The following is a 42,128-nucleotide window of genomic DNA, read 5'->3' on the forward strand; positions in this document are numbered from 1 at the left end:
TATATGTTTGACAGAATGTTGCTAAGTTAAGTCTTGCATTTCCTTCATTCATTAGTTCATCTTTTATTAATCTGTACGCTACATTTGGAGCAATAGAATCTTTCCCTAGAACATCTTTTGGCACACTAGAGCCAGATTCTGTTGTCCCAAATATTGGAGTATCGTAGCTATCTCCTAATTGATTTTTCTTACCGTATAACATTTTAAAAACCTCCCAATATATGTTTTATCAATTTTATTTATTATTTTGTTGTTTTAACTTCTCTTTTTTTAGATGTAATTGCATATATTACAAATGGTATTAAAACTGTAATTACAAAACTTACTATTAATATAGTTAAGTATTCATGAGCACTTTTTGCATTTAACTGATTTGATGGAACAAATGAAATTACTAGTGCAAATATTGATGTTGCAAATCCACATGCTGCAACTATTAATTTAAATGTTTTACCACCAGGTACATGATAAGAACGTTTTAAATTATCTTTTTTAAGTACTAATGTAAAGTAAGCTATGAAGAATAATAAGTATCCAACTAGATATATAACAACTGTTAATGATATAGCTGTAAGGAAAGATACATTATTTCCTCCACCACCGAAAGTAAGAACTGCTGCCCATATTGTAACTATTATTCCTTGTACAAAAACTAAGTTTACAGGAACATCATGTTCATTAGTTTTAGTTAGTGATTTTGGTAATATACCTTTTTGAGCTGCTGCGTACATGCCTCTTGATGGTCCAACAACCCATGCACTAACTTCACCCATAACTCCTAGTGCTAATAATATAGCTATTAATTTTACAAGCCATGTACTATGAGGAGCAAAGTGTAATATTAAAGCTTTAAATGTTTCAACAACCCCTGCACTTAAACTTAATTGGCTTTGTGGAACTACTGCTGCAACTGTTAATCCACCAATTGTATTAAGTACTATAGCTAATATAACTAATATGATCATAGCTAATGGATAGTTCTTTTTAGCATTATCTAGCTCGTTTACGTGTGATGCTGATGCTTCAACACCCATATATGCTAATATAAATGATACGAAAATAACTAATGTATTTACTTTTGAAAAATCCGGTACAAAATATTTAGCTCCTATTTTTACATCTATAGGATTTCCTTGTACTATGTATGCTATTGATAATCCAAATAAGATTATTGCTGGTATTAATATCCCAAATATAAATCCAGCTTTTGCTATTTTAGCTGTGTTTTTTGTACCACCTAATTGCGAAAAAGTTAACAACCAGAATATCACCAATACTCCAATAAACTTAATAACCGGAACATTATTTAATGCATTCCAATTGAATATGTATGAAACACAACCTAATATAAAATAAATCATTGTTACAAATCCAACTGTGATTTGGAACCATTGGAAAAATATTGCTGCGAATCCGAATTTTTCACCTAAAGTATTTCCAACCCAAGCAAAAATTCCTCCTTCTTGCCATCCTTCAACAGTAGCCATTTCTGCTGCACATAGTGCTACTGGTAAGAACCATAATATACCTCCTAGTAATAAGAAGAATACTAAATTGAATCCTGATGTAGCAAATGTAGGATATTCGTAAACTGTCATAACCATTGATGCGGTCATTGCAAAGAATGCGAATAAGCTAAGTGAATTTTTTTTGGCAGCTTGTGCATGTTTCATCTTAATCATCTCCTGATATTTAATTTTTATAAGTTCACCTAATAATACCGGATTACTATCCCTAGACCCTTTGGTATCACCCGTGTTTGTATTAATTAGATACCCGGTATTTTTACACCAAAACATTTTTGGTAAATGTTGTAAAAATCTAAAAATTCATTTTTAACAGACAATAATGTTATTTTGTATTTCATTTTTCATCATAATGCTTTTAATAACCTCAATTTTCTTAAGCATAAAAAAGAGTAGCAATTTCTATTGCTACTCTAAAATTTCTTTTAAATTCAAAGTTTGTAATACATCTTTTCTAAAATTTTCAATACTTATTCTATCTATAAAATCGCCTAATTTTTCTCCCATTTGACCATACTCATTATAATATTCAAGTATTGTTTTTACTAAATTATAAGCTTCTTCTTCAGTTAATCCCTTAGTTATTATATCTGCGCTTCTTGGATAAAATCCTGCACTACCACCAGCTGTTATAAAAAACTTTCCATCTATATCTACTAATACACCTATATCTTTAGAATACACACTAGTGCAAGCATTCCTGCATCCTGCAACACCAATTTTAGTTCTATTTGGAAGTATCATTCCATGAAAGTTTTTACTTATTTTCATTCCTATTCCTATAGTAGGATATTTTGAACGTTTACAAAAGTTCGCCGGACATATCTCTACATTTTTAACTGAGTTTTGATTTTTAACCGCTGGTTCCATATCTATATCTTTCCATATACTTACTAAGTCTTCTTGCTTTAAATTTGTTATTAAAATTCTTTGCCCAGATGTTAACTTAAGAACGCCATTATATTTTTTTGCAACTTCAGCTATTTTTATAAGTGTCTCAGGCAAAACAAATCCTCCTGGTATATGTGGAGTTATTGCATAAGTTCTCTTTCCATCTTTAATTTTTTGTAAGTTTCCATAATCGCTCATAAAATTTCTCTCCTTAAAATATTAATTTAATTTATTCATATCCCTATTATAACCACTTATTTAATTTAATTCTGTAACATACGTTATAACTTAATATAAAAAATTAGATAACGTTTGCAGTTTTATTTTTTAATTTAGTTTTATTTTTAACAATTTTTCCCTTTCCTTCTGGTTGCTTTTTTGTTAAAATGTTTTTGAAGAACAAATTAATTTTTTAACAAGCTAGTACATTTATCTCAGTCAAGAATTACATTAAGTCATATCACCCGATAAAAATAATTATAGTTGTATAAAAATCTTCAATGAATTTTATCACTAAACAATAAAAAGTTGCATACATTTTTAAATGTTACAACTTAATTAAACCAAGGGGGAACATAAATGAAACAAGAATTGTTAAAAACTAATCAATCAATAGTTGATGGACCTGAATCTTTGGCCCTAAAACTAGATCAAATCAAAAAAGCTCAAAAAATATTTTCAACTTACACTCAAGAACAAGTTGATAAAATCTTTTTAGCTGCAGCAATGGCTGCAAACCAACAAAGACTTCCTTTAGCAAAAATTGCACACGAAGAAACTAATATGGGTATAGTAGAAGACAAAGTTATAAAAAATCACTTTGCTTCAGAATATATATACAACACTTATAAAAATGTAAAAACTTGCGGGGTTTTAGAAGAAGATTCAGCTTTTGGTATAACTAAAATAGCCGAACCGATAGGTGTTATTGCGGCTGTAATTCCTACTACAAATCCAACTTCAACTGCAATATTTAAAACTTTACTTGCTCTAAAAACTAGAAATGGTATTATAATATCACCTCATCCTAGAGCAAAAAAATCAACTATTCAAGCTGCAAAAGTAGTTCTTGAAGCGGCTGTAAAAGCAGGTGCTCCAGAAGAGATTATTGGTTGGATAGATGAACCATCTCTTGAAATGACAACAACTATAATGGAAAGTGCTGATATTATATTAGCAACTGGTGGACCTGGTATGGTAAAATCTGCATACTCTTCTGGTAAACCAGCAATAGGTGTTGGAGCTGGTAATACCCCTGCAATAATAGATGATAGTGCGGATATAGAAACTGCTGTAAATTCAATATTACTTTCAAAAACATTTGATAATGGTATGATATGTGCTTCTGAACAATCAGTTATTGTCTTAAATAGTATTTATGAAAATGTAAAATCTGAATTTGTAAAACGTGGTGCTTACCTATTAAATAAATCTGAAATAGAAAAAGTAAAAGGCATTTTATTAAATAAAAACGGAGGTCTAAATGCAGATATAGTTGGTCAACCTGCATATAAAATAGCTGAACTAGCTGGACTTTCAATACCTAAAGAATCTAAAATATTACTTGGTGAAGTTGAGTCAGTAGACATATCTGAACCTTTTGCTCACGAAAAATTATCTCCAGTACTTGCAATGTATAAAGCTAAAAACTTTGATGATGCAATATCTAAAGCAGATCAACTTGTATACGATGGTGGTTTAGGTCATACATCTTCTATATATTTAAATACAATAACTCAATGTGATAAACTTAAAAAATTCAGAAATTCTATGAAAACTTGTAGAGTTTTAGTTAATACTCCTGCTTCTCAAGGTGGTATAGGAGATTTATACAACTTCAAATTAGCTCCATCTTTAACACTTGGATGTGGGTCTTGGGGAGGAAACTCTGTATCTGAAAATGTAGGTGTTAAGCATTTAATAAATATAAAAACTGTAGCTGAAAGGAGAGAAAATATGCTTTGGTTTAGAGCCCCAGAAAAAGTTTATTTCAAAAAAGGTTGTTTAGGAGTTGCTCTTCAGGAGCTTAAGCATGTTCTAAAAAAAGAAAGAGCCTTTATAGTTACAGATGGTTTCCTTTATCAAAATGGATATACAAAACCTATAACTAATTTATTGGATGAAATGAATATTAAACACCATACATTCTATGATGTTGCGCCAGACCCAACATTAGAAACTGCTAAAGCTGGTGCTAAAGCTATGGCTGACTTCAAACCAGATGTAATAATTTCCATAGGTGGTGGTAGTGCAATGGATGCAGGTAAAATCATGTGGACAATGTACGAACATCCAGAAATAGACTTTGGCGACTTAGCTATGAGATTTATGGATATAAGAAAAAGAGTTTATGAATTCCCTACAATGGGCGAAAAGGCTTACTTTGTAGCTATACCAACTTCTGCTGGTACTGGTTCTGAGGTTACACCTTTTGCAGTTATAACAGATCAAGATACAGGCATTAAATACCCTTTAGCTGATTATCAACTAATGCCAAATATGGCTATAATAGATTCTGACTTAATGATGAGTATGCCTAAAGGATTAACTGCAGCTTCTGGTATAGATGCTTTAACTCACGCTTTAGAAGCTTATGCATCTATGATGGCAACTGAATATACAAATGGTTTAGCTCTTCAAGCTGTTAAATCTATATTTGAATATCTTCCAAGAGCTTATGAAAACGGAACAACTGATCCTGAAGCTAGAGAAAAAATGGCTAACGCTTCTACAATGGCAGGTATGGCATTTGCTAATGCATTTTTAGGAGTTTGTCACTCTATGGCTCATAAATTAGGTTCATTCCACCATATACCTCATGGTGTTGCTAATGCACTTTTAATAAATGAAGTTTTAAAATTCAATGTATCTTCTGCTCCTATAAAAATGGGTATATTCCCTCAATATAAATATCCTCAATGTTTAGAAAGATATGCTGAAATAGCTTCATTCATAGGTATTAATGGAAATTCAAATGAAGATAAATTTAATAAACTATTAAATAAAATAGATGAATTAAAATCTACTGTTGGAATCCCTAAGACTATAAAAGATTGGGGTGTAGATGAAGGTACATTCTTAGAAACCTTAGATGAAATGGTTGAACAAGCATTTGATGACCAATGTACTGGAGCTAATCCTAGATATCCATTAATGAGCGAAATTAAACAAATGTATTTAAATGTTTATTACGGAAATGAAAATGTAGCAAAAGAAGTTCTAGAAGGTAAGTTAAATTGTGCTTTAGATTAATTTTTAAAATATATATTTATTAATTATAAAAAAGAACCTCAATTTTAATAAGTTGAGGTTCTTAATCTATATAAAATGAAATTCATGGGATGACTATTTTAAATCATTAGATATTTCAGTAAAGATTACTCCAAGTGCATGAGCTCCTGCATCTGGATATCCTAAACTTCTTTCTCCAACAGTTCCTGCTCTACCCATACGAGCTACTATTTCTTTAGTTGACTCTGCTCCTTCTACAGCTTTTCTTGCTGCTTTTTCAAAAGCTTCTTTAAATGTATCATTTTCTTTTACACTTAATTCCCATGAGTTTGCACATGGTACTAATGCATCTATTAAAGTTTTATCTCCTACTCCAGCTCCTCTACCAAATGATCTTTCACCTGTAGCTTGTACACCATTAACTGCTGCATCCATCATATTAGCAAAGTTTAAAACAGTAAGTTCATCTTTATCTCCTACATATCTTCCTGCTGCTCTAAAAGCACTTCCCCATATTGGCCCTGATGCTCCTCCACAGTATTCCATTATTACCATAGAACATTCATTTAAGAATTTACCAATAGTTAGGTCTTCTATTGAAAGTATATTTGCCCATTCTCTTTTTAATTGCTTAAATCCTTTTGCAACACTCATTCCAAAATCTCCATCTCCAGCATAAGAATCTAATTCACAGAATGGCACTTCATTTTTTATTATTATTTCACTCATTTTATCAACTACATAGATCATATTTTCTAGAGTGAATCTATAATCTTCTATATTTGAAAAATCTTTATTAGTTTGAACTTCAAAACATACATTTGAATCATCTGTATTATTTTCATCTTCATATATATCTGTATATTCTACTGGTACGAAAGCTCCTGAAACCTTAAATCCAGGTGCTTCACTTACTTGAGATAATAAATGTTTTAGCTCATTATCTAATTTCATTATAGATACAGATGCTCCTGCCATATCTATACTAGTCATATAGTTTCCAACAAAAGCTGTACATATTTTGATATTTCTCTTAGCTAATTCACGTATAACAGAATTATTAAGTAAATATAGTTCTTGAAGTGGAGTTCCTCCAAAACCATTAATCATCAATGCAATTTCTTCTTCATTTGAATCTTCTATTTTCATATCTGCTAATATATCATTAACCATTTTTTTAGCCAGCTCATCTGCAGAAGATGTTTTTTCTCTTCTTACTCCTGGCTCTCCATGTATTCCAACTCCAAATTCTATTTCATCTTCTTCTAATTGGAATGTAGGTGTTCCTTTTGCTGGTACAGTACATGATGTAAGTGCAAATCCTAAACTTCTAACATTATTAGCAGCTTTTTGTGCAACTTCCTTTACTTCATGTAAACTCATACCAAGTTCAGCTGCAGCTCCAGCTATTTTATGAACTAAAACAGTCCCTGCAACTCCACGTCTACCTACTGTGTATAAACTATCTTCAACAGCAATATCGTCATCTACTTTTATATAGTCAACAATTAAACCATCTTCTATAGCAAGATGTGCTGCATTTCTAAAGTTCATAATGTCTCCACTATAGTTTTTGATTATTAGTAATGTTCCTTTATTACTTGCAGTTTCTTTTATTGCATTATATATTTGTATTTGAGAAGGTGATGCAAACACATCTCCACAAACAGCTGCATCTAACATACCTTTTCCTACAAATCCTGCATGTGCTGGTTCATGACCACTTCCACCACCACTTATTAAACTAACTTTATTTTTATTTATATTTTTTTTCTTAATTACTTTATATTTTTTTAAAAACTCAAGTTCTGGATGTGCCATAGCTATTCCATTACACATTTCCATAACTACAGTTTCTGGTTTATTTATTATTTTTTTCATAATGTCACACCTCTATCTGTTTTTATAGTTTTTCCCTATACTATCAGCTGTTATTATTGCAGCTGCAACTTCATCAACATTTATAGGGAATGGCATAGAATATATAGATTCTTCTTTAATACATGCTTTCTCTGCCACTTCTTTTAATTCTTCTTCAGTAATAGTTTCTACCCCTATATCTTCTAAACAAACAGGAAGTCCTACTTGTAAGCAAAACTCTAATACTTCCTCGATTTCTTCTTTAGGTGCATTTTCTAAAACTAATTGTGCTATTGTTCCAAACGCAACTTTTTCACCATGGAAGTATTTATGTGTTCCTTCTAATATAGTAAGTCCATCATGTATAGCATGAGCTGCTGCTAATCCTCCACTTTCAAATCCAAGTCCAGATAAAAGAATATTTGTCTCAATTATGTTTTCTAAAGCTGGAGTAACTAAGTTACAATCTGATGATACTTTTGCTTTAACTCCATCATTTATTAGAGTCTCATAACATAATTTTGCTAAAGCTAATGCTGTATTAGTTCCCTTAGCTTCTCCGCATAACCCTTCTCTATAACCACAAGGTAATCCTGCATTTACATTTGAATATGAACTAGCTGTTGCTCTTGCTTCAAAGTAAGTTGATAAAGCATCTCCCATTCCTGAAACTAAGAATCTAGTTGGTGCTTTAGCTATAACTGTAGTATCAACTAAAACTACACTTGGACTTTGCTTGAAATATGCATAATCATCAAATGCTCCATCTGGTGTATATAATACTGCTGAATGACTTGTAGGTGCATCTGTTGCAGCTATAGTTGGAACTATTATTAAGTTATCTCCTTGAGCTACACACTTAGCAGTATCTATTGCTTTACCTCCACCTAGACCAATTGTACATGCACATTTATTCTCTTTAGCTAACTCTTGTAATCTTGCTACTTCTTCTCTTGAACATTCTCCTTTGAAGTTACTTTCAACAAAAGTTACCCCAAATTTTTTAGCAGTTGAATCTAATTTATCTTTAACACGTTCTATATCATCTTTATGTGCGATTAATAAAGCTGAATCCCCAAATACTTTTATGAAGTACCCTAAATTTAATAACTCATCTTGACCTTGTACATATTTTGTAGGACATATAAATGCTTTTCTCATATTAATCTCTCCTTTGTATTTTGTAGTGATATTATTTTTTAAGTTAACTTAATTATAATACCGTTTTCCTAAAAATACATTGGACGTAGATGTTAATAAATTACGATTTAAAACCGTAATTTTTTGAACTAAAATTATATAATTGGAATTTATGTACTTTTCGAAATTTTTTTAACAAATTCAATTTATCTATTACCTAAGATGTTTCTTGTATAAATTTGGGGTTACCCCTTCATATTTTTTAAATATCTTTATAAAGTATCCTGACTCGCTAAATCCAAGTTCATCACTGATTTCATTTATTGTCATATCGGTTTCTTCTAAAAGAGCTTTTGCCCATTTAATCTTAAGCTTTGATATGTATGTTGAAAAATTTTCACCTATTTCTTTTGAAAATAGTCTACTAAAATAACTTGAACTAACATGGCATAACTTAGCCATACTTTCCATTGATATATTTTCACTTTTATTGTTATATATATATTGTATTGCTGGCTTTAAAGTTTTACTTACATTAATTTCTTCGCTGTCTTCTTTATGATCATAAGTTATATACCTATTCACAATAGCATTAGAAATTTCTTTTTTAACACTTTCTATATTTTTTATGCTGTATCCAGTAAAAGTTTTACTATCTATTTCTATTCCATTTCTCATAGTTTTTTCATACATCTCTAAAATCAAATTTTTATTTAATGCCTCTTCTACTATATAATTAGATAATAAAAATAACATGTTAGATGTATCTTCTACTTCTTTATATGATAAAACAGGTAGTTCATTATAATATTGATTAAGTTGATTTGAGATGTCATTTTGTTCTAGTACTTTATCTGGAACTTTTAATATTTGTTCTAACATATCTGTTGATTCATAATCATCTATTCTCACTTGCCCTGCCATTATTGCACCTATATATTTTTCATCTACTATAATAGGTATAGCCACATCAACTATATTATAATGGCATAAATATATATATGGTTTATTCATTCTTACAGCTTCTAACCCACCTCTTGAATCACATTTTTCACAGTACTTTGATAACTTAGAATTACCTCTTACTAACTCACAAAATTTGTGGCATCTACTGTGTTTAGTTATCGGATTTCCTTTATAGTCCACTATAACTATTGCCATTTTCGTAACTAGCGAAAGATAATCTTGTAAATTATCCCATTTCTTGAAATCTATTATCTTATTTAGACTTAAATTTTCATTTCTCACTTTTCATACTCCTTTAAAGGCAATTTTATATCTTGTACTAATTTTATCATATATGAATAATATATTGTTTATTATGCAGACTATTTAGTGGAGGTGTATTTTATGTTAAATTTAACTGCTAAAGAAAAAATGTTATTAGAAGACGAAAAAAGCCATGAGCAATTATGTGTTCAAAAATATCAAGAATATGCTCAAAAAGCTTCAGACCCACAGCTAAAAAGTTTATTTAATGAACTTGCTCAACACGAACAACAACACTTAACTTCAATAAATCAAATCTTAAGTGGTACTGTTCCTAACGTTAATCAAGCTCAAGGTCAAAACCAAGGAAATCAAAGCTCAAATATGCAAAATTCAAATACTATGCCTAACATGAATTTACAATCATCACAAATGAATGCTTATAATGAACAAGATAAAATGTTATGCCAAGACTCACTTAGTACTGAAAAATATGTATCATCTACATATAATACAGCTATCTTTGAGTTTGCAGATAAAAACATACGCCAAGTTTTAAATCATATTCAAAAAGAAGAACAAGAACACGGAGAAAAAATTTACAATTACATGAGTCAACATAATATGTATAACTAGAAAAATAGGATGTGATATCAATTAATGGATCACATCCTTAACTATTTTTGTAATGTTAAATATTTATATATTATCGGTATATCAATGATTTTCTTTACTAATTTAACTTAATTTTTCTCATTTTTATAAATCATCTGAAAATAGTTAACTTTACTAATATAATTTTTTTTATTGACTTATTTCAAATTTGTTTTATAATTGTATACAACAAGTAGATAACTGAGATAGAGGCGCGAAATTTATTAGTAGTATTATGGAGATAAGCTCGATGAAGTAATATGAAAGGAAATTTCGCCGAAGTGAATAGTTAATAGCTTTAATACTATTTACTGGGCTTATATAAAATATATATAAGACTGTCACATTTTGTGGAGTGCTATTTTCAATGAAAGCGTACGGTATCATCATACTTAGTTAGTATGAATTTTTTCGTATAAAGTCATGAGCATAGTCTCATGGCTTTTTTTACGCTTAAGGGATTATAATTATTCAAAGTTCGTATATAACCTATGAAACTTAGTTATATCCATATAATATATTTTGAGCGTAAAAAAGCTTTTTGAGCAACGGACGAAGTCGTTGGCGACATGAGCGAAGTGAATTTTTTATTTTCATAAAGATTTATTATCTTAGTTACTTACTTATGGAAAACTAACTACCATAAGGAGGATAAGTAAAATGAGTAATGAAAATCAAGAGTTAAAAAGAGGGTTAAAAGCTAGACATCTAAATATGATTGCTCTAGGAGGATCGATCGGTACAGGTATATTCCTTGCAATGGGTGATACTCTTCACCAAGCAGGTCCTGGTGGTGCTTTACTAGCATATGGGTTAATAGGAGTAATGGTTTATTTCTTAATAACTAGTTTAGGTGAGATGGCAACATATATGCCTATATCTGGTTCTTTTAGTTCTTATGCTACAAAGTTTATTGATCCAGCACTTGGTTTTGCACTTGGGTGGAACTATTGGTATAACTGGGCAATAACTATAGCTGCTGAAATGGTTGCCGGATCATTAATTATGAAATATTGGTTCCCTAATGTACCTGGATTTTATTGGAGTATATTTTTCTTAGCTATAATTGTAGGTTTAAACTTTTTATCAGCAAAAGCATATGGCGAATCTGAGTATTGGTTTGCAGGAATTAAAGTTGTAACTGTAATAATATTTTTAATAATAGGTGTGTTAATGATACTTGGTGTAATGGGTTCTGATGAAATAGGATTTCATAATTACTTTATAGCTGACGGACCATTCCATGGTGGTATAAAATCTGTATTTGCTATATTTTTAGTTGCAGGTTTTTCATTCCAAGGTACAGAACTTATAGGAGTTGCAGCCGGAGAAAGTGAGCAACCTGAAAAAACTATACCAAAAGCTATAAAATCAATATTCTGGAGAATCTTAATATTTTATCTAGGAACTATAATTGTATTAGGGGCTATTATACCTTTTACTCAAGCTGGTGTTTCTGAAAGTCCATTTACCATGGTTTTTGAAAAAGCAGGAATAGCCGGTGCTGCTTCACTTATGAATGCAGTAATACTTACATCTGTTTTATCTGCAGGTAATTCAGGTATGTATGCTTCAACTAGAATGTTATATTCAATGGCTAAAGAGGGACTTGCACCTAAAGTTTTTGCAAGAACTAATAAAAGAGGTGTTCCTGTAAATGCGTTAATATTAACTACATTAGTAGCTTCTGCGTGTTTCTTAACTGGTATATTTGCAGAAAGCACAGTTTATGTTTGGTTAGTTGCTGCATCTGGACTTGCTGGATTTATAGCATGGGTTGGTATAGCAGTTTGTCACTATAGATTTAGAAAAGCATATATCCATCAAGGTCATAGTTTAAAAGAATTAAAGTTTAAAGCTAAATGGTATCCATTTGGACCTATATTAGCACTTATAATGTGTTTGATAATAATATTAGGTCAAGGATATTCTTGTATAACTCCAAATGGAGTTGACTGGCATAGTTTAATAGCTTCTTATATAGGTATCCCTTTATTCATAGCTTTATATGTTGGATATAAAATTAAACATAAAACTAAAGTTGTATCTTTGGATGAAGTTGATTTAACTTTTGATGAAAATATAAACAGCAGTTCAATAGATAGTCAAATAAGTGAATTAAATTAAATAAAAAAGGCTGATTTTAAGATCAGCCTTTTTTCTATATTCTTTCTAATTTGTATATAACAGGGTGTAACCCATCATTACAAGAATGTATTGCAACTCCATCTTGCTTTACATAAGGGCTATTATTCCCTGATGCTAAAAATTCAACTTTACTTTTTAAACCTGCCCATGCACCTTTACAAAAACCTTCTGGCATTTCACATTCTTTGGATATAAATTCATCTCCAACTTCACCCTTAGCGCAAACTAATGGCATGTTTTCTTTTGCATATTCTATGAAAATATCATTCACCTTTAATTTTTTTAATATAGTTATTTTAATATCTGAATACTTTTGTGATTCCATTTTTTCCCCTCCATAAAAATTTTATCTAATAACTATATTCTAAACTAAAACTTATTTCATATAAATATAAATCTATAACTTGAACTTTATATATATGACTTGAATCAATAATACGGTTAGTGAACAGCCCACAGTGTAGTTTAAATCCTACATATCTCCTCTGCAACTTCAAGTTCTATAATTTCTCTAAGTTCCTCATCTGTATATTTTTTCATAGAAAAACCTGTAACCCCATAAGTAAATGAAATAATTGGAGTTATCCAACTTAAAAAACAATATGGTATAAAATCAAATGGACTAACCCCTAATGTTTGACTACAAAATATTGCATTTGAATTCCATGGAATTAATGGTCCACCAAGAGTTGCCGTATCTTCTATTATTCTAGATAAATTTTCTGGTTTTAACTTAAATTCTTTATATAAGGGTGACATAACAGTTCCTACAAATACAGATGTAAACATCATTGAAGAACTAAATGCATTTGCAAAATAACTAGTTATAAATGTTGCTCCTACTAACTTAGTTCTAGAGTTCCCAATTTTTTCAATCATAGGTTGTAGTAAAACTTCTAAGAACCCAGTTTTTTGAAGTATCCCTGCTATAACAAAAACTATAAATACTAGTAATACAGTTTCTGCCATACTCATCATTCCACCACGATTTAGTAGTTTGTCTGCATATTCAAGTCCTGTATCTACAGAGTATCCATTTAACATATAATTTAGTAAATCTCCTATTTTTTCTCCTTCTTGGAAAACTGCTATAACTCCACCAAGAATAGCAGAAGCTAATATTGATACTATTGGTGGTTTTTGTAATAAAAGCAATATAAGTAAAAAGATTATAGGAAGTAATGCAATGAACCCTATATTAAAATTAGCTTTTAAAACATTTATAACTTCGTTGATTTGATTATAATCGATTGTGTTGTTTGCATATTTAAATCCAATTACAGTGTACAAAATTATACATATTATATATGATGGTACGGTAGTATACATCATATGTTTTATATGAGTTATTACATCCGTCTTACAGACAGCTGCAGCTAAATTTGTAGAATCTGATAATGGAGATATTTTATCTCCAAAGAATGCACCTGATATAATAGCCCCTGCTGTAAGTCCAGCTGGAACTCCCATACTCGTACCTATACTCATTAGAGCAATACCTGAAGTTCCTAAAGTTCCCCATGATGTACCTGTTGCTATAGAGGTAAGAGAACATACTATTAGTGCTGTTAGTAAAAAATATTTAGGTGTTATTATCGTAAGCCCGCTATACACAATAGTTGGGATGGTTCCTGCTGCTATCCATGTAGCAATTAATACTCCAACCGATAATATAATTAAGTTAGACTGAAATGCATCTTTTCCCACAGAAAATCCAAATTCTTCAATTTCACTATTCGTATAACCTAATTTCATAGCTGCAGGAACAACGATTAGCCATGATAATAAAAACATAGTTGTTATAGATGCCTTAAATACAACCATTCCAATCGTAGTCAAAGATATAATCGCAAGCATAACTAAAACTGCAAATCTAAATGTAGGTTTCTTTTTTTCAATATTTTTACACATGGGGAAACTTCCTTTCTCTTTAATTAATTTTTTGGTATCGTTTTCACAATCCTTAAAATTTAGACCTCAAAATAAGTCTTGTATCATTTTGAGGTCTAAGTTTTTTATAATGAATCTATAGCATTTTTTATTCTTGTTAAAGCTTCTTCAACCATAGACTTAGGACAAGCTAAGTTTATTCTTTGATACCCTTGTCCACCTATCCCAAATGAAGGTCCATTGTTTAATGCAACTTTGGCATTTTCTACTAAAAACTTAGCAACTTCATCATCACTTAATCCAAGTTCACTAAAATCTACCCATAATAAGTAAGTTCCTTGTGGTTTTCTCACCTTTAACTTAGGCATGTTTTGCTCAATATAATTAACAGCAAAATCCATATTACCTTCTAAATAATCTATAAAATCTGTTAGCCATTCTTCTCCATGGTTATATGCGGCTTCTGTTGCAACTAAACTAAATGCATTGTTTCTTCTAATATCTATTCTTGCAAAAGCTGAATCTAGTGCTTTGTAATCATTTTCATTAGGAAGTATAACTTGAGACATTTGAAGTCCTGCTATATTGAATGTTTTAGTAGGCGCCATACAAGTGATACTATTTTGTTCAAATTCCTTGCATATTGATGCAAAAGGTATATGTTTATGACCTTTGAAAATTATATCACTATGTATCTCATCTGAAATAACTTTTACATTATGTTTAATACATATATCACCTAATTGCTTTAGTTCTTCTTTTGTCCAAACTCTACCCACTGGATTATGAGGATTACAAAGTATAAATATTTTTACATCTTTTATCTTAGCTTCGATATCTTCATAGTCCATAACATAATTTCCATCTTCTAATTTCTTTAAAGGGCTTATAACTAATTCTCTTTTATTATCTTTTACTACACTATTGAAAGGACTGTATACTGGTTCTTGTATCATTATCTTATCCCCTTCATTAGTAAGTTCTTGTATTAATATACTAATTGCAGGAATAACTCCTGGACTAAAAACTAGCCATTCGCTTTTTATATTCCATCCAAATCTTCTAGATACCCAGTTTACTATTGATTCATTGTAAGAATTTGGTCTAGTTGTGTATCCATAAATACCTTGTTCTAGTCTGTTTCTTAAAGCATCTATTATGCATGGAGCTGCTTTAAAATCCATATCTGCAACCCACATAGGAATAAGATCATTTGTTCCATATTTCTTATCCATTTCTGACCATTTAGCTGCAAAGTTATTACTTCTATCAATTATAGTATCAAAATTATAATTCATTATTTACTACCTCCAATAAATTCTTTATACTTAAATGTATAAGCAATATCTATGCCAAATCTTTTTAATCTAAAGTTCATTTTTAGATTAAAAATGAATTCATTGAAATTTCAATGTAATAACAAATATATTTGTTAATATATTTGTTATTCATTTTTGTATTAGTTATATAAGTTTTAAAATTTGTTTTTGAATTTGTAATAAATAAACCCAAAGAGGGTCAATAGGTTGAATAGTTCAACCCATTAACCCTCTTTTTTAATTTTAACTTTACATTATTTTCAAAATCTATAATTATAAGTTTTTACTATAATTATCATATGATTTTACTATTTAACATCTTCATTTCAAAGTAATATAATATTAATTGTAATAAATACATTTAATATATCGAAAGAAGGAATTTGAAATGGCTATAAAATTAATATGCATAGATATGGATGGAACTCTTCTAATGGATCAACAAAATGTATCAGAAGAAAATAAAATAGCTATAAAAGAAGCTGTTTCTAGAGGTGTCCACGTAGCTATAACTACTGGTAGAGTTTATAATTGTGCAAAATTATATTCTGATGAAATAGGTCTAAAAACTCCTATCATAGCTTCAAATGGAGCATTTATTGGTGGAAGTAATGGTGAAACTATATATAATAATCCATTAAGTTCTAATGAGATAAAAGACTTTTTAAGTCTTACAAAACAGTATGGATTATTATCTTACTTAACGGGTAATTTTGGTATAGTTTCTACAACAGAACTTCCAGATAATCATATATATAAAATTTTAAACAAACGTCTTAAAGATGAAGAAAAAATCAAATTCGAAGTTATTGATAATATAGATAATGCTTTTAAATTATATCCAAATCAATTATTAAAAGGTGTTTGTATAGAGAAAAATAATATATCAAATTTAATGAAAGTAAAAAAAGAATTAAAACAATTAAACCCCGAACTTGAAATTGTTTCTTCTTGGGATGATAATTTTGAGATAATGAAAAAAGGAAGTTCTAAAGGAGAGGCTGTAGCCCAACTTGCAAAATATTTTAATTTAAAAAGAGATGAAGTTATGTGCATAGGTGATAGTGAAAATGATTTATCTATGATTGAATATGCAGGAATAGGAGTCGCTATGGGTAATGCTATAGATATAGTAAAACAATCTGCCCAATATGTAACTCTTCCAAATACAGAATCTGGAGTAGCTAAAGCTATAGAAAAATTTGTTTTAAGTTAAATAAAAAAACACTATTTTAAATAGTGTTTTTTTATTTAACAAACTTATGCTAACTCTTCTTTTAATGATTCGCTTTCATTGTTATGACTTTCATATCTATAATTTTTCCCATTAGATACTAGCATTATAACTTGAATCATTGTAAATAAAAGAGAAGTTCTTTTTTTATAAGCCATGTATCTTCCATCCCAAGACTCACAATACTTTTCTTTAAACCTCTTTAGTCCTTCAAAAGAGTAAAAGTATTGTCCATGAGAATAAATTTTAGCAGCCATTTTTTCTCTTAAAAATGAATATTTAGATCTTCCCACATTAGATAAGGGTGCCATTCCCATATTAAATCTTGAATATCCATGCTCTATCCCATATTTAAATAAATTTACAAATATAAAATCCATTATTCCATTACAGCTATCTTTTGAGAAACGCATTAAATCTATAGATAATGTTTTATTGCCATCATACATAGGCATTAAATTTGTAAATCCTTTAATTTCTCCATCTTTATTTTTCACTATAGCAATAGCATCTAAACTTAAATATTCTTCATCGAAGAACCCAACTGAGAATCCTTTTTCTGGTCTTCCTTCAAGCCATTCATCAGAAATATTTTTAATTTCTTCAAGAAAATCCTTACTAAATGGCGGATATGCCATTTCAAATGTATATCCTTCTTTTTCAACCCTAGAAAGTGCATTTCTTACACTTTTCATTTTACGTCCTTCTAACGTAAACTCTTCTAAGTTTACAGACGCCTCTTCACCTAATTTAATAAATTCATATCCAGTTTCATGTAAATGAGGTATCATCTTTTCATCTATTGCTGTAAAAACAGGTATATATCCGTATCTATCAGACATTTCATAAAATTCTTGGATCGATTCAAAGAACTTGCTGTCATCACCTACAAGGTTACCAAGAACTACTAACTTATTTGCATATACTTGATATTGAAGCATAACATCCTCATCTTTATTCATATATACAAACTTATCATTTAAATTTACAAAGTGAATTACAGAGCTTCCATTATATTTTTTTAATATATTGTCGACTTTATCTTTACACTGATATAATTTAACTTTCTCAAAATCATTCTTTTTATTTAAGTAATATAAAATAACTAAAAACGCTACTGCAATTAAAAATCCAATAGTACTTATTGCTCCAAACTTACTTACTTGTTCAAAAGTATGGTAATTACTTAAATTAAATATGGAGTTGCTAGAAACTTTTAAATGAGTGTTATTATAAGCTACATATATATATAATCCTTGGAAAAATAATAATATTAATGTATTTTTTAATATATCTCCCCATCTCATTACAAATCCATCTCTATAAAATTGGTTTTTACTAATTTTTAATACTACGCCTACAATAATTAGATATATACTAACTTGATATTCAAATCTAATAATTAAAGATACAAGAATTCCAATTATAACTAATGCCATAGTTATCTTATATACATTTTTAGATTTAAAGCTTATTACTCTAGACATAGCAATTAGTAAAAATCCAATTATAATAGAAAATCCACCTGACATACATGTAATTTTAAATCCTAAAATTTGATTTACTACATGTATTCTCTCTACCATACCAGGTATAGCTTGTGATGCTAAAAGTAGTAATCCCGCAGAAAATACTAATATAATTAGTCCATAATGAGCAAATTTTGATGATACTATTGAAACTAAATACTTTTTATTTTTATCTACTTTGGTCCAAAGTTCAGATATATATAATAATGCGCCTATAAGTAATGGTATTATATAGTAAGTTAATCTATATAAAAATATAGCTAATATTACCTTCTCTGATGCAACACCTAGAGCATTAAGCCCTGTTAGTAAAGTTAAATCAAATGTACCTACCCCACCTGGTGACATACTTATTATCGCTACAGCTATAGCAGCTACAAATATTGGGAAAAATTGTGCTATCGATATATTTTCTCCTAATATTATCACTATTGAATAAACTAAAGTTATAGTTGTAATCCATTCTAATAATGATATTCCTATTATTTTAAATGTATCTATAACATCCCTTCTTACCTCATTTTTATACTTTATATATCTTCCAACTAAAATCAATGTTAAAACTGGTAAATACATACTTATGCATATAGTTAACACATTTGTGATACTAATTTTACCAAGATTAAATTTCATCATTATTAAATATATAAAACATGTCATTGAAAAACCAGTTAGATTTAAAGCTACTACTTTAGATACCTCTTTTGCTAAATATTTTTTGTCTTTAACATATGGATTGTAAAAATGACTTTTTAAAGCAATAGCACTGCTTCCTCCAAACCCAACAATACTAGATACAGAACTGGCAATCCATGAGTATTTATATAATTTTTTATTATCTAAGTTTATTCCAACTCTCTTCTTGATTATAAAATCATAAAAAGTTAAAGGTATATATGAAATTATGCCCAGCGAAATAATAATAAGTATATTTCCTAATGTAAGCTGATCTGCATAAGTATAAAATGTTTCGATGTTAAATCCGCTAATAATATTAGCTGACTCTTTAGCTGTTATTCCTAAAATAATTACTACAAATAATATTTTTAATCCTAGTATTAGTCTATTTTTATTTGTTTTGATAACCATCACCTCTCTAATTTATTTTACTTTATCAAGTCTACCACATTACATTACGCTTTTTCGCTTTATTACAAATTTGTTATGTACATGTAACATTACTGTAAAATACTCTATATATTAAACATATTAATTCTTAATTCTTAAATTTTTTAAGTGAAACTTCTTAATTTTTTCTTTAGAAATTATTACTTATTTACATTAAAATAAAAGGTCGTCATATAAATGTAATTTACATGCGACCTTTTATTTTATAATTTATTTCCTTTTATATCGAATTTACCTGGAATCGGATTATATGATTCTATTTTTTTATCTGGGCCGTTTGGTTCACAACTAATACCCAATAACTTATCTTCATCTACTATTATATACATAACTGTAGAATTAACTTTATCTCCTTTTTTAGAATCTAATGGATGTTTTTTCACAACCACTGTATATTTACTTAAATCACTTAAGTTATTATAATTAGGTTCAATTTTATACGCTATACTTTCTTCTTCAGATATGTAATAATTCTTCTCTTCATCAAAACTTATAAGTCTTAAATCATTGTCTTCTATAATTTTTTTTATGATAGGCGGTGTAAGTACCCTTTGAGATATATTTGCTTCTATTGTCATATATGCACATAATAAAACACCTACTAATAGTCCTGATTTTAGACTTCTATATTTTGATTTTTCATAAATGTCTAACTCATCTTTCTTTATATATTCATAAAAATTTGTAAATGTTAACTGAATATAAGGTCCTACCCAAATATATGCTATCCCAAAGGTAAATCCAACTAAAAGCATCCATCCAATAAAACTTAATGAAAGTAATATATAGTCCCAAATATAATTTTTAATAATACTGATAGATTTTTTAATAGCTTCAATTAATGAAATATCTTGTTTATCTGCAACAATGTATTGAAGTTGTGAAAAAATTATAGAGAAAAATAAATTTGATATACTACTTATAAATGCAATCATAGTTAATCTTGTATGACTATCTTTTACTAAAAATATGGGTATAGCCACAAAAGGAGCAGTCATAATAAAAGTTATAGCCATCTGAAGTAATATAGATCCATATGATTGATATAATATATTAAATCCTTTTAATATATCTTTTGCTTTGATTTTCTCCCCTTTTACACAATCTAAAGATACTATATTTAATCCTACTACTAACGGAGTAGACACAAGCATCGATATAGTACTTATAACTAATGTCATTCTATACGATGTGAAAATTTCTTCACTTAAAAACTGTGGTATAAACGTAATCATTCCAACTAATACAGTAGCTATGGTAATATCTATTTTATTATCAGCTAACTGTCTCCTAGCTTCTGCTTTCATATCCACCCTTAATTCACTTTTACTCATTTTATTCCCCCCTGATTTGTTGCTATATAATCTATTTATTATAAATTATATATATTTTATACTTAACTTTAGTTCCAACATTCCTACAAATATAAAAACTTATCTAAAATTTATTTTTCATGTCTTTTTTTATATTTTAAAAAAAGATATTACCATAAATATTATGGTAATATCTCGAAATTCCTTTAATTTATTCTAATTTTTTGTCCTGGATATATTAAGTTTGGATCAGGTATGTTAATAATATTTGTTCAGTAAATATATCTAGATCTGTTTTACTTTCTATTCCTCTAACTATACCTGATTCAGAATATTGCCATCCAGCATAATTTTCTCCCCATATAGGATTGCTTTCAGGCTTACTAGTTCCGTATTGCGCTATCCACAAAGGATATTTTCCTAATCCAGATTGTGAATCTAAATTGTTTTGAGCAAAATTAGTATATGTGTAAATAGCTACATCCAATCCGCTTAAAATTTTAACTTCCTCCAAAAATTCTATTGCCTGTCTGGATAACTTTGATTTACTTAGTCCTCCTGTTTTTTCTAAATCTAAAACTAACTTGCAATCGCATTTTAATTCCTTTATCGTACTTACAAAATGTTGAGCTTGTTCTTTAGGCGTTCCAGAATTTACAGGATTAAAAAAATGATAAAAACCTATCTTTAGTCCTGCTGCTCTTGCTTCATTATAGTACTCTCTAAATCTAGGATCTATATAATTAGTTCCTTCTGTTGCTTTTATATAAACAACTTGAATTCCACTATTAAAAACATCTTTAAAATTCACATAGCCTGTCCAATGACTGACATCAATACCTTTTAATTTATTCACATAAAACCTCCTTTTTAAAATTTTTCCAAGTAAAGTCCCCCTAATCTATATAATATTCAAAAAAATTTTTTATGTTCCTTTACATTAAATAATTTATAAAATAAAAAAGTTTGATAGACTGTACTACTTATCTATCAAACCCTTTTATTTTCTTCTAAAAATAGAATTCCTTTTTCTGTTATTACCGATCCACCTCGTCCAGATAAAATTTTTACAAATCCAAACTCTTGCAATTCTATTAATATACTTCTAATTTGTTGCTCTGTTAAAAATATTTTTTCTTCTAACGCATATTCATATATTTTTCTTCTTCCTATTCTCTGTTTTAAAACATATGCGTTATTTATTTTTTCTAATACAAATATGTAATCTCTTAAATCTCTTTTTAAATTTGATATATTTTTAATATCATTTTTATTCGATAATTCTAAGCAATAATCTTTATGTTTTATTGATTCTAACATATACTCAGGTAAATCATATATTTCTATTATACTTTTATCTAAATATGAACAATACTCTACTAAATTTCTTAATTCTCTTATATTCCCTTCCCAGCTATATGTTTTAAAAACCTCAACAAGTTCATCCGAAAGACTAAACTTTACATCAAGATTTTTCTTAAATGATTCGAAAATTAAAAATACATCTTCATTTCGATTTCTAAGTGGTGCAATTTTTAATGGCAATACATTTAATCTATAAAATAAATCTTTTCTAAATTTATTTTCGCATACTAGCTTTTTTAAATCTCTATTGGTAGCTGCTATAATTCTTATATCCACATCTATAATCTTATCTGAACCAACTCTTCTAATTTGTTTTTCTTGAATTACTCTAAGAAGTGTAGCTTGAGAGTTCAAGTCCATTTCTCCTATTTCATCTAGAAAGATAGTACCTTTATTAGCTAATTCAAATAATCCAATTTTTCCACCTTTTCTAGCTCCTGTAAATGCACCTTCATCATATCCGAAAAGTTCACTTTGCAATAATCCTTCTTGAAAAGTGCTACAGTTTACAGCTACAAACGGGCCTTGGCTTCGTCTTGATGCACTATGTATGGATTGTGCAAATAACTCTTTACCTGTACCACTTTCACCAATTATAAGAATAGATGAATCAGATTGAGCCATTTTATATGCAATTTTTTTTGTATTTTTTATAGAGTAACTACACCCAATTATATCGTCAAAATTATATTTACTTACATTTCCTGAGCTCATTAACTGTGCCCTTAACTTTGCTTGTTTCTTTTCAGCTTGATGGAATTTAGATACTTTTATTATAAACCCATTAAAAACACTTATATGTGTGTATTTAACCTCCATGTTTATATCTATATTATTTACTTTAATAAGTTTTTGAAAATATGGAACTTCTTTTTTAATTATTTGATCAAAATCTAGAGATTTTACATATTCACCTATATATTTTCCTATCATTTCATTTCCATTGATAGATAATATTTCTCTGGCTACGTGACTATAAAACTGCACTATCCCCTCATTGCTAACTCCAATAATTCCATCGTCAATTGCAGATAATAAAAAATCAAATTGATTTTCTAATTTAGTTTGAGTTACTAAAAGCTTTTCTGTTATATAGCTAATTGGTACAATCTTATCCATAAATTTTTTTACTAAATCCTCTTGAATAAGACTTTCTAAATTGAGCTTCATAGCTATATCTGCAATAGAACTTAAATCTATTATTCTATATTCTAAATCTATTATCTTGCAATTTTTAGCTTCTATATTTAATTTTTCTCCTGGTGTAAGAACTATTGAGTTTTCTGGTATCTTTTTCATCTCAGGATAGCAAGGTATAAGATTTGGTATATCTACGCCTAATCTATATATAATTGCTATTGTTTCTAATGCCATACTTTTTGATAAATTATAAACGAATATAGTTTCATTTTTATTTATCTTGCATATTTTTTCAAAACTTGATTTTTCAAAAGTTAAATTAGGTATGATTATTTGTGCATCTGAATTGCACATTTTTAAGATTTCTTCATATTTTAAATTTACAGAAAGAAGAATTAGTTTTTCTTCAAAGAAAGTAAATCCGCCCTCTTCAAAAGAATACAGGTTTATCTTTATACTGTCTCCTAAAAAATAATTTATTTGATTTGCATATATTTCGCCTGCATCTTTTTTTAATGTTACTATAGCTAATTCTCTTTTTTTCATTTTTATCCCTCATATCTAATAGTCTATAATCATTAAATAAATTATAACAATATCATATATAAATTGCAAAATATAAAAAATTCGCTTCGCTCATGTCGCCAACGACTCCGTCCGTTGCTCAAAATGTCATTTTTTACTTTCACCAAAACATTTGTATCACTATATTACATAAGTTATTCACAAAATTTAATTAAGTATAATTTCATTAGGCGTAAAAAAAGAGAGATAAATTAACTTTATCTCTCTTTACTATGTTTTTAATTACATTTTTTTATATAATCAACAATCTCTTTTGCTGTATCAATTAAGTACTCGCCTTTAAAATAATTTAATTTAATTTCTTCAAAGTTACCAATTGCTGAAACAACCTTAGGAGTTTCTTCGAATACACCTAAAACATTCATGTCTTTATCTAAAACTGCAATTGTAGGAGCTTTATAATTTTCAATTTTTAAGATAGATGCTAAAAACTTTTTACCTCTTGTTATACTTATTACTGACATATTGAAATTTTGATTTAAATCGCAAAGTCTTTTAACTACACTTACATTAAGTTGGAAATCTGGACAAAAGATTTCACCTGAAACTAAAAAGTTTATTTCTTTATCAAATTTTTTAACCTCTTCTACTAAATCATTTGGCAAGTTAATACGAGAAGTATTTTTTACTACTCTAGCTCTTTCTTCTTTCGTTCCTACTCCTACAGCTGATTCAAAACTTACTCCTACTTCAAATAACTCTTTGATGTTCATTTCCATATTAATAAATCCTCCAATATATAATTTTTGTACTATTAATATAGAGCAATTACTATGCCAGTTTTTGAAGTTTCACATTAAATCTTATTTATAAGTTTCAACCCACTGAAAATACCACCATTTATAATTTTTTAATTTATATATAATATTTCAACTTAATTTTTCACTTTAGTTTTATTGGTTATTATGGTTGTTGTTTAACCCTGTTAACCCATTTATCTATTTCTACAAATGTTTCATTATAAGTAACTTGACCTCCCATATCTGAAATACCACTATATGTTAAAACATTTGGATTACCATGTTTTTTCCACCATCCAGCATACATTAAAATAGTATTATCCCCTAAACTATCACTTATTGTAATTTGAACTTTTATACTTCCATTTTTACTAACTAATTTTACTATATCATTATTTTTAATACCTTCTCTATCTGCCATTTCTTCATTTATATAAGCTTTTGCTATTTCCTCTTTATCCATCATATGCTGGCTAGCAATGCTATCTCTATAGTGATTAGTTAATAATCTATACTCATTCCTTTTATTAGATTTTATATATATAGGAATTGGATTTACTCCATCTAAAATAGCATCGTTTGAATATAATTCGAATTTTTTTGATGGAGTTTCAAATATTTTATCTTCCCATGCTATAGATTTATGTATAGTCATGTAATTACTTTTTATCGCTTCTAAATTTATATTCCCATCAAGTTCTACCAACGGTTTTAATACCTCACATATATATTCTAACTTAGATACCATTGGATAATCTTTTATGTTTAAACATTTTGCTAACTCCTTAAAGAAATAATATTCATCCATTAGTTTATTGCTTGGATTTACTGCTTTTTCATTATATATAATATAAGGGTTCATCATTGATGAATATAGTAAATCTTCACTTTCTAAAGTATTTGTACATGGTATAAATAGATCACATTCTTTTGCTGTGTCTGTCATAAACATATCGAAACATACTTTAAATTCTATATAATCAAGTGCTTGCTTTACATCTACTACGTCAGCTAGTTGATTTAACAAATTACTCTTTGTTATAACTGCCATTTTAATAGGAATTTTACTATTCATAGATTCTTTTATAAATTTACTAATATAACTAGTATAAAAAAATCTATTGTCACAATAACTTTCACTGTTAAATGGGTCTGTATTTAAAGCTGATGGATATACTTTATTTGCATAATTAATACCTCCCCCAGCAAATCCTATTTGCCCAGTTATAGCCCCTAAAGCATCTATAGCCCTTATATTATTTCCTCCATTTTTATATTTTTGCATTCCATATCCTATGTATATAGTCGAATACTTATCTGTATATAATGCTACTAATTCTTCTACTGTATTTAGCTGTACTCCACACTCCTTTAATAATTCATTTAAATCTAAATTAAGTATGTAGTCTTTATAAATATCAAATCCTAGTACGTATTTATCTATATAATCATTATCACAAATTCCTTTTTGTATTATAATTTTAGTCATAGCCATAGCCAATGCTCCATCTGTACCTGGATTTATTCGTATATATTTATCTGCAATTTTAGCTGTATCTGTATATATTGGATCTATAACAACTACCTTTACTCCTTTAGATTTTGCTTTTTTTATCATTTGAAATGTATGTATTGTAGTATACGCAGGGTTTTTTCCCCATATAAAAATACTTTTACTATTTAGCATATCTTCTAAAGAATGACTTTTAGATGTACCATAATCATATTTTTGAGCCTTTATTCCGGCACTCCAACAAGGGCCTCCCTTGCTTTTACTTACTCCTCCATAAAAATTAAAGAAGATATCACCTATATCTTTTAAAATTGAACCACTTCCATATTGAGTGTAATATAATATAGATTTTGATGAATATTTATCTTTATATACCTTTAGTTTTTTTGCAATTATATTTATAGCTTCTTCAAAACTAATTTCATTCCAAACTCCATCTATTTTTATCAACGGATTATATATTCTTTCTGGATGATTTAGCCTTTTTAAATGAGCTCTTCCTTTATTGCATATAAATCCTTTTGTATATGGATGATTTTTATCACCCTCTATTTTTATAACTTTTTCATCTTCTACATATACATTAAACTTACAACAATCAAAACAATCTAGCGTACATCCATGACTTAAAATTTTCATTAATGATTCCCATCCCTCTTATTTATTTTGATAAATAATATTTTCTTTATAGATAATAATATAAACATCTATACACACAATCAATACTTTATACACTTAATTTGCATAAATTTTTAGATATGATATAATGTTAGACAATTTAACCAAAATATAGATAACTTTTATGAGGTGATAATATGGAATTTTTAAGAATTCAATCTGAGAATAATAAATATTGGAATGATATAATAAATATGTATAATACAAGCTTTCCATTATTTGAACAAAGAACTTTAGAGGATCAAGTATTAGCTTTACAAGATGAAAAATATTACTGCATGGCCCTTTGTGAATCTGAGTCACTAATTGGACTTTTATTTTATTGGGATTTAGGCGAATTTGTATATATAGAGCATTTTGCAATTTCTTCAAATTTAAGAGGAAAAAGTTATGGCTCTAAAGTTATTAAAGAGTTTTGTAAAATTAATAAAAATGTAATTTTAGAAATAGATCCACCTTTGGATGATCTATCTATTAAGAGATTAAATTTTTATTCAAAATTAGGATTTAAATTACAAGAATTTGATCATACTCATCCATCATATAGAAAAGATACACCTGCTCATGAACTAAAAATCATGACTTATCCAAATGATATAACGGAGTCTGAGTTTAATAATTTTAGCAATTTTTTAACTAATACAGTAATGAAATACTCTGAAATATAAAAATAGGTACATGCTAGCATGTACCTATTTTATTTATTTTTCTACTAATCTATCAATTATGCTAACTAGATTAGCAATTTCTGGTTTAGTTATTTGTTCGTCTGCACCTATAGATTTACCTTTTATTCTCATTTCTTCACTTATTAATGAAGAGAATAATATTAAAGGTATGTCTTTAAGCACACTATCATCTTTTACAAGTTTTGTTAATCTATGTCCATCCATTAATGGCATTTCAATGTCTGAAACTATACATGAAACATGCTTTTTAACTGGCTCTCCGCAAGTCTTAACTTCTTCTAAGTATTCCCATGCCTCTTGCCCATTATCAACTTTTATTGTGTTTTTGTATCCCGCTTTGTGTAGACATTCAACGATCATCTTAGAAAGTAACATTGAATCTTCTACTATTAGTATAGTTTTGTCAGTGTCTTTACGCTTACCTAATCTATCTATTTCTTCATATTGAATACTTGACTCAGGACTTATTTCTGCAATAATTTTTTCAAAGTCTAGTATAGTTATAAGTCTATCTTTATATTCTGCTATACCAGTTGAGACTCCTTCATCTCCACCGTAAATTACTTTATCTGGTTTTTTTATATCTTGCCATGATACTCTTGCAATACCTACTACAGATTCAACATGGAAAGCAAAGTTTAACTTGTTAAAATGAGTTACAATAAATATATCATTATTTTTATTTTCTGTTTTAGGTAAGTTTAGATATCTACCTAAATCTATAACTGTTATAATTTCATTTCTAGGCTTAAATACACCTTCTACTAATTCATGTGAGTTAGGCATTTGTTTTACTGGTTGCGCAATCATTATTTCTCTAACTTTTGCGACATTTATACCAAATAATTCACCTGCTATAGTAAACTCCATAATTTCAAGTTCATTTGTTCCCGATTCTAAAAGAATTTTTGTTTTACTAGTGTTCTCTGAAACGCCCATAGTTACCTCCCGATTTCTTATTTTCAACTATAAAATATACTTTCTATATATACGGAAGATTCTTTTAAATCTAGAGATACGTATTTACCTATATTTGTGTATATATTATTAAAATATTATATAAATTTCAAAATAGCTATAATAATTACTATAATTATTAACACTCCACTTAAATTATCCACTAGTGATGAAGTATTTAAATAAAAATAAGGATTAATCCAAAGCTGTTTATTTTTTTCTTTTTTAATTTCCTTTTCTAAACTGCTTATATAAAATAAATTTAACTTAAACTCTAAATCTGAAATTCTATTATTCTTAAATAAACTGTCTAAATCATTAAAAGCCTTTAATATTTTTTGTTGTTTTTCCTCAGTTGTATTGCAATTGTTAATCTCATCTTTTAATGATTTATTCTCTTTAACTATTTTGTTAACTATTTGCTTTATATTTGGTATTTTTTCTTCTATTAAAGCAAGTTCTTTTGAAGTTAAATTTTGATTCTTCAATAACTTTATTGCTATAACCTCAATCTTTTTATTTTCTATTTTCATTGTATTTGAAAATTTTTCAACTTCACTTAAAGCTCCTAATTTTAACTTCACTTCAACTTCCGATATTAACCCCTTTTTCCCCATAAGATTTACATTATTTATCTCTCTATTGATTAAATCTTTTCTTTCTTCATCTGAATTACAATTTTTTATTAAAATCTTTAATTGCTTTATATCTTTGTTCAATTTTTCAGCTAATTTTTTTATATCAGGATATTTAAGGTTTATAAATTTTTCTTCTGATTTATTTATATTTTCTCCACTTATAATTTTCATAGCTATTAAGGTTGATTTTTGCAATTCATCTTTAATTCTACCTACTATAGCTTCACATTCTTGGCTTGGAGTTTTTATTTGTTGTTTTAGCTGCTCTTTATTACTTGTAGTCATATTACTTTTATTTCCTACATCATAAGAATTTTTATTTATACTATTAATCATCAGTTCACTCCTAAATATGATAATAATTTATAATCATATTATTTATATACGGATTAAATAATTTATATCTAAGTTAAATTCTTCAAAGCTAGACAATATAAAGTTATTAATTTATAATAATTTTATATTTAAAGTAATTTACAAGTTAATAACTTTGCATATATAAGTGTTTTTGTAGAAAGGATATACTATGAATAAAATTGGATTAATATTAGAGGGTGGCGGTATGCGTGGTATATACACCGCTGGAGTTTTAGATTTTTTTATAGAAAAAAATATAGAAGTTGATATAACAATCGGTGTATCTGCTGGTAGTTGTCATGCTTCTTCATATTTATCAAAACAATATAAAAGAGCATATAATGCTACTGTAGACTATATAAACGATAAAAGATATTTAAGTTTTTCTAATTTAATTAAAACTGGGTCAATTTTTGGTATGGATTTTATGTTCAATAAAATTCCTAATGAACTAAATATTTACGACTATGATACTTTTGCTAAATCTAAATCTAAATTTGTAGTGGTTGCTACTAATTGTGAAACTGGATCTCCAGAATACTTTGAGTTAAAAGATTTGAAAAAAGAAATAATTTATATGCAAGCATCTTGTTCAATACCTATGTTTGCAAATATAGTAGAAATAGATGATTTTAAATTGGTAGATGGCGGTGTATCCGATTCAATACCTATAGAATATTCTTTAAATCAAGGATATAAAAAAAATATTGTTGTTTTAACTAGAGACATTACTTATAAAAAAAACAAACAAAAATTTCTTCCTATTGTAAATAGAAAATATAAAAAATACCCAAATCTTGTTAAAGCAATTGAAAATAGACATTTAAATTATAATAAAAGTCTTAATTTAGTAAATCAATTAGAAAAAGATGGGGATGTTCTAGTTATTAGACCTAAAAAACCAGTTAATGTTAGCCAAATTGAAAAGAATGCTAAGAAACTTACAGCATTATATGAAGAAGGATATGATGATGCTAACGAATTATATGATAAAATTTTAGATTTTATAAAAAAATAACTGAACTTACTTCTGTAAGTTCAGTTATTTTTATTTAATATTACATTTCAAAATCTTCTGCGTCAAATAACATTTTTCCATCAAAATATTTATCTTTCTTATCTTGATTATTTTTTAATTTAAACTGACCAATAAGATCTCTTAGCATATTAGCTTGACTTGATAGCTCTTCACTTGCTGCAGCACTTTCTTCAGAAGTTGCTGAGTTTGTTTGAACTACTACTGAAATTTGTTCCATTCCAGTGTTTACTTGATTTATATGCTGAGCTTGTTCATTGCTTGCATCTGCTATTTCTTGTATAACTTCAGATGAAGTCTTAGCTCCATTAACAACTTCTTCAAGAGATATTGCTGTTTCTGATACAATCTTTGATCCATTTTCTATAGCTAGTAAAGATCTTTCAATTAGCTCAGCTGTATCTTTTGCACTTTGTGCTGATTTTTCAGCTAGATTTCTTACTTCATCTGCAACTACTGCAAATCCTTTACCTGCTTCTCCAGCACGAGCTGCTTCTACTGCTGCGTTTAATGCTAAAATGTTAGTTTGGAATGCTATGTCATCAATATTTTTAATTATATCTCCAATTCTATTTGAAGTACTGCTTATTTCATCCATAGCAGTAATCATCTCTTTCATTTGCTTTTTACCTTTATCTGTAGCAACACTTGATTTTGTTGAAATAGCCTTAGCTTTTACTGCATTTTTAGCAGTTTGCTGAACTTGTTCAGATACTTCACTTATAGTTGCCGAAAGTTCTTGAATAGAACTAGCTTGTTCTGTTGCCCCTTGAGAAAGAACTTGAGCTCCTTCTGATAACTGTATTGAGCTAATTGCAACTTGTTCTCCAGCTATACTTATTTGATCTAAGGTACTATTTAAACTATCAATAATTTTATTTACAGCTACTAACATAGGTTCAAAATCATTTATAAATAAGCGATTTAACTTTTCGTCATTCGTGTCTAAGTCTAAATTTCCATTACTTATTTCTGTTAATACATACATCAATGTACTAATCATTTCACTCATGTCAATAACTATTTCATTTGTAGCATTAGCTAATAATCCAATTTCATTTTCTTCATTTATTTGTGGAGTTTCTGAGTTTAAATCTCCTTCTGCTAATTTTTTAAGTCTTTCGCTACAAGCTTTTAGTGGATTTCCTATCTTGTTAGCAAACTTTATAGCTGCTATAAATGATACTATAGTAAATATTATTGCTAATCCAATAGTTGTCCCAATTGAAGTATATACTGGTCCAAGGAAATCTGCTTTGTTAGTCATTATTCCGACTCCCCATCCATTAGTATCTTTAACAGGAGTATATGATAACAGCCATTTTTCTCCATTTACCTCTACATCATCTTTACCAGTTTTCCCTGATATAAGCTTTTTATCAATTTCTGCAAAAGTTTTTTCATTTGGGTTTGTTTGTGCTTCTTTTATAGAATTTTTAACAGCTACAAGCTTTTTATCCTTATGAGCAATTATAGTTCCTTCGCTATCTATTAAATAAGCATAACTATTTTTACTTATTTTTATGTCATTAACTATATCATTTAAAAAGTCTTTATCTACATCAAAAGTTACTATACCTACAATCTTACTTCCTTGTATTCCATTTTCCCAAATAGGAGCTGAAACTACCATTGTAAGATCTCCTGTTACTTTACTTACAACAGGACTACTCATATACGCATCTCCCTGCATAGATATTTTAAAGTAATCCCTAGATGAATAATCTTTTCCACTGAAAAGATCCTTTCCATCTGCATATATAATTTGTCCTAGAGTCAATCCTGTAAGTTTTTCTTGTCGTGTAATAATATTTTTCTTTTCCTCAACACTTATTTTAGGATCTGAAATTTCTTTTATTATACCCGTTTGTATTGTAGCATCTTTAAGATTAGTTATCTTTTGTGCAACTGTTTGCGATGCTTCTTTAGTAGTTTCTGCAACTGAATTTGCTAAAATCGTATTCGAAGTTTTATAGTTTAAGTAACTCGTAATTGATCCTAACAGTAAACAGCAAACTACTACTACACACACTATTATAAAAGTAAGCTGAGTTTTTATACTTTTATTTTTGTACTTAATATTAGTTTTCATTTTTGATTTCATATAATTATTCCTCCTTTTTTAACCTTATTTGTTAACATATAATTTATATTAACAACTTTTTCACAACCAATTTCCAACATTTAACCTGCAAAATGTACTACTTATAATATTACGAACCATAGCCGATTTTCTTTAATACTAAATTCAATAATTTATTATTATTTTTAGTTAAATTTTTTTAACATATTTCGCCTAAATTGAATATTATATGCCAGGGATATACTTTATCTCTAAAAAATATACAAAGGTGATAATACATGACATGTTCTAGTAATTTATTAAAAAAAGAAGTTTCTATTCCTTATGCTTTATATCAGTCTGAACTAGGAAGATATTTTATAGGTCAAACTCCACCGTTAAATCCAACAGGATCAAATACTAACTCTATAGCTGCACTAGTTAATCCAGCAGGATCATCTAGAGATATCTATGTAAATGTAATAACTATATTAAATCCATCAGCTACCACATTTACTGCTGATTTTTACCTTAGAGCACCTTTACCATCAGGAACATCTATTAGTCCCTTAGTGAGCTCTACTAATCTAACAATTAACCCTTACCCCGTACCTTATGGGCAAATTCACTATTTGGCTAATGCTACTGCCGCTCCTAATGGCATATCTATCTTTTCTAGAATCGTATCACCATATTCAACAGAAATTGTAGACGGAGGTCAAATTATTCTTCCTCCTGGTCAATCTTTAATTGTTTATTTAAGAGGATTGACTACTAATTCTAATATTGTTGTTGCATTTGGATGGTGGGAGGAATATACAAATAGTTACAATTGCCATCATTAGTTAATATTTCTAACAATAATTAATTTTAATTCTTAATTGTTATACCATAGACATTCTACTTCTTTATTGTAGAATGCCTATATTTATGTTATAGTAGAGACATTATACATAGGAGGTACAATATGAAATCAGCAAAATATTATATAGAAAACCTAGGTATGACACCTCATGTTGAAGGTGGTTACTATAAGGAATCAGTAGTTTCAAAAGATTTATTTAGAGATGATAAAAACTTATTTACTAGTATATACTTCTTACTTGAAACTGGAGAAGTATCTAACTTCCACAGATTAAAATCAGATGAAATGTGGTACTATCATGATGGGCAACCCCTTACTATATATATGATTACTCCAGAGGGTGAGCTAATTACTAAACAATTAGGGCTAGATGTTGAAAACGGAGAACTTCCACAAGTTTTAGTTCCTAAAGGATATATATTTGGTTCTTCAATGAATAATGATGGATTTGCATTAGTGGGTTGTATGGTAGCTCCTGCATTTACATTCGAGGATTTTGAGTTATTCAATCGAAAAGATTTATTAGAAATGTATCCTCATCTTGAAGATGTAATACTTAAATTAACTAGATAAAAAAATTACTTTTATTGAGCGACTACGCATATGAACTACTTTATGTAGTCAAATACCTAAAAATAGGTCCGTTGCTCAAGTTTATAAATTGGAAATTATATTTATCCACAGTTTAGGATTAAATATAATTTCCATAAGAATAAAAATTACCTCAATGATAATTTTACCAATTTATCATTAAGGCATAATTTGCTAGAATATACTTATATATGCTAATGCTCCGAAAATTGCGCCTACTATTGGAGCTACTACGGGTATCCATGCATAACTCCAATCAGAGTCACCTTTATTCGGTACAGGCATTAAGTAATGCATAAGTCTTGGTCCAAAGTCTCTAGCTGGATTTATAGCGTATCCAGTTGGTCCTCCTAAGCATAAACCTATTGCTCCTACTATCATCCCAACTGCCATTGGCTGAATCCCATCAGCAAGTGAAGATTGTCCTATCCCTAATATTGCAAAAACTAATACAAAAGTTCCTACAGCCTCAGTAATAAAGTTTATTTTAGTATTTCTTATTTCTGGTCCTGTACAAAATACAGCTAATTTAATAGCCTTATCTTCGGTTTTTTCAAAATGATTATAATAGCAAACAAGAACTAATAATGCTCCTATAAAAGCTCCTATAATTTGAGCTAATATATACATAGGTACATTTTCCCATGGAAAATTCCCAATAACTGCAAGAGCTATTGTAACTGCAGGATTAAAATGAGCTCCACTAACACTTCCAAATATAAAAACCGGAATTGCTACTGCTAAAGCCCATCCTGTTGATATTACTATCCATCCTGAACCATTTCCTTTAGTCTTAGAAAGTACTACATTTGCTACAACTGCGTTTCCTAATAATACTAACAATAAAGTTCCCACTAGTTCTCCTAAAAATATTGACATATTCATTTATTCCCTACCTTTTTATAAAATCTATTTTTTTCAAAATATAATATAAAGTTTTATATTCTTAAATAACTAAATAAATAATTAATGTAAAAAAGTGTATATATTTAAACTATATATACACTTTTTAAAAGCTATCCAACATTATTAAAATGCAGATTTAAATATCTCTATTATGTCGTTTTCATTTCCTTTTCTAGGGTTACTGAATGCATTTCCATCTTTCAATGCCATTTCTGCCATATATTCGAAATCTGCTTCTTTAACTCCCATTTCTTTTAAGCTTGCAGGTATTCCTATATCTGTAGATAACTTAAACATTGCATTTATTGCTTTTTCTGCAGCTTCCATTACTGATAATCCATCTATATTTTCACCCATAAATTCAGCTATATTAGCAAATTTTTGAGGATTAGATATTAAATTGTATTTTTCAACATGTGGAAGTAACATTGCATTTGCAACTCCATGAGGCATATCATATAGCCCACCTAATTGGTGTGCCATAGCATGAACATATCCTAAATTTGCATTGTTAAATGCCATACCTGCTAATAATGAAGCATATGCCATGTTCTCTCTTGCAACTAAATTTTCACCTAATGCAACTGCATGTCTTAAATTGTTTGATATTAATTTTATAGCTTGGATAGCAGCAGCATCAGTTACAGGGTTTGCATCTTTTGATACGTAAGCTTCTATAGCATGAGTTAATGCATCCATTCCTGTCGCAGCCGTTAATCCACCTGGCTTTTTAACCATTAATTCTGGGTCATTAAAAGAAACTAATGGTAAGTTTCTCCAACTTACTATAACATATTTTACTTTAGTCTTAGTGTTAGTTATAACACAGTGTCTTGTAACTTCACTTGCTGTTCCAGCTGTAGTGTTAACAGCAGCTATTGGTGGTAATGCATTTGTTAAAGTTTCTATACCTGCATATTCATAAAGATCTCCTTCATGAGTAGCAGCTATTCCTATTCCTTTACCACAGTCATGTGCACTTCCTCCACCGACTGTAACTATCATATCACAATTTTCTTCTTTGTATATTTTAAGACCATCTATAACATTAGTATCTTTAGGGTTTGGTTCTACTTGGTCATAATATGTAACTTCTATTCCAGCTTCTAATAAAGATTTAACTGTTAATTCAACAGCTCCACCTTCCATATGTCTTAAAAAGTTATCTGTAACTATTAAAGCTTTTTTCCCACCTAATATTTTACATCTTTCTCCAACTAATTTTACACATCCAGCTCCCATAAAGTTAACGCTTGGTACTAAATAATCATACATTCTCATTTGTCATTTCCTCCGATTAATTTTTGTTGTATTATTAAATTTAAATTCCTACTTATTAAATGCATCTATTGCTGCTTGAGCTATAGCCATGTCTTCTTCTACAGTTCCTCCACTTACTCCAACTGCACCAACAACTTTACTATCAACTATTACAGGAAATCCACCGCCAAAAGGTACTATTTTACAGTTATTTGTAAGTTGAAGGCCGTAAAGACTTTGTCCTGGTTGGACACACTCTGCAATACAGTGACTTCCTTGCTTTAAACAAGCTGCTGTATAAGCTTTATTTATTGCAATATCTATACTAGTTATAAATGCTTCTTCCATTCTGTGCATTAACATTAGGTTTGCACCTGAATCTACTGCTGCAAATATTATTGGAACATTCATTTCTTGTGCTTTTTCTTCTGCTGCCTTTGCCATCTCTTTTACTATATCTAAACTTAATTCTTTTATTTCATTTAATTTTTTCATAACTAAAGCCTCCTAAGCTATCTTAGTTTTTTTGTTATTTAAATGGTATTCCTTTTACTAATCTGCCTGCATTTGATCCTAAGTTTCTTAAAGTATTAGGACTATCATAAATATTAGCAATAAATAAAGGTTCATTTTCCTTTAATTTATTTAAAGTTAATGTAACTTTACCAGTTTTATCTATACCTATACCTACTGATAACCTAGAAAGTTGAGATGCAATATAGCTTAATTTCTCTGAGATAAGAGATTCTTCATTTTTTAATACTTTACAAGGAATTCCTTCTTCTTCTATTCCCCATAAAATCTCATCTATATTTTTTAAATCTTTAAGTTCTTTACAAAGGTACATATGTATTGTTGGTATATTATGATTAAAATCTCTAGTTAACATTACCTTTTTCTCCATTTCCATTAAAAGCTAACACAAGTCCTGTAGCCACTGCATTTCTAGGTCCTTCTGTACCTCTAATGTTACCTCTTCCCGCTACTACTCCATATTGAGATAATGAGTTAGTTACTAATTGAGGAACTTCAAAATCTAATGATGATCCACCAACTAATACAACAAATTCTATGTCTCTTATATTTCCTGTAGGTGATACTATCGTCAATGCTCTTATACAGTTAGTTACAAATACTTTTTCTTTAGCAGATTTTCTTATATTTTTAATTTTTTCTATAGAATTTTCTCCTTCAATAGGCACAAGTTCTCCATTTTTTAATATTACTACTTTGGCAAAAACCGAAGAATCTAATGGTTTTTCGAAAAATTCTACTGTACCATCTTCATGTCTTATATTGAATAAGCTTTCAACTTTAGCAAGTGGATATTTTTTTATATCTTCTGCCAAACTAAAATCTTCAAGTCCTAATTCAGACTTTATAAGCATAGTTACCATATTCCCTGCACCCGCTAAATGTATTGAACATATTTCACCTTGCTTATTTATTATTGATGCATCTGTTGAACCTGCTCCCATATCTAAGATTGCAAGTGGTGTACTACTTCCTGGAGTAGTTAAAGCTCCTCTTATAGCCATATCAGCTTCTACTCCTCCAACTTCAACTAAGACACCTAATTTTTCTTGTAACTTATCAGCTATCATTTGCATTTGAAGTTTATCAGCTTTAACCATAGCAGCTATCCCAACTGCATTTTCCATTGAAAATTCTTCAGCTATACCACCTTTTACCTTTTGAGGTATAAAAGTGTCGACTGCTAGTAAATCTTGTATAGTAATATCTGATATTTTTTGTTTAGTAAGATTTGCCATAACTTGTCTTACTCTTTCAAGCATTCCACCTGCATTTGTTCCAGGTTCACCTTTTACATCTAGTATAGGAACACATAAACCAACTGCATCCATAATTTTTTTAGCACCGTGTTCTACATCTACATCCTCTTTTCTTTTCAATCCATTTATATGGATTTTCCCAGCAGGTATGACTTTTTCTTGAACATCTCCTTTTGGGGTTTTTATTACTACCGCTGATCTATTTCCTATTAAGGCTCTAGATATAGGAACTATCATTTTAGTTTCTTCTGAAGTTAAATTAAAAACTGTTGCAATTCCATATGGATTTGACAAAGTTTCAATAATATCTCCTTGTTTAGCAACTTCTACTGCTGCCTTCATTCCTATAGAAACCTTTTCCAAAAGCATAACTTCATCAACTATTGGTATTTTATTTTCCAATCTATTATTTATTAAGACCCCATCGTCCCTTTGAACAATTGCTGCTTGTATATTTATTCCCATTTTAGTAGCTGCATTTATTCTTGCTGTAGCCTCTAAGAAATTAACTCTACTTAAAATAAGTGGAATAAATTGTTCATCTTTTACTTTCTCTTCATCTAATCCATCTAAATCTTCTATATATATAGTTTTTCCTATACCTAGCCCCACTCCACCTGGAGTAGACGGATTATGACCTATCATTGTAGATTCTGTTATAATTGTTTCAGTGATAGTTTCCATAGCAACATCCCCGATAACAGGAGCTGCTTCGTTTATTCTTACCAAATCTAAATCTTCAAGTTTTAGATTTACTTTATCTAAAGCCTGTTTTAAGGAGGAAAAGACTCCTTCTATATTTTCTTCAGTGCCCTTTATTCCTGTTGTTAGAACTATTCCACTTGAAAGAAATTTTATCTTTTCATTTTCAACTTTTGCTAATACCACTTCTGTTGTAGCATTACCAATGTCTACACCTGAGATTATCTTCATTAATCTTCCTCCATAAATTTAAACCATATTACTCTTGTCTTAATTTTTTTCTTTCTTCGTAAACTTCGCTAGCTTCTCTTATAAATTCAGCATTAACTTTTGCTCCATATACATTTTCAACCTCATCTGCGATAGCCAGAAGCTCTTCTTTTGTTGATCTATATGGTCTTAATGCATTATATATTTCAATTATTCTATCATCAGGAAAGTTTATAAGCTCTGCTGCTCTTCTAAAATTTCTAGCAATAGCATCTCTATTCATATCTTCAGCAATTTGAGCTTGCATTTCTAAAGTTTCTGGAGATATTCTAACATCTTCTGGTTTAATTTCTCCGTTTATTACATTTTCCAAAGTTATCTCTTGCAAACCCTTTCCAGTCGGTGTCTTTATAACATCAGCTCTTTTTTTAGCTAAAGGGTAGTCGTAAGAATTCATTCTTTTTTGTTCCATAAAATTGCTCTCCCTTCAAATTAAAATTTCACATCTATTTGTATCGGTTTTGCTCCAACCTCTACATATTTAGTTTCTTTTATATGGAATAAAGCTGCTTTTGCCATAAATTTAGGTCTAACCATTTGGTCATTTTTAGTTGGCACAGGATTAGGTGATTCTCCTTTAGCATATTTAGCTGCATTTTTCCCTATTAATCTATATATATCTAATGTTAATAGAGGTGCTTGTGGAAATAGTTCTAAGTTATTTAATGGTAATAAATCCTTTTGATGAATAACAGTTGTTCCTTTTGACTGTATACCAATCCCTATTCCTGATCCACTTATTTTTGCTGCATCATTTGCTATAAATGAAACATCCGATGTTCTTATAAATCTAACAATTCTTGCCTTTAATCCTTCTTCTTCTATACCTGCGATAAGTTCTGTTAATATATCACTATGTGAAGTATCTACTAATGTTTTAGTTTGAAATTTTAGAAATGCTGGTGCTAATCCTATAACAACTTCATCTACATTAGTACCAATTTTTGCCTCTCCAGTTTCAGTAAGTTCAAGTGCTTTAATTTTATATTGATTTGTCATTTTTCCCATTTTTTCACCTCTCACTTATTTTATATCTTCTGGTTTTACTACGTTAGGTATATTCTTTATTTCTTCCCATCTTTCCGGACTTATTCTATATCCCGTTCCTGGCCCTTTATAATCATTTTTATCGTTAACTGCACTTATAACATCAAAGTCCGTATTTAATATAGCTGATGTTTGTAAGTAATCCCCTGTTACTCTTTGCTTAAGCATGTTTAATATGTTGTTTGCTATATCATCAAATCCATTAACACTTAATGCTTTTACTACATCAAGACCTACTATTCTTCTATTTAACATTTCTTCTGCTGCCTTTAAATCTTCTACTATATTTCTTTCAGGCATATCTTTACTTCCATGAGCATAAGTCGCCGCTTCAACCTCTTCATCTGTTATAGGCGGGAATCCTAATTCTTTAAATACAGCTTGTATCGCTCTTGCAGCTTTATTTCTTATTGCAATAGTTTCTTCTTCTGATACCGGTCTTAATCCACCATCTACCATTAAGTCTCTTTGCAACACGTTGTAATCATCAAAATCTTCAGCATCAAAGTTTGAACCTGCGAACATATTATCGTAGTTTGGAACTGCACTATATCCAGAGAATATAAAATCTGTTCCTGGTAACATTTGCATTAATGTTCTCGCTGTTCTCCTTATATCTGAATGTGAAAAAGTTTGATCGTTTCCAGAAGCAACCTCTATATCAAGCATAGATGCTATTAAGTTTTCAGCTAAAACCGCTCTTATTCCTGACGGAACTGCACCTGTCATACCTATACAACTTACTGCTCCATTTTGAAGTCCTTGGACTCCAGCTCCTTTAGTTATATATATACATCTCGCCTCTAGATAAAGCATTGATTTTCCTTCTGAATATCCCATTAATGCTTCTGAACCTGTACCTGATGTAAACCTCATCTTAAGCCCTCTTGATGCATACGCTGATGCTAGGAAAGCTTTTGACCATGGCGTATCATCTCCATCTGTAAATACAGGTTCTGTTCCATATACTGAAACTGTTTCTGCATAACATGTAAGTCCTCTCATTCCAAGGTCAAGTTCAGTGGCTTCTTCAACCGAACATTGAGTTAAGACCCCAGGACGTCCTACTTGAGCTCCAATTAATAGTGATAATGCATTAAATGGTGCGTATCTAACGATAGCAACTGTAGTTTCTTGTTCAGAGAACCCTCTTAATCCAGCTTCTGCTGCATCTGCTGCAATTTGAACAGGGTTATCTTTTAGGTTTGTAACATGACACTGATTTGAAGGAGTTTTTCTAGCTCTCATTTTTTGAAGTGCAAGCATCATCTCAACAACATTCATATGAGAAACTACCTCCACTACTTTAGCAGGAGTTATGGCTGTTATTATCTCAACTATTTCATCTCTACCAATATTTATATCAACAAGTTTCTTTGCTATTTCTAAAGAATCAATTTTCATAGCTTCTTCAGCTTTATTTAAGTTGATCGCATAGTCAGCTATAAATCTATCTATCATATCAAAATCTTCTCTTTTTACACTATCTAGCTCTAATACTTTTCCATTTTCAATCTTTATAGATGGTTTTGGATCGTTAGGACTGTGCATTGCCACTAATCCCTCTTCTGGCCATTCACCTATAATCCCATCTTGATTTACAGGACGTTGTGATAAAACTTGGAATCTTTTTGATTTCACTTATAGTTCCTCCCTTTAATTCAAATAAAATTGTTGGCTTTTGTCGTTAAATAAATATTAATATATATTTACCTTAATTCCATTACAAATTCTTGCTATGTTATCGGATTTTATTGTTTAATTTTTATCAATTATAAATAGTACTTTTTTATTTTATAGAATAAAAAAATACTATTTTCATTAATTAAATAGTATTTTTTTATACCTTCACTCAATATATT

At 29.1% G+C, this 42,128-nt stretch carries 33 protein-coding genes, 1 pseudogene and 1 riboswitch; of the genes and pseudogenes, 8 read left to right on the top strand and 26 right to left on the bottom strand.

Going from position 1 to position 42,128, the window contains the following annotated elements; genetic code table 11:
- From RWY47_RS15790 to RWY47_RS15800, 3 genes and pseudogenes are all read right to left on the bottom strand, one after another.
- Positions 1–202 (bottom strand): annotated as a pseudogene (locus tag RWY47_RS15790) (glutamate decarboxylase); the annotation flags it as partial.
- Between the two features lie 40 nt (positions 203–242).
- Complete coding sequence (gadC, locus tag RWY47_RS15795; RefSeq protein ID WP_150841481.1) at positions 243–1,673, bottom strand: glutamate:gamma-aminobutyrate antiporter; 1,431 nt, start codon at positions 1,671–1,673, stop codon at positions 243–245.
- A gap of 261 nt (positions 1,674–1,934) precedes the next feature.
- Positions 1,935–2,615 carry an NAD(P)/FAD-dependent oxidoreductase gene (locus RWY47_RS15800; protein ID WP_150841482.1) on the bottom strand — a complete coding sequence of 227 codons (681 nt, stop codon included), beginning with the start codon at positions 2,613–2,615 and terminating at the stop codon, positions 1,935–1,937.
- A 381-nt stretch (positions 2,616–2,996) separates the two neighbouring features.
- Between RWY47_RS15800 and adhE the strand changes: the two genes are divergently transcribed.
- Complete coding sequence (gene adhE / locus RWY47_RS15805) at positions 2,997–5,669, top strand: bifunctional acetaldehyde-CoA/alcohol dehydrogenase (RefSeq protein WP_150841483.1); 2,673 nt, start codon at positions 2,997–2,999, stop codon at positions 5,667–5,669.
- A gap of 93 nt (positions 5,670–5,762) precedes the next feature.
- Here the strand turns inward: adhE and dhaK are convergent, their stop codons facing one another.
- The 3 genes from dhaK to RWY47_RS15820 form a co-directional block, all read right to left on the bottom strand.
- Positions 5,763–7,529, bottom strand: a complete 1,767-nt coding sequence (dhaK, locus tag RWY47_RS15810) for a dihydroxyacetone kinase subunit DhaK (protein WP_150841484.1) — start codon at positions 7,527–7,529, stop codon at positions 5,763–5,765.
- A 12-nt stretch (positions 7,530–7,541) separates the two neighbouring features.
- Complete coding sequence (locus RWY47_RS15815; RefSeq protein WP_021431213.1) at positions 7,542–8,669, bottom strand: glycerol dehydrogenase; 1,128 nt, start codon at positions 8,667–8,669, stop codon at positions 7,542–7,544.
- A 192-nt stretch (positions 8,670–8,861) separates the two neighbouring features.
- Positions 8,862–9,896 carry a PocR ligand-binding domain-containing protein gene (locus RWY47_RS15820; RefSeq protein WP_021431214.1) on the bottom strand — a complete coding sequence of 345 codons (1,035 nt, stop codon included), beginning with the start codon at positions 9,894–9,896 and terminating at the stop codon, positions 8,862–8,864.
- Between the two features lie 102 nt (positions 9,897–9,998).
- Here RWY47_RS15820 and RWY47_RS15825 point away from each other — a divergent pair, with 102 nt between their 5' ends.
- Positions 9,999–10,493 carry a spore coat protein gene (locus RWY47_RS15825; protein WP_150841645.1) on the top strand — a complete coding sequence of 165 codons (495 nt, stop codon included), beginning with the start codon at positions 9,999–10,001 and terminating at the stop codon, positions 10,491–10,493.
- 217 nt (positions 10,494–10,710) lie between these two features.
- Positions 10,711–10,880, top strand: a riboswitch (Lysine riboswitch).
- Positions 10,881–11,171: 291 nt separating this feature from the next.
- The gene (locus tag RWY47_RS15830; protein WP_025161989.1) at positions 11,172–12,638 is read left to right on the top strand and encodes an amino acid permease; all 1,467 of its coding nucleotides are present in this window, start codon (positions 11,172–11,174) and stop codon (positions 12,636–12,638) included.
- Positions 12,639–12,672: 34 nt separating this feature from the next.
- Here the strand turns inward: RWY47_RS15830 and RWY47_RS15835 are convergent, their stop codons facing one another.
- The 3 genes from RWY47_RS15835 to RWY47_RS15845 all read right to left on the bottom strand — a co-directional run bounded on the left by RWY47_RS15835 (position 12,673) and on the right by RWY47_RS15845 (position 15,847).
- Complete coding sequence (locus RWY47_RS15835) at positions 12,673–12,984, bottom strand: TIGR04076 family protein (RefSeq protein ID WP_224171062.1); 312 nt, start codon at positions 12,982–12,984, stop codon at positions 12,673–12,675.
- Between the two features lie 140 nt (positions 12,985–13,124).
- Positions 13,125–14,570 carry a Na+/H+ antiporter NhaC gene (gene nhaC, locus RWY47_RS15840; RefSeq protein ID WP_224171061.1) on the bottom strand — a complete coding sequence of 482 codons (1,446 nt, stop codon included), beginning with the start codon at positions 14,568–14,570 and terminating at the stop codon, positions 13,125–13,127.
- 104 nt (positions 14,571–14,674) lie between these two features.
- Complete coding sequence (locus RWY47_RS15845) at positions 14,675–15,847, bottom strand: MalY/PatB family protein (RefSeq protein WP_150841490.1); 1,173 nt, start codon at positions 15,845–15,847, stop codon at positions 14,675–14,677.
- A gap of 409 nt (positions 15,848–16,256) precedes the next feature.
- On the opposite strand from RWY47_RS15845, the gene RWY47_RS15850 reads away from it, so the two are divergent.
- Positions 16,257–17,084, top strand: coding sequence for a Cof-type HAD-IIB family hydrolase (locus RWY47_RS15850; RefSeq protein ID WP_150841491.1), 828 nt, complete (start codon positions 16,257–16,259; stop codon positions 17,082–17,084).
- A 44-nt stretch (positions 17,085–17,128) separates the two neighbouring features.
- Here RWY47_RS15850 and mprF read toward each other — a convergent pair whose 3' ends face one another.
- The 6 genes from mprF to RWY47_RS15880 all read right to left on the bottom strand — a co-directional run bounded on the left by mprF (position 17,129) and on the right by RWY47_RS15880 (position 27,054).
- Positions 17,129–19,720: a bifunctional lysylphosphatidylglycerol flippase/synthetase MprF gene (gene mprF, locus RWY47_RS15855; RefSeq protein ID WP_168932699.1), complete on the bottom strand. Its 2,592-nt coding sequence runs from the start codon at positions 19,718–19,720 to the stop codon at positions 17,129–17,131.
- A gap of 242 nt (positions 19,721–19,962) precedes the next feature.
- Positions 19,963–21,093: a DUF975 family protein gene (locus RWY47_RS15860; protein ID WP_168932700.1), complete on the bottom strand. Its 1,131-nt coding sequence runs from the start codon at positions 21,091–21,093 to the stop codon at positions 19,963–19,965.
- Between the two features lie 217 nt (positions 21,094–21,310).
- Positions 21,311–21,928 carry a GH25 family lysozyme gene (locus tag RWY47_RS15865; RefSeq protein WP_150841495.1) on the bottom strand — a complete coding sequence of 206 codons (618 nt, stop codon included), beginning with the start codon at positions 21,926–21,928 and terminating at the stop codon, positions 21,311–21,313.
- Positions 21,929–22,062: 134 nt separating this feature from the next.
- Complete coding sequence (locus RWY47_RS15870; RefSeq protein ID WP_168932701.1) at positions 22,063–24,123, bottom strand: sigma-54 interaction domain-containing protein; 2,061 nt, start codon at positions 24,121–24,123, stop codon at positions 22,063–22,065.
- A gap of 257 nt (positions 24,124–24,380) precedes the next feature.
- Complete coding sequence (locus RWY47_RS15875; RefSeq protein WP_150841496.1) at positions 24,381–24,881, bottom strand: thioredoxin family protein; 501 nt, start codon at positions 24,879–24,881, stop codon at positions 24,381–24,383.
- Between the two features lie 184 nt (positions 24,882–25,065).
- A complete protein-coding gene (locus RWY47_RS15880) occupies positions 25,066–27,054 on the bottom strand; it encodes a molybdopterin-dependent oxidoreductase (RefSeq protein WP_224171060.1) in 1,989 nt (662 codons plus the stop codon).
- Between the two features lie 176 nt (positions 27,055–27,230).
- Here RWY47_RS15880 and RWY47_RS15885 point away from each other — a divergent pair, with 176 nt between their 5' ends.
- Positions 27,231–27,761, top strand: a complete 531-nt coding sequence (locus tag RWY47_RS15885) for a GNAT family N-acetyltransferase (RefSeq protein ID WP_168932703.1) — start codon at positions 27,231–27,233, stop codon at positions 27,759–27,761.
- 33 nt (positions 27,762–27,794) lie between these two features.
- Here RWY47_RS15885 and RWY47_RS15890 read toward each other — a convergent pair whose 3' ends face one another.
- Both RWY47_RS15890 and RWY47_RS15895 read right to left on the bottom strand, forming a co-directional pair.
- Positions 27,795–28,721, bottom strand: a complete 927-nt coding sequence (locus tag RWY47_RS15890; protein ID WP_021430302.1) for a chemotaxis protein — start codon at positions 28,719–28,721, stop codon at positions 27,795–27,797.
- A gap of 116 nt (positions 28,722–28,837) precedes the next feature.
- Positions 28,838–29,713, bottom strand: a complete 876-nt coding sequence (locus RWY47_RS15895; protein WP_168932704.1) for a hypothetical protein — start codon at positions 29,711–29,713, stop codon at positions 28,838–28,840.
- A 190-nt stretch (positions 29,714–29,903) separates the two neighbouring features.
- Here RWY47_RS15895 and RWY47_RS15900 point away from each other — a divergent pair, with 190 nt between their 5' ends.
- Positions 29,904–30,752, top strand: coding sequence for a patatin-like phospholipase family protein (locus RWY47_RS15900; protein WP_168932705.1), 849 nt, complete (start codon positions 29,904–29,906; stop codon positions 30,750–30,752).
- Between the two features lie 40 nt (positions 30,753–30,792).
- Here the strand turns inward: RWY47_RS15900 and RWY47_RS15905 are convergent, their stop codons facing one another.
- The gene (locus tag RWY47_RS15905; protein ID WP_150841497.1) at positions 30,793–32,874 is read right to left on the bottom strand and encodes a methyl-accepting chemotaxis protein; all 2,082 of its coding nucleotides are present in this window, start codon (positions 32,872–32,874) and stop codon (positions 30,793–30,795) included.
- A 257-nt stretch (positions 32,875–33,131) separates the two neighbouring features.
- Here RWY47_RS15905 and RWY47_RS15910 point away from each other — a divergent pair, with 257 nt between their 5' ends.
- Positions 33,132–33,677: a DUF6143 family protein gene (locus RWY47_RS15910; protein ID WP_150841498.1), complete on the top strand. Its 546-nt coding sequence runs from the start codon at positions 33,132–33,134 to the stop codon at positions 33,675–33,677.
- A gap of 122 nt (positions 33,678–33,799) precedes the next feature.
- Positions 33,800–34,270, top strand: coding sequence for a cupin domain-containing protein (locus tag RWY47_RS15915; RefSeq protein ID WP_150841499.1), 471 nt, complete (start codon positions 33,800–33,802; stop codon positions 34,268–34,270).
- 192 nt (positions 34,271–34,462) lie between these two features.
- Here the strand turns inward: RWY47_RS15915 and RWY47_RS15920 are convergent, their stop codons facing one another.
- The 8 genes from RWY47_RS15920 to RWY47_RS15955 form a co-directional block, all read right to left on the bottom strand.
- Positions 34,463–35,173, bottom strand: coding sequence for an MIP/aquaporin family protein (locus RWY47_RS15920; protein WP_332841112.1), 711 nt, complete (start codon positions 35,171–35,173; stop codon positions 34,463–34,465).
- Between the two features lie 144 nt (positions 35,174–35,317).
- Positions 35,318–36,475 carry an iron-containing alcohol dehydrogenase gene (locus RWY47_RS15925; protein ID WP_035118107.1) on the bottom strand — a complete coding sequence of 386 codons (1,158 nt, stop codon included), beginning with the start codon at positions 36,473–36,475 and terminating at the stop codon, positions 35,318–35,320.
- A gap of 48 nt (positions 36,476–36,523) precedes the next feature.
- The gene (locus RWY47_RS15930; RefSeq protein ID WP_035118109.1) at positions 36,524–36,949 is read right to left on the bottom strand and encodes a GlcG/HbpS family heme-binding protein; all 426 of its coding nucleotides are present in this window, start codon (positions 36,947–36,949) and stop codon (positions 36,524–36,526) included.
- 34 nt (positions 36,950–36,983) lie between these two features.
- Complete coding sequence (locus RWY47_RS15935; RefSeq protein WP_035118111.1) at positions 36,984–37,343, bottom strand: glycerol dehydratase reactivase beta/small subunit family protein; 360 nt, start codon at positions 37,341–37,343, stop codon at positions 36,984–36,986.
- Positions 37,333–39,180 carry a diol dehydratase reactivase subunit alpha gene (locus RWY47_RS15940; protein WP_150841500.1) on the bottom strand — a complete coding sequence of 616 codons (1,848 nt, stop codon included), beginning with the start codon at positions 39,178–39,180 and terminating at the stop codon, positions 37,333–37,335. The genes RWY47_RS15935 and RWY47_RS15940 overlap by 11 nt, the downstream gene beginning before the upstream one ends.
- 28 nt (positions 39,181–39,208) lie before the next feature.
- Positions 39,209–39,631 (bottom strand): diol dehydratase small subunit, encoded by a 423-nt coding sequence (locus RWY47_RS15945; RefSeq protein WP_035118114.1) that lies wholly within the window; start codon positions 39,629–39,631, stop codon positions 39,209–39,211.
- Between the two features lie 20 nt (positions 39,632–39,651).
- The gene (locus RWY47_RS15950) at positions 39,652–40,227 is read right to left on the bottom strand and encodes a propanediol/glycerol family dehydratase medium subunit (RefSeq protein WP_168932706.1); all 576 of its coding nucleotides are present in this window, start codon (positions 40,225–40,227) and stop codon (positions 39,652–39,654) included.
- A 15-nt stretch (positions 40,228–40,242) separates the two neighbouring features.
- The gene (locus RWY47_RS15955) at positions 40,243–41,907 is read right to left on the bottom strand and encodes a propanediol/glycerol family dehydratase large subunit (RefSeq protein ID WP_114542462.1); all 1,665 of its coding nucleotides are present in this window, start codon (positions 41,905–41,907) and stop codon (positions 40,243–40,245) included.
- Between the last annotated feature and the right edge of the window lie 221 nt (positions 41,908–42,128).

The sequence above is a fragment of the Paraclostridium sp. MRS3W1 genome, assembly GCF_032465715.1.
Lineage (GTDB): Bacteria > Bacillota > Clostridia > Peptostreptococcales > Peptostreptococcaceae > Paraclostridium > Paraclostridium dentum.

Excerpts from the sequence above, each read along its gene's own strand:
- RWY47_RS15800 (WP_150841482.1), bottom strand. The coding sequence starts at position 2,615 with ATGAGCGATTATGGAAACTTACAAAAAATTAAAGATGGAAAGAGAACT.
- RWY47_RS15900 (WP_168932705.1), top strand. The coding sequence starts at position 29,904 with ATGAATAAAATTGGATTAATATTAGAGGGTGGCGGTATGCGTGGTATA.
- RWY47_RS15825 (WP_150841645.1), top strand. The coding sequence starts at position 9,999 with ATGTTAAATTTAACTGCTAAAGAAAAAATGTTATTAGAAGACGAAAAA.
- RWY47_RS15845 (WP_150841490.1), bottom strand. The coding sequence starts at position 15,847 with ATGAATTATAATTTTGATACTATAATTGATAGAAGTAATAACTTTGCA.
- gadC (WP_150841481.1), bottom strand. The coding sequence starts at position 1,673 with ATGAAACATGCACAAGCTGCCAAAAAAAATTCACTTAGCTTATTCGCA.
- RWY47_RS15850 (WP_150841491.1), top strand. The coding sequence starts at position 16,257 with ATGGCTATAAAATTAATATGCATAGATATGGATGGAACTCTTCTAATG.
- RWY47_RS15930 (WP_035118109.1), bottom strand. The coding sequence starts at position 36,949 with ATGAAAAAATTAAATGAAATAAAAGAATTAAGTTTAGATATAGTAAAA.
- RWY47_RS15860 (WP_168932700.1), bottom strand. The coding sequence starts at position 21,093 with ATGAGTAAAAGTGAATTAAGGGTGGATATGAAAGCAGAAGCTAGGAGA.
- RWY47_RS15885 (WP_168932703.1), top strand. The coding sequence starts at position 27,231 with ATGGAATTTTTAAGAATTCAATCTGAGAATAATAAATATTGGAATGAT.
- RWY47_RS15940 (WP_150841500.1), bottom strand. The coding sequence starts at position 39,180 with ATGAAGATAATCTCAGGTGTAGACATTGGTAATGCTACAACAGAAGTG.
- adhE (WP_150841483.1), top strand. The coding sequence starts at position 2,997 with ATGAAACAAGAATTGTTAAAAACTAATCAATCAATAGTTGATGGACCT.
- RWY47_RS15875 (WP_150841496.1), bottom strand. The coding sequence starts at position 24,881 with ATGGAAATGAACATCAAAGAGTTATTTGAAGTAGGAGTAAGTTTTGAA.
- nhaC (WP_224171061.1), bottom strand. The coding sequence starts at position 14,570 with ATGTGTAAAAATATTGAAAAAAAGAAACCTACATTTAGATTTGCAGTT.
- RWY47_RS15880 (WP_224171060.1), bottom strand. The coding sequence starts at position 27,054 with ATGAAAATTTTAAGTCATGGATGTACGCTAGATTGTTTTGATTGTTGT.
- RWY47_RS15925 (WP_035118107.1), bottom strand. The coding sequence starts at position 36,475 with ATGAGAATGTATGATTATTTAGTACCAAGCGTTAACTTTATGGGAGCT.
- RWY47_RS15815 (WP_021431213.1), bottom strand. The coding sequence starts at position 8,669 with ATGAGAAAAGCATTTATATGTCCTACAAAATATGTACAAGGTCAAGAT.
- RWY47_RS15910 (WP_150841498.1), top strand. The coding sequence starts at position 33,132 with ATGACATGTTCTAGTAATTTATTAAAAAAAGAAGTTTCTATTCCTTAT.
- mprF (WP_168932699.1), bottom strand. The coding sequence starts at position 19,720 with ATGGTTATCAAAACAAATAAAAATAGACTAATACTAGGATTAAAAATA.
- RWY47_RS15945 (WP_035118114.1), bottom strand. The coding sequence starts at position 39,631 with ATGGAACAAAAAAGAATGAATTCTTACGACTACCCTTTAGCTAAAAAA.
- RWY47_RS15920 (WP_332841112.1), bottom strand. The coding sequence starts at position 35,173 with ATGAATATGTCAATATTTTTAGGAGAACTAGTGGGAACTTTATTGTTA.
- RWY47_RS15870 (WP_168932701.1), bottom strand. The coding sequence starts at position 24,123 with ATGAAAAAAAGAGAATTAGCTATAGTAACATTAAAAAAAGATGCAGGC.
- RWY47_RS15895 (WP_168932704.1), bottom strand. The coding sequence starts at position 29,713 with ATGATTAATAGTATAAATAAAAATTCTTATGATGTAGGAAATAAAAGT.
- RWY47_RS15835 (WP_224171062.1), bottom strand. The coding sequence starts at position 12,984 with ATGGAATCACAAAAGTATTCAGATATTAAAATAACTATATTAAAAAAA.
- RWY47_RS15915 (WP_150841499.1), top strand. The coding sequence starts at position 33,800 with ATGAAATCAGCAAAATATTATATAGAAAACCTAGGTATGACACCTCAT.
- RWY47_RS15905 (WP_150841497.1), bottom strand. The coding sequence starts at position 32,874 with ATGAAATCAAAAATGAAAACTAATATTAAGTACAAAAATAAAAGTATA.
- dhaK (WP_150841484.1), bottom strand. The coding sequence starts at position 7,529 with ATGAAAAAAATAATAAATAAACCAGAAACTGTAGTTATGGAAATGTGT.
- RWY47_RS15890 (WP_021430302.1), bottom strand. The coding sequence starts at position 28,721 with ATGGGCGTTTCAGAGAACACTAGTAAAACAAAAATTCTTTTAGAATCG.
- RWY47_RS15830 (WP_025161989.1), top strand. The coding sequence starts at position 11,172 with ATGAGTAATGAAAATCAAGAGTTAAAAAGAGGGTTAAAAGCTAGACAT.
- RWY47_RS15935 (WP_035118111.1), bottom strand. The coding sequence starts at position 37,343 with ATGTTAACTAGAGATTTTAATCATAATATACCAACAATACATATGTAC.
- RWY47_RS15950 (WP_168932706.1), bottom strand. The coding sequence starts at position 40,227 with ATGGGAAAAATGACAAATCAATATAAAATTAAAGCACTTGAACTTACT.